The sequence below is a fragment of the Billgrantia sp. C5P2 genome (genome assembly GCF_051062895.2).
The window spans coordinates 398,151-453,371 of the sequence record NZ_CM128542.1; the positions used below are offsets into that span (position 1 = coordinate 398,151).

Annotated in this window: 57 protein-coding genes and 1 riboswitch (2 of these 58 running past the window's edge); of the genes, 32 read left to right on the top strand and 25 right to left on the bottom strand. The window is 65.2% G+C overall.

Annotated elements, in window-relative coordinates:
* The 18 genes from ACRWQA_RS01800 to ACRWQA_RS01885 form a co-directional block, all read left to right on the top strand.
* On the top strand, positions 1-206 hold the 3' portion of the coding sequence (locus tag ACRWQA_RS01800; RefSeq protein WP_263582213.1) for a tripartite tricarboxylate transporter permease. Its footprint begins 1,288 nt before the window's first position; only the last 206 of its 1,494 coding nucleotides appear in the window; its start codon lies beyond the left edge, outside the window; its stop codon occupies positions 204-206.
* Between the two features lie 199 nt (positions 207-405).
* Positions 406-1,809 (top strand): copper-containing nitrite reductase, encoded by a 1,404-nt coding sequence (gene nirK, locus ACRWQA_RS01805; RefSeq protein ID WP_434230840.1) that lies wholly within the window; start codon positions 406-408, stop codon positions 1,807-1,809.
* A 245-nt stretch (positions 1,810-2,054) separates the two neighbouring features.
* Positions 2,055-2,882 carry a phosphonate ABC transporter ATP-binding protein gene (phnC, locus tag ACRWQA_RS01810; RefSeq protein WP_434230838.1) on the top strand — a complete coding sequence of 276 codons (828 nt, stop codon included), beginning with the start codon at positions 2,055-2,057 and terminating at the stop codon, positions 2,880-2,882.
* 33 nt (positions 2,883-2,915) lie between these two features.
* Positions 2,916-3,953 carry a phosphonate ABC transporter substrate-binding protein gene (phnD, locus tag ACRWQA_RS01815; protein WP_434230835.1) on the top strand — a complete coding sequence of 346 codons (1,038 nt, stop codon included), beginning with the start codon at positions 2,916-2,918 and terminating at the stop codon, positions 3,951-3,953.
* A gap of 66 nt (positions 3,954-4,019) precedes the next feature.
* Positions 4,020-4,811: a phosphonate ABC transporter, permease protein PhnE gene (phnE, locus tag ACRWQA_RS01820; protein ID WP_434230833.1), complete on the top strand. Its 792-nt coding sequence runs from the start codon at positions 4,020-4,022 to the stop codon at positions 4,809-4,811.
* 64 nt (positions 4,812-4,875) lie between these two features.
* Entirely contained in the window at positions 4,876-5,625 is a 750-nt protein-coding gene (phnF, locus tag ACRWQA_RS01825; RefSeq protein ID WP_434230831.1) for a phosphonate metabolism transcriptional regulator PhnF, read from the top strand.
* Positions 5,622-6,092: a phosphonate C-P lyase system protein PhnG gene (gene phnG, locus ACRWQA_RS01830; RefSeq protein WP_434230828.1), complete on the top strand. Its 471-nt coding sequence runs from the start codon at positions 5,622-5,624 to the stop codon at positions 6,090-6,092. The genes phnF and phnG overlap by 4 nt, the downstream gene beginning before the upstream one ends.
* 2 nt (positions 6,093-6,094) lie before the next feature.
* The gene (phnH, locus tag ACRWQA_RS01835) at positions 6,095-6,679 is read left to right on the top strand and encodes a phosphonate C-P lyase system protein PhnH (RefSeq protein WP_434230826.1); all 585 of its coding nucleotides are present in this window, start codon (positions 6,095-6,097) and stop codon (positions 6,677-6,679) included.
* Entirely contained in the window at positions 6,679-7,821 is a 1,143-nt protein-coding gene (locus tag ACRWQA_RS01840; protein ID WP_434230824.1) for a carbon-phosphorus lyase complex subunit, read from the top strand. Before phnH ends, ACRWQA_RS01840 begins: the two co-directional genes overlap by 1 nt.
* The gene (locus ACRWQA_RS01845; RefSeq protein ID WP_434230821.1) at positions 7,818-8,651 is read left to right on the top strand and encodes an alpha-D-ribose 1-methylphosphonate 5-phosphate C-P-lyase PhnJ; all 834 of its coding nucleotides are present in this window, start codon (positions 7,818-7,820) and stop codon (positions 8,649-8,651) included. Before ACRWQA_RS01840 ends, ACRWQA_RS01845 begins: the two co-directional genes overlap by 4 nt.
* Positions 8,648-9,472 carry a phosphonate C-P lyase system protein PhnK gene (phnK, locus tag ACRWQA_RS01850; RefSeq protein WP_434230818.1) on the top strand — a complete coding sequence of 275 codons (825 nt, stop codon included), beginning with the start codon at positions 8,648-8,650 and terminating at the stop codon, positions 9,470-9,472. Before ACRWQA_RS01845 ends, phnK begins: the two co-directional genes overlap by 4 nt.
* A 14-nt stretch (positions 9,473-9,486) precedes the next feature.
* On the top strand, positions 9,487-10,230 hold the full coding sequence (gene phnL, locus ACRWQA_RS01855; RefSeq protein ID WP_434230816.1) for a phosphonate C-P lyase system protein PhnL: 744 nt from the start codon (positions 9,487-9,489) through the stop codon (positions 10,228-10,230).
* Entirely contained in the window at positions 10,223-11,365 is a 1,143-nt protein-coding gene (locus tag ACRWQA_RS01860) for an alpha-D-ribose 1-methylphosphonate 5-triphosphate diphosphatase (RefSeq protein ID WP_434230814.1), read from the top strand. Before phnL ends, ACRWQA_RS01860 begins: the two co-directional genes overlap by 8 nt.
* Positions 11,365-11,931: a phosphonate metabolism protein/1,5-bisphosphokinase (PRPP-forming) PhnN gene (phnN, locus tag ACRWQA_RS01865; RefSeq protein ID WP_434230813.1), complete on the top strand. Its 567-nt coding sequence runs from the start codon at positions 11,365-11,367 to the stop codon at positions 11,929-11,931. Before ACRWQA_RS01860 ends, phnN begins: the two co-directional genes overlap by 1 nt.
* Positions 11,928-12,755, top strand: coding sequence for a phosphonate metabolism protein PhnP (phnP, locus tag ACRWQA_RS01870; protein WP_434230810.1), 828 nt, complete (start codon positions 11,928-11,930; stop codon positions 12,753-12,755). The genes phnN and phnP overlap by 4 nt, the downstream gene beginning before the upstream one ends.
* A 98-nt stretch (positions 12,756-12,853) precedes the next feature.
* A complete protein-coding gene (locus tag ACRWQA_RS01875) occupies positions 12,854-14,023 on the top strand; it encodes a zinc-dependent alcohol dehydrogenase (RefSeq protein ID WP_434230808.1) in 1,170 nt (389 codons plus the stop codon).
* Positions 14,024-14,065: 42 nt separating this feature from the next.
* Positions 14,066-14,659: a hypothetical protein gene (locus ACRWQA_RS01880; RefSeq protein ID WP_434230807.1), complete on the top strand. Its 594-nt coding sequence runs from the start codon at positions 14,066-14,068 to the stop codon at positions 14,657-14,659.
* 122 nt (positions 14,660-14,781) lie between these two features.
* Positions 14,782-16,119, top strand: a complete 1,338-nt coding sequence (locus ACRWQA_RS01885; RefSeq protein WP_434230804.1) for a deoxyguanosinetriphosphate triphosphohydrolase — start codon at positions 14,782-14,784, stop codon at positions 16,117-16,119.
* 71 nt (positions 16,120-16,190) lie between these two features.
* On the opposite strand, the gene ACRWQA_RS01890 is transcribed toward ACRWQA_RS01885, so the two are convergent.
* The gene (locus ACRWQA_RS01890) at positions 16,191-17,105 is read right to left on the bottom strand and encodes a nuclease-related domain-containing protein (RefSeq protein ID WP_263582231.1); all 915 of its coding nucleotides are present in this window, start codon (positions 17,103-17,105) and stop codon (positions 16,191-16,193) included.
* Positions 17,106-17,359: 254 nt separating this feature from the next.
* Here ACRWQA_RS01890 and ACRWQA_RS01895 point away from each other — a divergent pair, with 254 nt between their 5' ends.
* Positions 17,360-18,229, top strand: a complete 870-nt coding sequence (locus ACRWQA_RS01895; RefSeq protein ID WP_434230801.1) for an NAD-dependent protein deacetylase — start codon at positions 17,360-17,362, stop codon at positions 18,227-18,229.
* Here ACRWQA_RS01895 and ACRWQA_RS01900 read toward each other — a convergent pair.
* The 3 genes from ACRWQA_RS01900 to ACRWQA_RS01910 form a co-directional block, all read right to left on the bottom strand.
* Entirely contained in the window at positions 18,201-18,605 is a 405-nt protein-coding gene (locus ACRWQA_RS01900) for a YbaY family lipoprotein (protein WP_434230799.1), read from the bottom strand. The two genes, ACRWQA_RS01895 and ACRWQA_RS01900, sit on opposite strands and share 29 nt — an antisense overlap.
* Positions 18,606-18,618: 13 nt before the next feature.
* On the bottom strand, positions 18,619-18,993 hold the full coding sequence (locus tag ACRWQA_RS01905; protein ID WP_434230796.1) for a translation initiation factor Sui1: 375 nt from the start codon (positions 18,991-18,993) through the stop codon (positions 18,619-18,621).
* A 139-nt stretch (positions 18,994-19,132) separates the two neighbouring features.
* Positions 19,133-19,831, bottom strand: a complete 699-nt coding sequence (locus tag ACRWQA_RS01910) for an HAD family hydrolase (protein ID WP_434230794.1) — start codon at positions 19,829-19,831, stop codon at positions 19,133-19,135.
* A 443-nt stretch (positions 19,832-20,274) separates the two neighbouring features.
* Between ACRWQA_RS01910 and ACRWQA_RS01915 the strand changes: the two genes are divergently transcribed.
* The gene (locus ACRWQA_RS01915) at positions 20,275-20,775 is read left to right on the top strand and encodes a hypothetical protein (RefSeq protein WP_434230792.1); all 501 of its coding nucleotides are present in this window, start codon (positions 20,275-20,277) and stop codon (positions 20,773-20,775) included.
* A gap of 375 nt (positions 20,776-21,150) precedes the next feature.
* Positions 21,151-21,474 carry a hypothetical protein gene (locus tag ACRWQA_RS01920; protein ID WP_434230789.1) on the top strand — a complete coding sequence of 108 codons (324 nt, stop codon included), beginning with the start codon at positions 21,151-21,153 and terminating at the stop codon, positions 21,472-21,474.
* A 67-nt stretch (positions 21,475-21,541) separates the two neighbouring features.
* Here ACRWQA_RS01920 and ACRWQA_RS01925 read toward each other — a convergent pair whose 3' ends face one another.
* From ACRWQA_RS01925 to ACRWQA_RS01985, 13 genes are all read right to left on the bottom strand, one after another.
* Entirely contained in the window at positions 21,542-22,117 is a 576-nt protein-coding gene (locus ACRWQA_RS01925) for a COG4315 family predicted lipoprotein (RefSeq protein ID WP_434230786.1), read from the bottom strand.
* 63 nt (positions 22,118-22,180) lie between these two features.
* Positions 22,181-22,537: a hypothetical protein gene (locus ACRWQA_RS01930; RefSeq protein ID WP_263582239.1), complete on the bottom strand. Its 357-nt coding sequence runs from the start codon at positions 22,535-22,537 to the stop codon at positions 22,181-22,183.
* A 57-nt stretch (positions 22,538-22,594) separates the two neighbouring features.
* Positions 22,595-23,293, bottom strand: coding sequence for an HAD family hydrolase (locus ACRWQA_RS01935; RefSeq protein WP_434230783.1), 699 nt, complete (start codon positions 23,291-23,293; stop codon positions 22,595-22,597).
* 50 nt (positions 23,294-23,343) lie between these two features.
* On the bottom strand, positions 23,344-24,651 hold the full coding sequence (locus ACRWQA_RS01940; protein ID WP_434230780.1) for a TRAP transporter large permease: 1,308 nt from the start codon (positions 24,649-24,651) through the stop codon (positions 23,344-23,346).
* Entirely contained in the window at positions 24,651-25,268 is a 618-nt protein-coding gene (locus ACRWQA_RS01945) for a TRAP transporter small permease (RefSeq protein ID WP_434230778.1), read from the bottom strand. Before ACRWQA_RS01945 ends, ACRWQA_RS01940 begins: the two co-directional genes overlap by 1 nt.
* Positions 25,269-25,322: 54 nt before the next feature.
* Positions 25,323-26,336, bottom strand: coding sequence for a TRAP transporter substrate-binding protein (locus ACRWQA_RS01950; RefSeq protein WP_434230775.1), 1,014 nt, complete (start codon positions 26,334-26,336; stop codon positions 25,323-25,325).
* 71 nt (positions 26,337-26,407) lie between these two features.
* A complete protein-coding gene (locus ACRWQA_RS01955; protein ID WP_434230772.1) occupies positions 26,408-27,484 on the bottom strand; it encodes a LacI family DNA-binding transcriptional regulator in 1,077 nt (358 codons plus the stop codon).
* 102 nt (positions 27,485-27,586) lie between these two features.
* Positions 27,587-28,570, bottom strand: coding sequence for a 2-hydroxyacid dehydrogenase (locus ACRWQA_RS01960; protein WP_434230770.1), 984 nt, complete (start codon positions 28,568-28,570; stop codon positions 27,587-27,589).
* Between the two features lie 27 nt (positions 28,571-28,597).
* On the bottom strand, positions 28,598-29,581 hold the full coding sequence (locus ACRWQA_RS01965) for a sugar kinase (protein WP_434230767.1): 984 nt from the start codon (positions 29,579-29,581) through the stop codon (positions 28,598-28,600).
* Positions 29,578-30,651, bottom strand: coding sequence for a LacI family DNA-binding transcriptional regulator (locus tag ACRWQA_RS01970; protein WP_263582247.1), 1,074 nt, complete (start codon positions 30,649-30,651; stop codon positions 29,578-29,580). The genes ACRWQA_RS01965 and ACRWQA_RS01970 overlap by 4 nt, the downstream gene beginning before the upstream one ends.
* A gap of 156 nt (positions 30,652-30,807) precedes the next feature.
* Positions 30,808-31,872: a class II fructose-bisphosphate aldolase gene (fba, locus tag ACRWQA_RS01975; protein ID WP_263582248.1), complete on the bottom strand. Its 1,065-nt coding sequence runs from the start codon at positions 31,870-31,872 to the stop codon at positions 30,808-30,810.
* Positions 31,873-31,948: 76 nt separating this feature from the next.
* Positions 31,949-33,115, bottom strand: coding sequence for a phosphoglycerate kinase (locus tag ACRWQA_RS01980; protein WP_434231072.1), 1,167 nt, complete (start codon positions 33,113-33,115; stop codon positions 31,949-31,951).
* A gap of 43 nt (positions 33,116-33,158) precedes the next feature.
* On the bottom strand, positions 33,159-34,199 hold the full coding sequence (locus tag ACRWQA_RS01985) for a type I glyceraldehyde-3-phosphate dehydrogenase (RefSeq protein WP_263582250.1): 1,041 nt from the start codon (positions 34,197-34,199) through the stop codon (positions 33,159-33,161).
* Between the two features lie 246 nt (positions 34,200-34,445).
* On the opposite strand from ACRWQA_RS01985, the gene ACRWQA_RS01990 reads away from it, so the two are divergent.
* From ACRWQA_RS01990 to ACRWQA_RS02000, 3 genes are all read left to right on the top strand, one after another.
* A complete protein-coding gene (locus ACRWQA_RS01990) occupies positions 34,446-34,901 on the top strand; it encodes an Hsp20/alpha crystallin family protein (protein WP_263582251.1) in 456 nt (151 codons plus the stop codon).
* A gap of 52 nt (positions 34,902-34,953) precedes the next feature.
* Positions 34,954-35,343, top strand: a complete 390-nt coding sequence (locus tag ACRWQA_RS01995; protein ID WP_434231068.1) for an Hsp20/alpha crystallin family protein — start codon at positions 34,954-34,956, stop codon at positions 35,341-35,343.
* Positions 35,344-35,485: 142 nt separating this feature from the next.
* On the top strand, positions 35,486-36,538 hold the full coding sequence (locus tag ACRWQA_RS02000) for a class I fructose-bisphosphate aldolase (RefSeq protein ID WP_263582253.1): 1,053 nt from the start codon (positions 35,486-35,488) through the stop codon (positions 36,536-36,538).
* Between the two features lie 82 nt (positions 36,539-36,620).
* Here ACRWQA_RS02000 and tkt read toward each other — a convergent pair whose 3' ends face one another.
* Entirely contained in the window at positions 36,621-38,612 is a 1,992-nt protein-coding gene (tkt, locus tag ACRWQA_RS02005) for a transketolase (protein WP_434231065.1), read from the bottom strand.
* A 304-nt stretch (positions 38,613-38,916) separates the two neighbouring features.
* Between tkt and metK the strand changes: the two genes are divergently transcribed.
* The 5 genes from metK to ACRWQA_RS02030 all read left to right on the top strand — a co-directional run bounded on the left by metK (position 38,917) and on the right by ACRWQA_RS02030 (position 45,751).
* Complete coding sequence (gene metK / locus ACRWQA_RS02010; RefSeq protein ID WP_263582255.1) at positions 38,917-40,137, top strand: methionine adenosyltransferase; 1,221 nt, start codon at positions 38,917-38,919, stop codon at positions 40,135-40,137.
* 153 nt (positions 40,138-40,290) lie between these two features.
* Complete coding sequence (locus ACRWQA_RS02015) at positions 40,291-40,683, top strand: hypothetical protein (RefSeq protein WP_434231063.1); 393 nt, start codon at positions 40,291-40,293, stop codon at positions 40,681-40,683.
* 156 nt (positions 40,684-40,839) lie between these two features.
* A riboswitch (S-adenosyl-L-homocysteine riboswitch) is annotated at positions 40,840-40,929 on the top strand.
* Positions 40,930-40,945: 16 nt separating this feature from the next.
* The gene (ahcY, locus tag ACRWQA_RS02020; RefSeq protein WP_434231060.1) at positions 40,946-42,355 is read left to right on the top strand and encodes an adenosylhomocysteinase; all 1,410 of its coding nucleotides are present in this window, start codon (positions 40,946-40,948) and stop codon (positions 42,353-42,355) included.
* Positions 42,356-42,943: 588 nt separating this feature from the next.
* Positions 42,944-45,214 carry an NADP-dependent malic enzyme gene (locus ACRWQA_RS02025; protein ID WP_434231058.1) on the top strand — a complete coding sequence of 757 codons (2,271 nt, stop codon included), beginning with the start codon at positions 42,944-42,946 and terminating at the stop codon, positions 45,212-45,214.
* 204 nt (positions 45,215-45,418) lie between these two features.
* The gene (locus ACRWQA_RS02030; protein WP_263582259.1) at positions 45,419-45,751 is read left to right on the top strand and encodes a four-helix bundle copper-binding protein; all 333 of its coding nucleotides are present in this window, start codon (positions 45,419-45,421) and stop codon (positions 45,749-45,751) included.
* A 16-nt stretch (positions 45,752-45,767) separates the two neighbouring features.
* On the opposite strand, the gene ACRWQA_RS02035 is transcribed toward ACRWQA_RS02030, so the two are convergent.
* The 3 genes from ACRWQA_RS02035 to ACRWQA_RS02045 form a co-directional block, all read right to left on the bottom strand.
* The gene (locus ACRWQA_RS02035) at positions 45,768-46,232 is read right to left on the bottom strand and encodes a hypothetical protein (RefSeq protein WP_434231056.1); all 465 of its coding nucleotides are present in this window, start codon (positions 46,230-46,232) and stop codon (positions 45,768-45,770) included.
* A 9-nt stretch (positions 46,233-46,241) separates the two neighbouring features.
* On the bottom strand, positions 46,242-46,592 hold the full coding sequence (locus ACRWQA_RS02040) for a DUF6152 family protein (protein WP_263582261.1): 351 nt from the start codon (positions 46,590-46,592) through the stop codon (positions 46,242-46,244).
* A gap of 72 nt (positions 46,593-46,664) precedes the next feature.
* Positions 46,665-47,249 carry a TetR/AcrR family transcriptional regulator gene (locus ACRWQA_RS02045; RefSeq protein ID WP_434231053.1) on the bottom strand — a complete coding sequence of 195 codons (585 nt, stop codon included), beginning with the start codon at positions 47,247-47,249 and terminating at the stop codon, positions 46,665-46,667.
* A gap of 115 nt (positions 47,250-47,364) precedes the next feature.
* Between ACRWQA_RS02045 and ACRWQA_RS02050 the strand changes: the two genes are divergently transcribed.
* The gene (locus ACRWQA_RS02050; RefSeq protein ID WP_263582263.1) at positions 47,365-48,018 is read left to right on the top strand and encodes a glutathione S-transferase family protein; all 654 of its coding nucleotides are present in this window, start codon (positions 47,365-47,367) and stop codon (positions 48,016-48,018) included.
* A gap of 12 nt (positions 48,019-48,030) precedes the next feature.
* Here the strand turns inward: ACRWQA_RS02050 and ACRWQA_RS02055 are convergent, their stop codons facing one another.
* Entirely contained in the window at positions 48,031-48,963 is a 933-nt protein-coding gene (locus tag ACRWQA_RS02055; RefSeq protein ID WP_434231050.1) for an AEC family transporter, read from the bottom strand.
* Between the two features lie 523 nt (positions 48,964-49,486).
* Here ACRWQA_RS02055 and metF point away from each other — a divergent pair.
* Both metF and sodC read left to right on the top strand, forming a co-directional pair.
* Positions 49,487-50,341 (top strand): methylenetetrahydrofolate reductase [NAD(P)H], encoded by an 855-nt coding sequence (gene metF / locus ACRWQA_RS02060; RefSeq protein WP_263582265.1) that lies wholly within the window; start codon positions 49,487-49,489, stop codon positions 50,339-50,341.
* 56 nt (positions 50,342-50,397) lie between these two features.
* Positions 50,398-50,934 carry a superoxide dismutase [Cu-Zn] SodC gene (sodC, locus tag ACRWQA_RS02065; protein ID WP_263582266.1) on the top strand — a complete coding sequence of 179 codons (537 nt, stop codon included), beginning with the start codon at positions 50,398-50,400 and terminating at the stop codon, positions 50,932-50,934.
* A gap of 87 nt (positions 50,935-51,021) precedes the next feature.
* Here the strand turns inward: sodC and ACRWQA_RS02070 are convergent, their stop codons facing one another.
* The 3 genes from ACRWQA_RS02070 to ACRWQA_RS02080 form a co-directional block, all read right to left on the bottom strand.
* The gene (locus tag ACRWQA_RS02070; protein WP_434231046.1) at positions 51,022-53,217 is read right to left on the bottom strand and encodes a TRAP transporter permease; all 2,196 of its coding nucleotides are present in this window, start codon (positions 53,215-53,217) and stop codon (positions 51,022-51,024) included.
* Positions 53,218-53,305: 88 nt separating this feature from the next.
* Positions 53,306-54,292 carry a TAXI family TRAP transporter solute-binding subunit gene (locus ACRWQA_RS02075; protein ID WP_434231045.1) on the bottom strand — a complete coding sequence of 329 codons (987 nt, stop codon included), beginning with the start codon at positions 54,290-54,292 and terminating at the stop codon, positions 53,306-53,308.
* 286 nt (positions 54,293-54,578) lie between these two features.
* Positions 54,579-55,221, bottom strand: partial view of a Na/Pi cotransporter family protein gene (locus tag ACRWQA_RS02080; RefSeq protein WP_434231042.1) — the 3' end only. The gene runs 1,079 nt beyond the window's last position; only the last 643 of its 1,722 coding nucleotides appear in the window; its start codon lies off the right edge, out of view — the gene reads right to left on this strand; the stop codon is at positions 54,579-54,581.

Consider the following 55,221-nt stretch of genomic DNA (forward strand, 5'->3'; position numbering starts at 1 on the left):
AGCTGGAGATGCCCGCCGTGCCGGTGGTGCTGGGCCTGCTGCTGGGCGGGCAGATGGAGTACAACCTGCGCCGTGCCATGTCGATCTCCGGTGGTGACTGGAGCATCCTGTGGAACAGCGGCATCACCATCGGTATCTACGCCTTCGCCATCACCCTGATCGTGGCCGGGTTGGTCTATAGCGCGATGGTTCGACAGCGGACCTAATGCATAGGTGAAAAGCGCCTGCACTCGGCGGCTTGCTTGCGCAGCCTGGCTTCGATTGTCGCAGATCAAGTTTCCGCTCATGGCTCCCTCGGAAGCCGTAGGCTGGAAGCGGTTCCTGACGTGGATCAACTTAAACAAGTATCCAGAATGCTACTTTAAAGTCGTCCCCAAAAGTAATTCCTCCGTGAGGAAAAAGACGATGAAATTCACACGTAGCGTTCTTGCCCAGGCCATCGCCATACTTGCTGTTAGTGCGGTGCTGACCAATCCCGCTTTCGCCGCGCACGGCGAAGCACTCAGCCCAGCCAGCGTCACGCCCGACGTCACCTATACACTGCGTACCGCCGTAGCCGACGGCAAGCTGGTATTCATCGGTGACAAGGGCGACATCAAGGATGTGGTCAATCCCGACCTGCACGCTCCCGTCGGGGCGGTGGTTCAGATCAACCTGATCAACGGCGACGGTGCCATGCACGATATCGCGCTACCCGAGTTCGGCGTCGATTCCGACGACATAAGCGGTCAGGGTTCGGCTACCGCCGTGGCCTTCCGGGTCGACGAGGAGGGCAACTTCGAGTACCTGTGCAGCATACCCGGCCACAAGGCGGCCGGAATGGTAGGCAATTTCATTGTCGGCGATCCGGAGCCGGCAGATGAGATCGAAGCAGCCCCCGACCTGTCGATGGACCCGCATGAAGTCGGCGAGCCGGTAGGCGACCGCGGCCCGCAGGAGGTCACCGTCGATCTCGTGACTACCGAAGTGGAAGGCTACCTGGCCGACGGTTCCAGCTACCGCTACTGGACCTTCAACGACACCGTACCCGGCCCCTTCGTACGGGTTCGCGTGGGCGACACCGTCACCGTCAACATGAGCAACGCGGAGGACAGCGCCCATATCCACTCGGTCGATTTCCACGCCGTGACCGGCCCCGGTGGCGGGGCGGCGGTGACCCAGGCGGCACCGGGCCAGACCAAGAGCTTCAGTTTCCAGGCCCTCAATCCCGGACTCTACGTCTACCACTGCGCCACGCCGATGGTCGCCCAGCACATCTCCAACGGCATGTACGGCATGATTCTGGTCGAGCCGGAAGGCGGGCTTTCGCCGGTGGATCGCGAGTTCTACATCATGCAGGGCGAGCTCTACACCGCCCAGCGCCACGGTAGCCAGGGGTTGCAGGAGTTCTCCCTCGACAAGCTGCTCGACGAGCGCCCCGAGCACTTGATGTTCAACGGCAACATGGATGCGCTGACCCAGACGCACAAGATGGAGGCCGACGTGGGCGACAACGTGCGCATCTTCTTCGGCGTCGGCGGCCCCAATGCCACCTCCAGCTTCCACGTCATCGGCGAGATCTTCGACAAGGTCTACGACCAGGCCTCGCTGACCAGCCCGCCGCTGACCGACGTGCAGACCACGCTGGTACCCCCGGGTGGCGCCACCATGGTCGAGTTCGAGGTCGACTACCCCGGCAAGTACATCCTCGTCGACCATGCGCTATCCCGCCTGGAGAAGGGGCTGGCCGGGTTCCTCCACGTCAACGGCGAGGAGAACCCCGAGGTCTTCCATACCGAAGAGGCCCACGACCCCAACTCCGGCCACTGAGCCACGTCCTTCACGCCCCGCCCAACCGGCGGGGCGCTTGCCGTTGGCGTGACGCTTCGATGGCAACGATGTGACAGTTCCGCATCGTCTTACACCAAGTCTTTGTTTCCCAATCCACTGCAAGCCGCCTGCCCATCCTGGGTCGACCTCAGTGGCTAGGAAATGTCACCGAATCGTTATTGTCTAGACAACGTGCCTTAACCTGAGCCAGCGACACTGACGCCATCCGATACAGGAGGCGTCACATGTCCAGCGTCACGATTGCCGTGCAACGGCTCAGCAAGACCTTTGGTCAGACCCGCGTCCTCGAGAACGTCGGCTTCGACATCCATGCCGGCGAGATGGTGGCCCTGATCGGGCCGTCAGGCTCGGGCAAGTCGACGCTGCTGCGTCACCTGGTGGGGCTGACCACCGCCAACCGTAAAGCCGACAGCCGCATCCGTGTGATGGGTCGCGACATTCAGCGAAGCGGCCGCCTGCTGCGCGGTTCGCGCGCCCAGCGCTGTCGCTGCGGCTACATCTTCCAGCAGTTCAATCTCGTCGGCCGCCTCAGCGTGCAGACCAACGTGCTGATCGGCCGTCTCGGCTCGATGCCGCGCTGGCGGGCCCTGCTCGGGCGCTTCACCGACGAGGAGCGCGCCCAGGCTCGCCAGGCCCTGGCCCGTGTCGGCCTTGCCGAACTCGCCGACCAACGCGCCAACACCCTCTCCGGCGGCCAGATGCAGCGCGTGGCGATCGCCCGCGTGCTGATGCAGGACGCCGACGTGATTTTCGCCGATGAGCCCATTGCTTCCCTCGACCCGCGCAGTGCGCGCGAAGTCATGGACATCCTCAAGCGCATCAACCTCGAGGATGGCCGTACCGTGCTCGTCTCGCTGCATCAGGTCGATTACGCCCGCCGCTACTGCTCGCGGGCCATCGCCCTCAAGCAGGGGCGCCTCTACTACGACGGCCAGACCGAGGGCCTCACCGAGGCACGACTCCAGTCGCTCTACGAGAACGCCGGGTTTGACGAACCACGCCACTCGCCAGTTCCCGTTGCCGCCCGCGTCGCCTTGGGCGCCGCCAGCTGATCCATCGCCAACCGCCACCAAGAGGTTTCCACCATGAGCCGTAATCTTCGCCGTCTCACCCTGCCGCTGATCGCCGGCCTCGGCCTGCTCGGCAGCCAGCTCGCTACCGCCGAGGAAGAACTCGACACCCTGCGCTTCGGCATCATCTCCACCGAGGCCAGCCAGAACCAGGAGCCGCTGTGGCGCCCGTTCCTCGACGACATGGCCGAGAGCCTCGGCGTCGAGGTCGAGCCGTTCTTCGCCAACGACTACGCCGCGGTGATCCAGGCCATGCGCTTCGACAAGATCGACCTCGCCTGGTACGGCAACAAGTCGGCCATGGAGGCGGTGGACCGCGCGGGCGGCGAGATCTTCGCCCAGACCGTGCCCGAGAACGGCGAGCCGGGCTACTGGAGCCTGCTGATCGTGCACCAGGACAGCCCCCTGGAGAGCGTCGAGGACGTGCTGGCCAACGCCTCCGAGCTGACCTTCGGCAACGGCGACCCCAACTCGACCTCGGGCTTCCTGGTGCCGAGCTACTACGTCTTTGCCCAGAACGGCGTCGAGGCCACCGACATCTTCAAGCGCACCCTCAACTCCAACCACGAGACCAATGCGCTGTCGGTGGCCAACCGCCAGGTAGACGTCGCCACCTTCAACACCGAGAGCATGGAGCGCCTGGAAATGGCGCACCCCGACAAGGCTGAGCGGCTCAAGGTGATCTGGCAGTCGCCGCTGATCCCGTCCGACCCGCTGGTCTGGCGCGAGGACCTGCCGGAATCGATGAAGACCCGGCTGCGCGACTTCGTTCTGAGCTACGGCGAGACCGAGGAGCAGCGCGAGAGGATCGCGCCGCTGCAGTGGGCGCGTTTCGACGCCTCCGACAATGACCAGCTGCTGCCGATTCGCCAGCTCGAACTGTTCAAGCAGCGCGCCCAGCTCGCCGCCGACGACTCGCTCGACGATGCCGACAAGCAGCGTCAGTTGGCCGAGCTCGACGCCCGGCTCGATGAGCTCGACGAGCGCCTCAAGGCCCGCGAGGCCGCCCAGGCCGAAGAGAGCACGGGCGTGACCACCGCCATGGCCCAGTAACCGGCCCCGTCCGCTACGGCAATCGAGTTCCGAGGGGCCGCGCTGGCCCCTCTCCGGAGAACCTTCATGACCGCAACGACTCCCGCGCTCGTCAACGCCCCGGCCAAGCGCAGCTGGCTCAATCTGCTCGGCTGGGCCGTCGCCCTGGGCGTGCTGGCCTGGGCCTGGCAGGGCACCGAGATGGATCCCGGCGCGCTGGTCGCCAACGCCGGCAACATGGCCGAACTCGCCGCCGACTTCTTCCCGCCGGCGTTCGGCAACCTGGAGCGCTACATCGACCAGATGCTGGTGACCATCCAGATCGCCATCTGGGGCACGCTGCTGGCGATCGTACTTGCCATCCCCTGCAGCCTGTTGTCGTCCGAGAACCTGGTGCCGTGGTGGATCTACCAGCCCATGCGCCGGCTGATGGACGCCTGCCGCGCCATCAACGAGCTGGTCTTCGCCATGCTGTTCGTGGTCGCCGTGGGGCTCGGCCCCTTCGCCGGCACCCTGGCGCTGTTCGTCCACACCACCGGCGTGCTCGCCAAGCTGTTCTCCGAAGCCGTCGAGGCCAGCGAGGCCGGCCCCATGGAGGGCATTCGCGTCACCGGCGCCGGGCGCATCGAGGAGATCGTCTTCGGCCTGATCCCCCAGGTGCTGCCGCTGTGGATCTCGGTGAGCCTCTACCGCTTCGAGTCGAACATCCGCTCGGCCACCGTGCTGGGCATGGTCGGCGGCGGCGGTATCGGCGTGGCGCTGTGGGAAACCATGCGCGGATTTCAGTACGCCGAGACCGCCACGATCATGCTGGTGATCATCATCGCCGTCACCGTGCTGGACATGGCCTCGCAGACCGTACGCAAGCGTTTCATCTAGGAGACAAAGGTGGCCGCGCTCGCGGCCCTTGCCTTCGAAAGCTCCATTTCTCGCTGGAGTGAACATGTCTAGACAAGTAACCGATACGCCGCCGGCCAGGGCTCCCCGCTATCGCACGCTGGCCGATACGCTGGCCCGCGAGGTGCGCAGCGATTACGCCCCCGGCGAGCTGCTGCCGGCGGAGGCGGCCCTGGCCCGGCGCTTCGAGGTCAACCGCCACACTGTGCGGCGCGCGCTGGACGAGCTGGTGGCCGCGGGTATGGTGACCCGCCATCAGGGGCGCGGCACCCAGGTCGTCGACCGTCGTCTCGATTATGCCGTCAGTGTCGCCAGCAAGGTGACCCATAACCTCGCCGCGCTGGGTATCGCCACCCAGACCGAGTGTCTCTCCCAGCGCCTGTGCGAGCCGCCCGAGGCCATCGCCCAGCGCTTCGGGCGAGGCCCCGGCGAGTGCTTGCTGTGCGTCGACACCCTGCGCCACATCGGTGGCGCGCCGCTGATGCTGCTGTGCCACTGGTTCGATCCCGCGCGGGTGCCGGGCTGGGAGCGGCGCTACCGCGGCGGCTCGACCCGGGCGCTGCTCGCTCAGCATTACGACTTGCAACTGTTTCGCCGGCGGGTGCGCATCGAAGCCGGCAGCGCCACCCGCGGCGACACCCGCCATCTGCGCTGTCCGCTCGGCGCCCCGCTGCTGCAGCTCGTAAGCGACAACGTCGATCGCGACGGCACGCTGGTCGAGATATCGGTCAGCCGCGCCCGGGCCGACCGGCTCGCCTACCACATCGATTTCGACTCCGACGAGGTGCCCTCATGACCCCCTTGCACGACCACAGCAAGCCGCAGGCGCGACGCCAGCGGGTGCTGGCGCTGACGCCCCGTGACCAGCTCGAGGCCCGCTGGGCCACGCTCGGCATTCGTGCCGCGTATCGCTGCGTGCGTGGCCCCGAGACCGGCATGGCCATGCTGCGCGGCCGCATGGGCGGTACCGGCAACGCCTTTCACCTCGGCGAGATGACCCTGACCCGGGCCAGCGTTGCCCTCGATGACAGCGCTGGGAACGACGCGTTACTGGGACATGGCTGGGTGAGAGGGCGCGACCACCGCCACGCCGAGCTGATCGCCCTGGTCGCTGCCTGCGCGCAGCGCGAGGCCTGGACCCGACGTATCGACAGCGAGCTGGTTGAGCCGCTGGAGGAGGCGCTCGAGACGCGCCGCGCCGAGGCATCGCGCCTGGCGGCCGCCACCCGCGTCGATTTCTTCACCCTGGTACGAGGGGAGTGACCATGCTCTGGCCGACACTGAACGATCCCGTGCACGACAGCCAGCGGCTGTTTCGTCAACTGCTCACGGCGATGAGCGAGCCCGGCACGCTGCATACGCTGGAGGTGCCGTCGCCGCCGGGTGACGACATCGGCCCCGCGCTGTGGGGCGTCCTGCTGACTTTGTGCGACCTCGACACCCGGGTGTGGCTTGCCCCCGCCCTGGGCGGGCCCGGCCTGCAAGAGGCGCTGGTCTTCCACACCGGCTGTCGCCTGACCGCCGATCCTGCGGAAGCCGACTTCGCCCTGGTCACGCCGGGCGTGCTGGCGAAGCCTGTCGCATTCGCCCTGGGTAGCGACGAATACCCCGATCGCAGCACCACGCTGCTGGTTGCGCTCGATACCCTCGAGCCCGCCGGCGAGTGGCACCTCATTGGGCCCGGCATCGCCGAACGGCGCCAGTTGGGCCTGGGCGCGGCGGCCGCTCCCCTGATGGCGCGGCTCGCCGCCAACCGCGGGAGTTTCCCGTGCGGGCTCGATGCCATCCTCACCTGCGGCGCGCGACTCGCTGCGCTGCCGCGCAGCACCCGAATCGAGGAGGTCGCCTGATGTACGTTGCCGTCAAAGGAGGCGAGCGCGCCATCGCCAACGCCCATCGTCTGCTGGCCGACCGACGCCGCGGCGACCGCGAGCAAGCCGAGCTCGAGGTCGACCAGATCCAGGGCCAGCTGCGCCTGGCCGTCGACCGGGTCATGAGCGAGGCGTCGCTCTACGACCCCGAACTCGCTGCGCTTGCCATCAAGCAGGCCAGCGGCGACATGATCGAGGCGGTGTTCCTGCTGCGGGCCTTCCGCACCACGCTGCCGCGCCTGACGGTGAGCGAGCCGCTGGACACCGGCACCATGCGCATCGAACGTCGCATCAGCGCCACCTACAAGGACATCCCCGGTGGCCAGGTGCTGGGGCCGACCTACGACTACACCCATCGCCTGCTCGACTTCCTGCTGCTCGCCGAGGGCGAGACGCCAGCGGCGGAGCCCGGTGAGCAACCGCTGGCGCCGTGCCCGCAGATCCTTGAGCTGCTAGACGCCGAGGGGCTGATCGAACGTGAGCGGGACGATGGCAGCGAGCCGGCCGACATCACTCGCGATCCGCCCGACTATCCCGTCGATCGCGCCGCGCGCCTGCAGATGCTGGCGCGCGGCGACGAGGGCTACCTGCTGGCGCTGGGCTACTCCACCCAGCGCGGCTACGGGCGCAATCATCCCTTTGCGGGGGAAATCCGCCTGGGCCAGGTGGAGGTGGAAATCTTCGCCGAGGAGTGGGGCGAGGTGGTGTGCGTCGGCGAGATCGCGCTGAGCGAGTGCCAGATGATCAACCAGTTCGGCGGCTCCCGTGAGGCCGCGCCGAAGTTCACCCGCGGTTACGGACTGGCCTTCGGTCATAGCGAACGCAAGACCCTGGCCATGGCGCTGGTCGACCGCGCGCTGCGCGCCGAGGAGCTCGGCGAAGAGATCCAGGGCCCCGCCCAGCAGGCCGAATTCGTGCTGGCGCATGCCGACAACGTCGAGGCCTCGGGCTTCGTCTCGCACCTCAAGCTGCCGCACTACGTCGACTTCCAGTCCGAGCTCGAACTGCTGCGCCGCCTGCGGCGAGAGCACGAGGCGCGAAGGCAGGGGGCGTGCCAGGAGGCCGGCCCGCCGACATCGACGATCGACGAGCGCGCTGCCGCGCCAGGAGACCCAGCATGAACGGCTACAACTTCGCCTACCTGGACGAGCAGACCAAGCGCATGATCCGCCGTGCGCTGCTCAAGGCGGTGGCCATCCCCGGCTACCAGGTGCCCTTCGGCGGCCGCGAAATGCCCATGCCCTACGGCTGGGGCACCGGTGGCATGCAGCTCACCGCCAGCATTCTCGGTGTCGACGACGTGCTCAAGGTGATCGACCAGGGTGCCGACGACACCACCAACGCGGTCAGCATCCGTGCCTTCTTCGAGCGCGTGGCGGGGATCGAGACCACCACCGTGACGCCGGCCGCGAGCGTCATCCAGACCCGCCATCGCATTCCCGAGACGCCGCTGGAGCCGGGCCAGATCCTGGTCTTCCAGGTGCCGATCCCCGAGCCGCTGCGCTTCATCGAACCCAGCGAGCAGGAAACCCGGCTGATGCATGCTCTGGAGGAGTACGGGGTGATGCACGTGAAGCTCTACGAGGACATCGCCCGCCACGGCCATATCGCCACCACCTACGCCTACCCGGTGAAGATCGACGGGCGCTACGTGATGGATCCCTCGCCTATCCCCAAGTTCGACAACCCCAAGCTCGACATGAGCCCGGCGCTGCTGCTGTTCGGCGCGGGGCGCGAGAAGCGGCTCTATGCCATCCCGCCGCATACCCGCGTCGAGAGCCTCGACTTCGAGGATCACCCCTTCGAGATCCAGCGCTGGGAGCAGCGCTGCGCACTGTGCGATAGCGATGCGAGCTTTCTCGACGAGGTGATCACCGACGATGCCGGCGGGCGCATGTTCGTCTGCTCGGATACCGACTACTGCCTGACACGCCGGGGAGAGCTGTCATGAAACGTCCCGACCCTTCTGCTCCTGTCCTGGCCAGGCCCGAGCTGGAACGCCCCATCCTGCTCGACGTGCAGGACGTCACGCGACTCTACGGCCCCGGCAAGGGCTGCGAAGCGATCGATTTCCGCCTGCATGCCGGCGAGGTGCTGGGGATCGTCGGCGAGTCCGGCTCCGGCAAGTCGACGCTGCTGCGCGTACTCGCCGGGCTGGAGGCGCCGGGCGCCGGCCGGGTGGTCTATCACCGGCCGGGCGATGCCAGCGAGACCGATCTCTACGCCATCGGTGAGGCGCGGCGCCGCGCGCTGTTGCGCCTGGAGTGGGGCCTGGTGCACCAGAACCCGCGCGACGGGCTGCGCATGGGCGTCTCGGCCGGAGCCAACGTCGGTGAGCGACTGATGGCGCTGGGCCAGCGGCACTACGGCCAGCTGCGTGCCGCCGGCCAGGACTGGATGGCCCAGGTGGAACTCGACCCGGCACGCATCGACGACGCGCCGCGCACATTCTCCGGCGGCATGCAGCAGCGCCTGCAGATCGCCCGTACCTTGGTCACCCGGCCGCGGCTGGTGTTCATGGACGAACCCACCGGCGGGCTAGACGTCTCGGTGCAGGCGCGACTGCTCGACATGCTGCGCACCCTGGTGCGCCAGCTCGGGCTCTCGGTGGTGCTGGTCACCCACGACCTGGCCGTGGCCCGCCTGCTCGCCCACCGCCTGCTGGTGATGCGCCGCGGCCGGGTGGTGGAAGCCGGCCTCACCGACCAGATCCTCGACGACCCGCAGCACGCCTACACGCAGCTGCTGGTGTCGTCGGTGCTGACCCCATGACCGAGGAGACGACCATGACCCCGATTCTCACCGTCGAGCGCCTCGGCAAGGGCTTCGTGCTGCACGGCCAGGGCGGGCTCGCGCTTTCGGTAATGCGCGACCTCTCGCTCGAACTCCACCCGGGCGAGTGCCTGGTGCTGGCCGGACCCAGCGGCATCGGCAAGAGCACGCTGCTCAAGATCCTCTACGGCAACTACCTGGCCGGCGAAGGGCATATCCGCCTGCACTTCAGCGACGGGCCGCTTTCCCTCACCGAGCTGCCGGCCCACGCCTGGCACGCCCTGCGCCGCGACGTGATCGGCTATGTCAGCCAGTTCCTGCGCGTGGTGCCGCGGGTCTCGGCACGCGAGGTGGTGATGGAACCGCTGCTGGCGCGCGGCGCCGATGCGGCCGAGGCCAGGGTGCGGGCCGAGACGCTGCTGGCGCGCCTCAACCTGCCCGAGCGGCTCTGGTCGCTGCCCCCCGGCACCTTCTCGGGCGGCGAGCAGCAGCGCGTCAACATCGCCCGTGGCTTCATCGGCGAGCATCCGCTGCTGCTGCTCGACGAGCCCACCGCTTCGCTGGACGCCGCCAACCGCGCGGTGGTGGTCGAACTGATCCGCGAGGCCAAGGCACGCGGTACCGCCATGCTCGGCATCTTCCACGACGAGGACGTGCGCGAGCGGGTGGCCGACCGCCTGCTGCCGCTGGAATCGTTCATGGCGCCGTCCCTCGCGCCCTCCGCTCAACCGATATCTCGAGGCCTCCCCCATGCATGAACAGATCCTCAGCAACGCCCGGTTGGTCCTCGACGATGAGGTCGTGATGGGCAGCCTGGTGATACGCGACGGCCGGATCGCCGAACTGGATACCGCCCCAAGCCGCCACCCCGCGGCGGTCGACTGCGGCGGCGACTACCTGCTGCCCGGGCTGGTCGAGCTGCACACCGACAACATGGAGAAATACTTCCAGCCGCGCCCCAAGGTGGCCTGGCCGGCGCGCCAGGCGGCGCTGGCCCACGACGCCCAGATGGCGGCGAGCGGCATCACCACGGTGTTCGACGCCGTGGCCATCGGCGACGTCAACAAGGAGAGCATGCGCCACCAGGCGCTCACCGAGATGTGCCGGGCGATCGACGACATCGTCGACGCCGGCCTGGCGCGGGTCGACCATCGCCTGCACCTGCGCTGCGAGGTCAGCCAGGCCGAGACGCTTGCGCGCTTCCGCGAGCTCGCCGACCTGCCGCGACTGGGCCTGGTGTCGCTGATGGATCATACCCCCGGGCAGCGTCAGTTCGTCTCGTTCGAGGCCTACAGCACCTACTACCAGGGCAAGTACGGCCTGAGCGACGAGGAGCTCGCGGCGTTCGTCGAGCGCCAGGTCGCCAGCAGCGCCCGCTACAGCGCCGAGCACCGGCGCGCTATCGCCGCGGAGTGTCACGCGCGCGGGCTGGCGCTGGCCAGCCACGACGACGCCACCCTCGAGCACGTCGCCGAGAGCCACGAATACGGCACGCGGGTGGCCGAGTTTCCCACCACGCGGGAGGCCGCCGAGGCTTCGCACCGGGCCGGCATGGCGGTGATGATGGGCGCCCCCAACGTAGTGCGCGGCGGCTCGCACTCCGGCAATATCGCCGCCGCCGAGCTGGTCGCACAGGGGGTGCTGGACGTGCTCTCTTCCGACTACTATCCGGCGGCGCTGCTAGACGCGGTATTTCGCATCGCGCGGATGGAGAACGGCTACGCGCTGCCGCGGGCCGTGGCCACGGCCACGCGGCTGCCCGCCGAGGCGGTGGGGCTCGCCGACCGCGGCCGACTCGCCCCCGGGCTGCGCGCCGACCTGATTCGGGTGCGGTTGTGCGACGACCATCCGCTGGTCGAGCGGGTATGGTCCGCCGGGCGGCAGGTGCACTGATGGGCGCCTTGGCCGAGGCAGCGGCTGGGCGGCTCGTCTATGTGATGGGCCCCAGTGGGGTGGGCAAGGACAGCCTGCTCGACGCCACGCGTCGACGACATCCCGAATGGCTGGTGGCGCATCGCTACATCACCCGGCCGAGCAGCGCGAGCGAGGACAGCGTGAGCCTGAGCCGCGCGGAGTTCGCCTGGCGCCGTCAGGCGGGGCTGTTCTGCCTCGACTGGCAGGCCCATGGGCTCGATTACGCGCTGGGGCTCGAGGTGTGTGCCTGGCTCGAGCGCGGCGCCACGGTGCTGGTCAACGGCAGTCGGCGCGCCCTGCCGCTGGCCGAGGCGCGCTTCCCCCGACAGCTGCGCCCGGTGATGGTAACGGCTCGGCCGGAGGTGCTGCGCGAGCGGCTCCAGCAGCGGGGGCGGGAAAGCCGCGAGCAGATCGCGGCCCGGCTCGAGCGGCATCGCCAGCTCGAGCGAGCCTGTCCCGGCGTGCACCGCCTGGACAACAGCGGAGCGCTCGAATCCACGCTGGCGGCTCTCGAGGCCTGGCTGGCCGAGGAGTGCGTCTCGTGAGGCTGCGCTTTGTGGGCACCGGCGACAGCGCCCAGGTGCCGCGCTTCGGCTGCGACTGCCCGGCCTGCCAGCGCGCCAGGGTGCTGAGCTGCCATCGGCGTGGGCCCTGCTGTGCCGAGGTGCGGGTGGACGGGCAGCGCTACCTGCTCGATGCGGGGCGCATGGACCTTGCCGAAAGCTGCGAGCGTGAGCGCCCTGCGGCGATCCTGCTGACGCACTACCACGTCGACCATGTGCAGGGCCTGTTTCACCTGCGCTGGGGTACGGGCGAGCCGATTCCCGTCTACGGCCCCAAGGATCCGCAGGGCTGTGCCGATCTCCACCAGCATGCCGGCGTGCTCGCCTTCCAGCCGGGGCTCAAGCCGTTCCGCCCGCTGCACCTCGAGGGCTTGGAGGCGATCCCGGTACCGCTCAACCACAGCAAGCCGACGCTGGGCTACTGTCTCGACGACGGCGGCTCGCGGCTGGCCTACCTTACCGATACCTGCGGGCTGCCGCCCGAGACCGAGCGCTTCCTGCGCCGCTGGCGGCCCGATGCGGTGGTGCTCGATGCCACGCATCCGGCCAGCCACACCGAGCCGCGCAATCACAACACGCTGTCGATGGCGCTGGAGATCGTCGAGCGGCTGGCACCGCAGCGGGCCTGGCTGACCCACCTGAGCCATGCCGTCGATGCCGAGGCCATGGTCGCGCCGCTGGCATTGCCGCCGCACGTGGCGCTGGCGCAGGACGGTGACGAGCACGAGCTTTGCGTGCCGTACGATGGGGCCGGTCGAGGAGCTGAACGTCACGCCGCGGGGCTAGCCCGAAGCGCCCCTGGATAAGGTCCGTTACCCAGCCACCCAACTCCCTTACCTGCTGTCTCAGGCGGCTGAACTATGGTGGTGAAAGAGCCTTCGTCCGGACAACAGGGAGAGAGTCCATGAAAGCGCTGTGTTGGCACGGAAAGAACGACATCCGCTACGAGACGGTTCCCGATCCCCACATCGAGCATCCTCGCGACGCCATCGTCAACGTGAGCAGTTGCGCCATCTGCGGTTCCGACCTGCACCTCTACCATCATTTCATTCCCGGCATGGAGTCGGGCGACGTGGTGGGCCATGAGTTCATGGGTGAAGTCATGGAAGTCGGGGGCGATACCCGCGACCTCAAGGTCGGCGACCGCGTCGTGGTGCCCTTCACCATCACTTGCGGCGAATGTGACCAGTGCCGGCGCGGCAATTTCTCGGTGTGCGAACGTTCCAACCGCAACAAGGCGCTGGCCGACAAGGTCTTCGGCCACGGCGGGGCGGGGCTGTTCGGTTACTCCCATCTCACCGGCGGCTATGCCGGCGGTCAGGCGGAGTTCGTCCGCATACCCTTCGCCGACCAGACGCACATCAAGGTGCCGGACAGCCTGACCGACGAGCAGGTGCTGTTCCTCGGCGACATCTTTCCCACCGGCTGGCAGGCCGCCGTGGCGTGCGAGATCGAACCCACCGACACCGTGGCGATCTGGGGGGCGGGGCCGGTCGGCCAGTTCTGCGTGCGCAGCGCCGTGCTGCTCGGCGCCGAGCAGGTCGTGGTGATCGACAATGTGCCCGAACGCTTGGCCATGGCCGAGGCCGGCGGGGCGATCGCCATCAACTTCGACGAAGAGAGCGTGCTCGCCCGCCTGCAGGAGCTGACCCGCGGCAAGGGCCCGGAGAAGTGCATCGATGCGGTGGGCCTGGAGTCGCACGTGCCGCGCTCGGTCGACTCCGTCTACGACCGGGTCAAGCAGGCCCTGATGCTGGAGAGCGACCGGGCTCACGTGCTGCGGGAGATGATCTACGTCTGCCGCCCGGCCGGCATCCTGTCGATCCCGGGCGTCTACGGTGGCCTGGTCGACAAGATCCCCATGGGACCGCTGATGAACAAGGGGTTGACGGTGCGTACCGGCCAGACCCACGTCAAGCGCTGGACCGACGACCTGCTGCGCATGATCGACGAGGGGCAGATCGATCCTTCCTTCGTAGTGACGCATACCGCTGGACTGGAACAGGGCCCGGACATGTACAACACCTTCCGCAACAAGCAGGACGGCTGCGTGAAGGTGGTGCTCAAGCCCTGAGGTTCGACTGCATCCGAGCCATGAATGGACAAGGAGGTGAGCATGAATCTCGATAGGAGCCGTTCCCTGCAGGGTACCGACAGGTTGGCGCGTGGAATTGGTTGGCTGGGCATCGGTATGGGTCTTTTCCAACTGCTTGCGCCCCGTAGCGTGACCCAGTCGCTGGGTGTCGAAGGATCGGAGGCGCTGGTGCGTTCCTGCGGGGTCCGAGGTGTGGTGACCGGTATCGGTGCGCTGACCGAGGATCCCAAGCCGGCACTCTGGGCGAAGGCAGCCGGGGATATCCTCGATCTGGCAGCGTTGAGCTTCCTGCTCACCGACCGAGACCATCCCAAGCAGGGCAGCGTGAAACTGGCCATGGGCATGGTCGGCGCGTCGGCCGCGACCACCCTCTACTGTGTGCAGGCGCAGGCCCAGCGGCATGTCTACCAGGGCGGTCGCACCCCCGATTACAGCGGCCGCAGCGGCTTCCCCCAAGGCGTGGCCAAGGCCCGCGGTGCGGCCGCTGGAAGCGGTAGCGCGCGCCCCGCGGCGCTGCCCTCACCGGCCCGCTCGCCCGGCCCGCGCATGCAGGACACTTCACCGCGTCACGTCGATACCAGTGGCTACAGGAAAGGCAGCGACTTCGATTATTGACAGTCGCTGCGCCGATATCCACATGCCGAGCCTCGTGAGGCTCGGCTTTTTTTGTGGTTTCATCGTAGCCGTGGTCATAGGGCCCGCGGCAGTGCCAGAATGAAGGCTTCAGGAGGAAGCCCATGACGCAGATGCACTGGCAGCAATTGCTCGACCCTTCGCGGCTGCACGGAAAGCCCACCAGCGGCCGTGACGAGATCGGCCGCAGCCCGTTCCACAAGGATCATGATCGCATCGTCTTCTCCGGCTCGTTCCGGCGACTGGGGCGCAAGACCCAGGTTCATCCGCTGACCGACAACGACCATATTCACACCCGCCTGACCCACTCCCTGGAGGTGGGTTGCGTGGGCCGTAGCCTGGGCATGATCGTCGGCGAGCTGCTGCGTGAACGGCTGCCGAGCTGGATTACCCCCGCCGACCTCGGCGTGATCGTCCAGGCCGCCTGTCTGGGCCACGACATCGGCAACCCGCCCTTTGGCCATGCCGGCGAATACGCCATCCGCGACTGGTTCAAGCGCGCCGAGCGCGATGGCAGCGGGCTACTCGAGGGATTGAGCGAACATGAACGAGCCGACCTGCTGACCTACGAGGGCAATGCCCAGGGCTTTCGCATCGTCACCCAGATCGAATACAACCAGTTTCGCGGCGGCATGCGCCTCACCGCGGCCACTCTGGGCACGCTGCTGAAGTATCCCTGGACCGTGGAGCACGGCGGCAGTGCCGGCAAGTTCGGTTGCTACCAGTCGGAGCGGTCGCTGCTCGAAGACGTGACCCGCAGCCTGGGGCTGCTGCCGCGCGGCGAGGGGCTCTGGTGCCGGCACCCGTTGGCCTGGCTGGTGGAGGCTGCCGACGACATCTGCTATGCCCTGCTGGATCTCGAGGACGGCCTGGAGATGGGTATCCTGCGTTTCGACGAGGTGGCCGAGGTATTGTTGCTGATCGCCGGCGACGCGCCGCCGGATTATCCGCATATGGTCCGCGACGGCGTCTCGCAGCGGCGGCGCATCGCTGCCCTGCGCGGCGCCGCCATGGAGCGGGCGGTCAACGACGTGGGCGCCGTGTTCGTCGAGCACGAGACGGCGCTGCTCAATGGCACACTTTCCAGCGACCTGCTCGAGCTCTGCCACCCCGATCTGGGCTGGGGCGTGGCGGCGGCCAAGCAGCTCGCCCGCGAGCGCATCTTCCAGAACGAGCGCAAGGCCAAGCTGGAGATCGGCGCCTACACCACCCTTGGCATCCTGCTCGAAGCCTTCATCGGTGCCGCCCACGAATTGCACTTCACCGGCCAATCTAGCTTCAAGCATCAGCGGGTGCTGGCGTTGATCGGTGAGAATACGCCGCGCCCCTCCTGGACGCTCTACGACAGCTATCGGCGCATGCTCGACTTCATCGGCGGCATGACCGACCACTACGCGGTGGACCTGGCCCAGGAGATGGGCGGTCGCCTCAGGGGGGACTGAGTGGATGAGGAGGTGGCAGCGAGGGCTCTGGACCACTCGCTTGCGCATTACCACCTATGATTGAGCCGGCCTCATATCGAGGGCTCTCCCAGCGCCGGGTTCCGGTCCAGCTCCGCGGCCCGCTCGATCAGAACCGCGATGACCCTGTCGTGCAGCGCCGTGTCGAGCTCGCCGAGACGGCGTTCGCTGAGCTGCTCACTAAGCGAGTCGCCGCTGACGACCATCAAGCCATCCGGCGTGCCGGCGCAGGTAATGTCCCAGCCGGGCAGGGCGAGCACGCCAAGTACCGGTACCGGTTGGCCGCAGCGTTGTTCGAGCCACTTGGCGAGCCAGCGTGAGGCGCGCAGCGTCTTGACCAGCGGACGATGCTCGCTCCAGCCGGGGAAACGCAGCCGCTTCGGTTCGACCGTGACCAGGTTGATCTCGCGCCCGTCGGCGGTGAATGGGCGAGTGCGAGCGCGTGTATCGACCGCGAAGACGCCATGGGGTGTAACGGCCACATGGTCGATGATGTCGCTGTCGGTCGGCACGTCGTGAAAGACGAAATAAGGGTGGGCCTCGGGACGCACCAGGCGCTCCAGCTCCTGCCCCACGGCCAGTTCGCAGGCCAGCCCCAGCTTGATGCGTCGGATATGCTGGAAATCGCGAATCAGCAGGAAACAATACACCAGCACCAGTACGGTGCTCAGTGCACCGTAGAGTGCCCATTCGAGCCAGTTCTGGCGGCTGGTGAATAGCATGCGACCCATGCCATACACTAGGGGTGCCAGGGTCACGATGGGGCCCAGTGCGCCGTTGAGAAACAGCGTGGCGAAAGCGCGGTCGAGCCGGTCGCGCAGGGCTTGGCCGGGCTCGCGCAACTGGCGGGCATTGAAAGGCGAGCGGACACGGGCATCATGCAGGTTGCGCAAGGCGATGACGATCATGGCCATGGCCCCGAGGGGGAACAGGAAGATGAGAGGCAACAGGTATTCCAGCCAGGCCATCGGGGTTCGTCCTTGCCGGTGAACGTCACATAAGCATTACATTCTAGACAACCTGAGGTACGCAGGGCCATGTTCAGTACTAGCATTGTCCGAAAATTGTCTGCGCTCGGTCATACGGCGTTAAAAATCAGCTCAAAGTATTCATTTACACCCGTAAACTCCATCTTTTCGCTGATTTTTGCCTTGTCTGACCTTCGCTCGCCGTCTTTTCAGACTATGCCTAGGGCAATGCGCTGCATCATGACGGATAGACGATGAACGATACACGACAGCCCGCCGTGACAGAAGCCACCGAACGCCTGCGGGAGTTCATGGCCTGCCATCCACGCCTGGCCGTGCTTACCGGTGCCGGGGTCAGCACCGATAGCGGCATTCCCGACTATCGGGATGCTTCAGGGGCCTGGAAGTGCGCCCCGCCCATGCAGCACCGGCTGTTCATGACCAGCCATGCCGCGCGGCAGCGCTACTGGGCACGAGCGTTGGTAGGGTTTCGCACGCTGCACCGGGCCCGCCCGAGTGGCGCTCACCGGGCCCTGGCCCGGCTGGAGGAGGCGGGGAGCGTTCACGGCCTCATTACCCAGAACGTCGACGGGTTGCACCAGAAGGCCGGTTCGCTGCGAGTCATCGATCTGCATGGCCGCGCCGAGCAAGTGCGCTGCATGAGCTGTGGTGCCCTGCGCATGCGCCATGACCTGCATGCGGAACTGGCCGAGCGCAATCCCCGCTGGGGGGAAATGAAGGCCGAGGTGCGGCCGGACGGAGATGCTGATATCGAAACGGACTTCTCTGCCTTTGAAGTGCCCAGCTGCCGACGCTGCCGCCAGGGGATATGGAAGCCCGACGTGGTGTTCTTTGGTGACAGCGTGCCTTCCGAGCGGGTGGCGCGGGCCCGTGCCATGGTCGACGAGGCCGCGGCCCTGCTGGTGGTGGGGTCGTCGCTGATGGTCTATTCCGGTTATCGCTTCGCACGCCAGGCCCATGCCAGCGGCAAGCCGATCGCCTGTCTCAATCTGGGACGCACCCGCGCCGATGGCCTCTACTCGCTCAAGCTCGAGGCACCGGTGGGGGCCGTTCTTTCGGGGGTGGCCGCCACCCTTATGGGCGGGGATCGAGCGGCAGGCTGACCGGCCCCCCTCCGCTACCTGATATGGCAACTGGCTCGGCGGTCACGTGGGTCAGGTTGCCCTGCTGGCGTAGCTCGGCCGATAGCTGCGGCGAGTGGGCCGCCTCCAGGGTGCGGCGGTCGAAGCGCAATGCGATCGGCCAGGGTCCGCTTCCGCTTTGAGTGGCACGGGTTTCCGCCAGGGTTCCCCCGGCATCCCGCAATTGCACCCGGAGTTCGGCATCCTCACTCACCTCCAGCCCGCCTGGGGGAGTCACCCGAACGTTGAGCTCGGCAAAATCGGGCGTGCCGGCACAGCCGGCCAGCACCACCAAGGCTAAGGCCCCGAGAAGCCACCGGCCTGGAAAGGTTTGCATTGCCGTACGTGATGAAGACATGACGTTCCCTCGTTCAGCCGCCCGCGAGCTTGACGGTATAGCCCAGGCGCTCGAGCTCTGCCTTGAGCAGTTCGCGATGGTCACCCTGGATCTCGATGACCCCGTCGTTGGTCGAGCCACCGGTACCGCAGCGCTTCTTGAGCGTCTTGGCCAGCGCCTTGAGCTCGGCCCCTGGTAGTGGCAGCCCGGTGATGGTAGTGACTCCCTTGCCCTTGCGGCCACTCGTCTCGCGTCGAATGCGTACGACGCCGTCGAGAGTGGCGATGCGCTCCTGCTCGGCCAGCTCGGCGCAACGGCAGTCGTCCCGCGGCTGTCGGCAGTTGGGGCAGATATCGCCATGTTCGGTGGAATAGACCAGGCCGCGCAGTTGGTCCTGCAGTGAGGCCATGAAAGCTCCTGACGTCAGGAAAAGCGAAGTGTGATGATAACGCCCAGTTGGGCTCGTGCCTATGTGCCTTCCCCCAAGGGGAGGCTGCATGAGTCGAAACGGAAAAACGGAGGAGAATCGAGAAAGGGTGGCACTGGGCTCAGCGAGCGTGGGCGACCTGCCGGTCATCCATGGCCCTGGCGTGCGCCAGGTTCTCGATCACCGTGGGCAGCTGGTACATGCTGCTGATCATGATCGCCCCTTCGGGAGTCTCCTCGGCATCGGGATAACGGTTGAGGTGGATCACCGTCATGCCGGCATCGAGTGCGGCCCTCACGCCCACCAAGGCGTCGTCGATGGCAATGCAATCCTCGGCATCGAAGCCCATCAGGTTGGCAGCATGCAGGTAGAGGCGCGGGTCGGGTTTCCAGCACTTGGCGGTATAGCCACTGTAGAGATGAGTGCCGAAGAAATCGGCGAAGCCGATAGCCTTCAATGAAGTGACGATCTTGTTCTCGGGGCCATTGGAAACCACGCCGCACGGATAGTTGGCCAGGGCCAGGAGGGCTTCGCGGGCTCCCGTGATCGCCGTCAGCTCGGTCTCGAGTCGCCGATTCAGGTTGCTGCGCATGGTGGTTTCGGTTTCGGCCAGGTGCAGCGGGTCGACGCTGCCGTAGCGATCCTCGAGCACCGCCACGATATTGCGAAAGCGGCTGCCGCGGAATTCACCGATGTAGTCACTGGCCTGGAAGGGTAACCCCAGCCGGGTCAGGCTGGCGGCCATTTCGGCGGCCAGCAGAGGCTCGCTGTCGACCAGCGTGCCGTCACAATCGAAAAGTAGGCATAGGGGGCGAATCATACCGATATTCCTTCGCAGTCCTGTGACTGTCGAGCACCGTTACCTCTTGTATCGGCATGCGGGCCGTGAAGTTTAGGCTGCCGCATGTTTGCGAACGCTGTTTCCTAAGTATTGCCCATCATGTCGAACTCTGCAACGAGGTCGAGAGAAAACCTCCGAGAAAGGTGGAGGGTGTCCTGCCTAGAACAGACCCATGTGCCAGAAGTCACCACCTTTCAGCCACTATCCGGCATCGACTTGGCATGCCTTGATGGTTCTCAATTTATTGTTTAGGAAGAGTTTTTTGTCATTTCTGGCTTGTTGGCCCGACTGCTGCAATCTTCAAGGCGAGTACGACGTGCCGGTCGAGGTCATAGCGCCAAGCCATATTCGCTCCTCACCGGCATGACATCGAAGCCTCGGCTTCAAGGAAACTCACGTTCAACTCCTTTGGAGGTGCGAACATGATGTCCAAGGAATTTCTCAAGAAACTCGGCATCGTCGGTATTACTTTTGGCCTGACCGCCAGTCCGCTGGTCCTTGCCGATTTCCATGACGAAGAGGACGAGCAGGGTGCCGTACCTCAGGAAACGGTTCCGGGTGAAGCCGGTGGCTCAATGGGTACCGATGATACAGGCGCAGGTGCAGGTGCAGACACCGGTATCGAAGCCGGCGCCGAAACGGGTGATAGCGGCCTGGGTACCGACGCCGACACCAGCACCGATGCCAATACGGATATGAGCACCGGAACGGGTACGGATGCCGGCGGTGCCATGGGTACCGATGATACGGGTACCAGTGCAGGTGTGGGTGCCGATACCGGTGTGGAAGCCGGTGCCGAAACGGGTGATAGCGGCCTGGGTACCGACGCAGATACCAACACCGATGTAAGCACTGACGAGTGGGAAGAAGAGAACGAAGAGGAAGAGTGGGAAGAGGATCAGGATGACGACCAGGATTGGTAAGGTCTGACACCCAAGGAGGGGTAGTCGCTATCACGGATGATGGCGACGTCACCTAAAGGTTGATGAAGATCAACCGCCTCGGAACCGCCCCCGGCCATGCCGGGGGCGGGTCTTTTTGTGTGGTCGGGTTTATGGCCTGAGGACAGAGCGAGGCGTTCATTCCATGCGCATGTGCCATTTTTCTCCAATGCAACGCGGCGCGAGTCGTGTCCAAGAGGTCGGTGTATTGTTCCATATCCACTTGTAAAAAAAGAATTTTTTGTTTCTTGTGGCAAGGGTGGTCTGCATTTCGCTTTCTCCAGGGGGCGTCGGAATCCCCTGCGGTTTCGGTCATACATTCAGGAAGCAAGTTCAAACTTCGCTGGAGGTACGAACATGATGTCCAACGAATTCCTCAAGAAGCTCGGTGTCCTCGGTATTGCCTTTGGTCTGACCGCCAGCCCGCTGGCCCTGGCAGATTTCCATGACGAGGAAGAGGATCAGGAAACCTATCCGGAAGAGACCGCTCCGGATACCAACGGCAACGCTCAGAGCGATGCTGACTTCGATTCCGTCGAGTACGAGAACGAAGAGGAAGAGTGGGAAACCGACGAATGGGAAGAGGAGAACGAAGAGGAAGAGTGGGAAACTGACGAGTGGGAAGAAGAGAATGAAGAGGAAGAGTGGGAAGAGGAAGGTGACGCCGACCAGGATTGGTAATGGCCGTGGCTCACTGACCCACCCACGATCGATCGCCCCCGGCCCCGCCGGGGGCGATCTCTTTTGTCTAGGTGTCCGTCGGTTCGGCCTGCTTCGGTGAAGCCTCTTCGATGGTCTTGCCCTCGGGTGAGAGCAGGTACCAGTGCCCGCCCATGTGTTCGAGGCCCTGGCCAAGAGCATCGCCGGGGTAGACGTCACGAGCGAAGTAGTAGAGCGGCCAGCCGTTGTAGGTGACCTGCTGTGTGCCGTCCTCTCTTTCGATCACGCCCAAGCGCTCTTCGTCGACCTGTTCGCCGCCAGCCGGCGGTTCTTCGGTGGTATAGGGCGGCCAGGCAATGGCGCAGCTTTCATCGCAGGTGCTGTAGTCGCCGCCCTGCTCATCCTGCGTAAAGATGTAGAGGCTCTTGCCATCCTGGTTGGTCAGGTAGCTGCCGAAGGCCTCCTCTTCGCGGGTCTCGACGCGGGCCTGGTCGATTGGATCGGATGTGGCCTCGAGCTGCTGTTCCGATTCCTCGGGGCTCATGCCCTCGACCTTTGCCGGGTCATCGTTCTCGCCGGTCTGTGCGTTTTCCTGTTGGGCCAATACCGGGGCGATGAGGAATATCGCCGCCAGCATGCCGCCTGCCAGCACGCTTGACTTCATGTCGACCTCTCCTTGGTAAGGCGTTGCTTTAACTGTAGGTAGCCCCAAGGCATTGGCGCAAGGTCAGCGCTGGCGGGACAGCCGCCTCGAATTGGCGCTGCTCCGGCGATGATAGGGGGTCATGGTACGCCGGCCGGTGACCCACCAGGGAGCCGTTTGGCCGAAGGCCATCTGGAGCATGGCTTTCTGTATCTCGAAGCCGGTTTCCATGCTGGCCTCGAGCTTCTCGGTCACCATACGCTGGTTTTCCTTGAGCATCCCGGGGCTGGTGGGAGACTGGGTCTGCCATAGGCCATTGCGCATGGCGATGGTACTGAACGAGGTGGACCACAGCTCGAAGGCCATGACGCTCAGTTTCCATATGTCCAGCATGGCGGCAGGCGTATAGGGCATGAGCGGAGAATGTGGGAGGGATGGCATTTATGACTCCTTGTCATTTGACGGTGGTGTTTCCTGTACCTACCCCCCCATCTTAGGCTACTTCATGCTGCGATGCAGCATGAAGTCATGCATCGCTTGCTGTGACAGGTGTTCCACCGCTGCCGGCAGGTCGCGAGCGTGATTAATGGCCGTGACACCGGCGGGTGTCGCTTCCAGCTCGGGGAACCGGTTGAGGTGGATGACCTGCATGCCGGCAGCCAGGCCGGCGGCGATCCCGACGGCGGCATCGTCGATCACCACGCAGCGCTCCGGCGGATGGCCCATGGCTTCGGCCGCCTTGAGGTAGAGAGCAGGGTCCGGTTTCCAGACGCCCAAGCTGTAAGCGCTGAACAGGTTGTCGCCGAAATGGGGCGCGAAACCGACGCACTCCATGGCGCAGCGAATCTTGCGCTCCGGGCCGTTGGACACCACCGCACGAGGGTGGTCGCGTAGTGCATCCAGTGCTTCGTCCATGCCGGGGATCGGTATGAGCTGCTCGCGCATGCGCGCTTCCATCAATTCTCGCATCGCCGCTTCCATGGCCTGCCGCTGAGCCTCGCCCAGCGCTCGATGACGACGTTCCAACTCGTGCACGATGGTCAGGAAGCGCACGCCACGGAACTCCTCCATGTATTGCGTCGCCGTAAAGGGCAAGCCGTAGCTGGGCAGGACCTCGGCCATGACCTCGGCGAGCAGGATTTCACTGTCGACCAGGGTGCCGTCGGAGTCGAAGAGCAGGCAGAGCGGAGCGGACATGCGAGACCTCTTGAGTAGAGGCGTCACGCCTGCAACGGCGTGACGCGGGGTTAGACGAAATCCGGCACCAGCAGTTCGGGAATCGCCAGGATCAGCTGCGGATAGAGAATCAGCAGCAGGATCACGGCGAGCATGATGGCCAGGTAAAGCATGGTGGTCCCCAGCGCCTTGAGCAGCGGGATGCCGCCGATCTTGGCCGAGATCATCAGGCACAGACCGTAGGGCGGCGTGATCAGGCCGAGCCCCAGGGCCATGACCCCGATCACCCCGAACTGCACCGGATGGATGCCGGCTTGCATCGCCAAGGGCTGGAAGATCGGTGCCATGATCGCCATCGCCGGCAGCGAATCCATGAAGGTGCCGATGACCAGCATCACCGCGGTCATGATCAGCAGAAGCACGACCGGGTCGGAAATATTGACCCCGGCCATCAGCTTGGGCGGGATCTGGTAGAAGCTGATCAGGTAGCCGAAGATCGCCGCCCCCACCAGGCTGAACAGCGACAGCGAGCACAGCCGCACGGTGGCGGTGGAAGCGTCGAGGACGTCGCGGAACCTGAGCTCGCGATAGACGATGAAGCTCAGCGCCAATGCATAGAGTACCGCGATCATGGCCGCTTCGGTGGGCGTGACGATGCCGAGCGTGATGCCGCCGATGATCACCACCGGGATACCTGCCGCCATCATGCCGTCCTTGCCCGAACGCAGCAGTTCTCTGAACGAAGCGCGTGGGCGCACTGGCACCTGGTAGCGGCGCACATAGCCCAGGTTCACGGCGAGCTGGGCCACGCCGATCATGATCCCCGGCAGGATGCCGCCGAGGAACAGCCCGGCGATCGAGGTATTGGTCAAGGCGCCCCAGACGATCATGTTGATCGAGGGCGGAATGATGATGCCCATCACCGACGAGGCGGCGGTGACCGCCACGGCGAAGTGTGCCGGATAGCCCTCGCGTTTCATGGCCGGTATCAGCACCGTACCCACCCCGGCGCTGTCGGCGGTGGAGGAGCCGGACACCCCGGCGAAGAGCATGCTTACCATTACATTGACATGGGCCAGCGCGCCCTTGAAATGACCAACCAGCAGCATGCACAGCGTGATCAGCCGGTCGGTGATGCGCGCCGCGTTCATCAGGTTGCCGGCCAGCAGGAACAGCGGCACCGCCAGCAACACGAACGAATCCATGCCGTTGTACATGCGCTGGAACATTACCCAGAAGGTCAGGCGGGGGTCGAGTACGATGATGCCGGAGGCGGTGAGGATCAGCGCCATGGCGATCGGCACGCCGGCCACGATGAGCACCCCCAGCAGGCCGAACAGCAGCCAGGGCAAGAAGAATATCCACTCCATGGGCAGCATCAGCGGTCGCCTCCATGCCGGTTGGGATCGAGAGAAGGGAGGCCGTGCTTGACGTTCAACGGCGTGTTGCCCGATTCGCTGACATCAATGGCGTCGAGGTCGCTCGGTGTGTTCAGGCTTCTCTCCATGGCGTCCATGCCATACAGCGCGGCATGTAGCAGCCGTTGCAGGCTGAACAGCACCATGAACACCCCGCTGACGGCGAAGACCGAATAGACGTAGACCATCGACAGCCCCGAGGCGGTGGCGTTGCGGCGCAGCCCGGACAGCCCGAAGTCCTTGCCGTAGACGACGAAGAGAATGCCGAGCAGCAGGCAGGCCAGGTCGCGAACCACGCGGGTGGCCAGGTCGGCCCGCGTGCCGCGGGGAAAGGCTTCGAGCACGAAATGGTCGGCGTGCAGGACGCCGACGGCGGCTCCCAGCATGACCATCCACTGGAAGGCGAAGCGACTGAACTCCTCGGTCCAGTAGAGACGCGGCATGAAGGGCAGGTTGCGGCTCAGCACCTGGTAGGTGATGAACAGGATGAAGCCGAATACCAGCGCCAGCAGCAACACTTGCAGCAGACGCTCGATGCCGCGATTGAGCCATGCCAGGCCTTGAAGCAAACGGGACATGACGATTTCCTGTGGGTCGGGAGAGGGGCGCCCGGCATTGCCGGGCGCGTATGCTCACTCGGCGTCGACGATCATGCGGTGCAGATCGGCAAGGCCCATTTCCTCGATCACGCTCTGCAACGGCTCCTCCACCACTGCCTGCATGCGCTCGCGATCGAGCTCGTGCAGGGTGGCGCCCTCTGCGGCCAGCAGGTCGAGCGCCTCGGCGTCCTGCTCGAGCTGAACTTCGCGGGCGTAGCTCGCCGACTCCTCGGCGGCTTCCTGGACCATCTGCTGCTGCTCCTCGGATAGGCGGTCCCAGCTCATCTGCGACATGGTCAGCAGGCGCACGGTGATGTCGTGCTCGGAGAGCCCGATGTGCGGCGCGACCTCATGGAAGCGCATGCGATGAATCCACTCGGCCTCGTTGAGCAGGCCGTCGATGGCACCTACCTGCAGGCCGGTATAGATCTCCTCCCACTCCATCACCGTGGGATCGGCGCCCAATGCCTCCCAGGCGGTGATAAGCGGCTTGGTGGGATTGGTGCGCAGCTTCAAGCCTTCGAGGTCCTCGAGGCTTTCCAGTGGCTCGGTGCTGACGATCTGACGCTTGCCGCCGCCGTAGAAGGCGAGAATGCGTACATCGGTCTCTGCGCTGATACGATCGGCGATCTCCCGGCCCACGTCGCCGTCGAGCACCTCCTGCCAGTGCTCTTCGTCGCGATAGAGAAAGGGGATCGAGAACACGTTGGCGGTGGAGGAGAAGTCGGTAATCAACCCAGGGTTGATGATCGAGAGGTCGAGCGCCCCGGCCATCTGCTGCTCGAACATCTCGGTCTCGTGTCCGAGCACGGAGTTGCCCAGGATCTCGACGCCGATCTCGCCGTCGCTCTTCTCGTCGAGCAGCTCCTTGAAGCGGGTCGCGCCCAGGTGGTAGGCGGTGTCTTCGGTGCCGCCGTGGCCGAAGCGCAGCTCCGCGGCTTGCGTCGTGCTGGCCAAGCCCAGGGTGGCGGCCAGCGTGGCGCCGGCGAGCAGTCCGGCTACGGTGGGGCGAAGAGCGGTTTTTGGATCGATCCAGCTGAGAGTCATAAAAATACCTCTTGTTATGTCGAAGCCACATGAGTGATGTGGATGGCTGGCGTTCGCGGCAGTTGCCGCTTTCAGGGAGTTGGGGCGAGTGACCGGTCGCGGGCCAGCGCGGCGCCGCAGGACTCGCGCACCCTGAGCTGGGGGGCGAGTACGACTTGCTCGCGCGCCCCGTCGGGGTTCTGGATACGCCGCAGGGCCAGGCGGGCCGCCTCCCGGCCGACGGCGTAGGGATGGGTGGCGATACTGGTCAGCGCCGGGGCGCTCAGCGCCGCCTCTTCGACGTCATCAGTGCCGATCACCGCGCAGTCCACCCCCGGGGTGAGCCCGTGGCGCTGCAGGCCGAGCATGGCGCCGAATGCGACCAGGTCGTTGTGGCACACCACGGCGGTAGGGGCGGGCGATTCCCCAAGCAGCAGTTGAATGGCCTCGAAGCCGTCGCGACGGGTCACCGTCGAGCGCAGCAGGCGCTGATAGCCGAGGCCATGGTGAGCAATGGCTTCGCGATAGCCCTGCCAGCGTTCGCGAGTCGCCGAGTGCTCGGTATGCCCGCCGATGAAGGCGATACGCTCATGGCCGTGCGCAACCAGATGGTCGATGGCCAGATTCACCCCTCGGCGGAAATCCGTGCCGGCATAATCGTAGGGCGGCGTGCCGATATGGCGCAGTACCTGCACACAGGGCAGCTTCCACGCTTCCAGCGTCGCGACCAGGGCGGGGTCGGTGCCTTCCGCCGGGCACAGCAGGATGCCGTCGACGCGATGCTCGCGCATGCGCTCCAGGAAACGCTGTTGGCGTTCGGGGGAGTCCTCGCTGTTGGCCAGGAAGGAGACATAGCCCTCGCGGTTCAGGGCGGCATCGATCCCCGCCACCATGGCGCCGAAGAAGGGGTTGGCGATGTCATAGACCACCACGCCCAGGGTCGAGGTGCGGGTGGCCCGCAGGGCGGCGGCACCTCGGTTGTAGACGTAACCGAGCGTCTTGATCGAGCGGCGGACCTGCTCGCGGGTGCGCTTGGCGACCAGTGGGCTCTCGCGCAGCACCAGCGAGACCGTCGAACGCGAGACGCCCGCGTGGGCGGCGATATCCTGCAGCGTCACGGTGCCGGAAGGCTGGCTTTTCCTGTGTGTCTTGCGAGGCTCGTCGGTCATTGCATGAACGTCTCGGTGGATTGTCTTTTGGATTGATCCAAAACTAGTGGAGCCGAGTTACATGGCCAAGGCTGCTTTAGTCGTAGGATCTTGGCCGATAGCTCAGTTGCGTTGCTGCCAGGCGGCCTCGTTGACCAGGCTGATCGGTCGCTTGCCATCGAGCGCGAGCATGATGTTGTCCACTGCGCGCTGGGCCATGGCGTCGCGGGTCTCGTGGGTGGCCGAACCGATGTGGGGCAGCGCCACCACGTTGGCCATGTGCGGCAGCGGCGACTCCGGCGAGAGCGGTTCCTGCTCGAACACGTCGAGCCCGGCGGCGTGGATTTCGCCGTTCTCCAGCGCACCGATCAGCGCCGCCTCGTCGACCACCTTGCCGCGGGCGATGTTGACGAAGATCGCCGAGCGCTTCATCAGGCCGAATTCGCGCCTGCCGATCAGGTGGGTTGTCTCGGCCGACAGCGGCACGGTTACGCAGACGAAATCGCTCTGGGTCAGCAGCTCGTCCAGCTCGCAGCGCGTGGCGCCCAGCTCCCGCTCCAGTTCGGGCTTGGGCGAGGCGTTGGAATAAAGCACCTGCATGCCGAAGCCCAGCGCGCCGCGGCGGGCTACGGCGGCGCCGATACGACCCAGGCCGATCATGCCGAGCGTCTTGCCGTGCACGTCGCTGCCGAACTGCGCCTCGCCGATACTCTCCCGCCAGTCGCCGCGCTTGACGAACTCGGCCAGCTCCACCGCGCGCCTGGCCGTTGCCATGATCAGCAGGAAGCCGGTGTCGGCGGTGGTCTCGGTGAGCACGTCGGGGGTGTTGCATAGCAGGATGCCGCGCCGGGTCAGCGCCTCGACAGGGTAGTTGTCGTAGCCCACCGAGATGCTGGCGATGGCCTCGAGGTGCGGGGCCTGGTCGAGCAGCTCGGGCGTGATGAGAAGGCTCGAGCCGACGATGCCGTGGGCCTGGCCTAATGCTTGGCGAAAAGCGGGGTCGTCGGTGTCCTTCAAGGCTTCGAAATAATCGACGTGGAAGCGCTGCCTGAGCTGGTCGAGGTGCGTCGGCTTGAGGCGGCTATAGGCGACGATGCGTTTTGTCATTGTCTCGCTCCGGTGATGGCGGGTCGGTTACGGCAAGTCTGGCAGGTGGCGCTCGAGCTCGGCCAGGCGCGAGCGGTGCGGCAGGCCTTCCATATCGCCCTGTACCTGGACGGCCTCGGCGCCGATCAGGTTGCCGCGGCGCGCGGCGGCCTGGGGTGAGCGGCCGTCGAGCAGGGCACTGACCACACCCACAGCGAAACCGTCGCCGGCGCCCACGGTATCCACCACGTGCGCGACCGGGAAGCCCGGCAGGGTGGCTTCCGCCTCGCGGCCGTCCAGCACGCCGCGGTAGTAGGCGCCCTCCGGTCCGAGCTTGAGGAATACGGCCTGGGCGCCGCGCTCGAGATAGAAATCGGCGATGTCGCGAGGCGTTTCGCGCCCGGTCAGCAGGCGGCCCTCGGCCAGGCCCGGCAGTACCCAGTCGGCCTTCGCCGCCAGCGCGTTGAGCGTCTCGCGCATCTCCGCCTCGCTGGGCCACAGGCTGGGGCGCAGGTTGGGGTCGAAGGAGACGGTTGCGCCATGGGCTCGGGCCCGCTCCAGCATGTGTTCGGTAAGCTCCCGACAACTGGCCGAGAGCGCAGGAGGAATACCGGTGGCGTGGAGGTGGCGGGCAGCGGCGAAGTCCACCTGTGCGGCATCTTCAGGCGAAAGGTGGCTGGCCGCACTGCCGCGGCGAAAGTATTCCACCCTGGGGTCGGCGCCGCCTTCGGCACGTTCCTTGAACACCAGGCCGGTGGCATGGTCGGGGTCATCGTGCAGATAGCAGCAGTCCAGTCCTTCTGCTTCGAGCTTGCGACGCACGTAGGTACCGAAGCCGTCGCTGCCGACGCGACTGAGCCAGCCGACCCGAAAGCCGAGCCGGGCCAGGCCGATGGCGACGTTGGTATCCGCTCCGGCGATGCCGCGTCTGAAGCATTCCACCTCGGCCATGGGGCCGGGAGTCTCGGCCACGAACAGGGCCATGGCTTCGCCAAAGGCGAGCACTTCCGGGAGGAGAGTGTGGGTGTTCATGGAGTCTCCTTGGTGTTGTCTTTGACGTTGTCGAAGTCGGGGCCGGTGCCGGGTAGGCGGGTCGAGCCGCGTGCATTTAGCATCGGTGGAAACTGGATGCAGCATGGTGGCAGCGTAGATCCATTGTCATCGAGGCGTGCCTGCAACTGCTGCACGGCGGCGCGGCCAATGGCCTCGGTGGGCTGCGCCAGGGTGGTGATGCCGGGCGGCACGAGACTGCACCAGTCGAGTTCGTCGATACCCAGCAGGCCGACCTCGCCCAGGCGAATGCCCAGGGCCTGGAGGGCGCGGGTGGCGGCAAGGGTCACGTTGCCGTTGGCGCATAGCACGGCCGCGGGCTGCCCGGCGCGGACGAGGAACGCTTCGATGATCGCCCTCACCGCGGAGCCGTCGAGGGCCGGGTCGTGGCGTTCCCCGTGGAGTGCCGGCTCCTCGGACAGGCGCTGCTCGAAACGCTGCCATCGCTGCTGGCGCGGGCTGGTCAGGCCCACTGGTTGGCTGAGAAACAGCAGATGACGATAACCCTGCGCTCTCAGGTGATCGATGGCCATGTCGATGGCCAGGGCGTTGTCGAGCCCGACCCTGTCCGCCTCGAGTTCCTCCAGCCAGCGGTCGAGCAGGACCAGCGGCATGCCTTGCCCGGCCAGCTCCTGCAGCTCGTGAGCGGGGCTGCCGGCGGCATTGATCACCAGCCCCTCCACCCGATAGGAGGCGAGCAGGGCCAGGTGGGTTCGCTCCTGGGCGGGGTCGTTGTCGGTGTTGGCTACCAGTAGCGAAAAGCCGCGCTCGCGACAGGCCTGTTCGACTCCGTGCATCACCGCGACCGAGTAGGGATTGCGGATGTCCGCCACCAGCATGCCGAGCAGCCGCGAACGGCCGCCCTTGAGGCCTCGGGCCATCTGGTTGGGACGATAGCCGAGCTTGTTGGCGGCTTCGCCGATACGGCGCCGCAGTGCCGGCGAGAGCCGCTCGCGCTCGCCGCTGAAATAACGCGACACGCTGGTCTTGGAGGCGTCGGCTTCGCGCGCCACCTCGAGGATCGTGGCATGTCGTGAGGGTCGAGCTGGCATGGTGTCTCTCTGAATGGGAACGTTCCCATCCTAGGTTGCGCGAAGCGTCAGGGCAAGTTCGAGAGCAAGGGATGACGAGAGAAGGGGAGGAGGCAGGACGTGCTGAAAAGAGAAGGGCGGCCCGAGGCCGCCCTTGCCGACTCAGGGGTGAAGTGCCTACTTCACCTTGGGGTCGAGCTCGCCGCGGGCATAGCGCTCGAACATCGCCTCGAGGCTGATCGGCTTGATGCGGCTGGCGTTGCCGGCGGTGCCGAAGGCTTCGTAGCGGGCGATGCAGATGTCGCGCATCGCGGTCACGGTTTCCTTGAGGAACTTGCGCGGGTCGAACTCGCTTGGATTATGGGCCAGGAAGCGGCGCACCGCCCCGGTGGAGGCCAGGCGCAGGTCGGTGTCGATGTTGACCTTGCGCACGCCGTGCTTGATGCCCTCGACGATCTCCTCGACCGGCACGCCGTAGGTCTCGGGGATCTCGCCGCCGAATTCGTTGATGATGGCGAGCCACTCCTGCGGTACCGAGGAGGAGCCGTGCATCACCAGGTGGGTATCGGGGATGCGGGCGTGGATCTCCTTGATACGCTGGATCGAGAGGGTGTCGCCGGTAGGCGGCTTGGTGAACTTGTAGGCGCCGTGGCTGGTACCGATGGCGATGGCCAGGGCATCGACCTGGGTCGCCTTGACGAACTCGGCGGCCTCTTCCGGGTCGGTGAGCAGCTGGTCGTGGGAGAGCACGCCCTCGGCGCCGATGCCGTCTTCCTCGCCGGCCATGCCGGTTTCCAGGCTGCCCAGGCAGCCCAGCTCGCCCTCTACCGAGACGCCGCAGGCGTGGGCCATCTCGACGGTGCGGCGGGTGACGTCGACGTTGTAGTCGTAGTCCATCGGCGTCTTGCCGTCCTCGCCCAGGGAGCCGTCCATCATCACCGAGGAGAAGCCGAGCTGGATCGAGCGCTGGCATACCGCGGGAGAGGTGCCGTGGTCCTGGTGCATCACCACCGGGATGTGGGGGAACTCCTCCACGGCGGCCAGGATGAGGTGGCGAAGGAAGGGCGCGCCAGCGTACTTCCGCGCACCGGCTGAGGCCTGGACGATGACCGGGGAGTCGGTTGCGTCGGCCGCTTCCATGATGGCGCGCATCTGTTCGAGGTTGTTGACGTTGAAGGCTGGAATGCCATAGCCGCGCTCGGCGGCGTGGTCCAGCATCTGGCGCATGCTGATCAGTGCCATGTACTCACCTGTTCTCTTCTACGGTCTGTCTGGGTGATGGGGTGCCACCCGGCGTGCCGGGTGGCAGGGGGTTGGGTCAGCGTGCGGCGGCATCTTCCAGCGCTTTCACGGCGGGCAGGGTCTTGCCCTCGACGTACTCGAGGAAGGCGCCGCCGCCGGTGGAGATGTAGGAGACCTGCTCCTCGATCCCGTACTTGTCGATGGCGGCCAGGGTGTCGCCGCCGCCAGCGATGGAGAAGCCGTTGCTTTCGGCGATGGCCTGCGACAGTGCCTCGGTGCCCTTGCCGAACTGGTCGATCTCGAACACGCCTACCGGGCCGTTCCACAGGATGGTGCCGGCGTCCTTGAGCAGGCCGGCGAGCCGCCCGGCGGTATCGGGGCCGATGTCGAGGATCATCTCGTCGTCGCCTACCTGGTCGACCGGTTTGACCACCGCCTCGGCCGAGTCGGAGAACTCGGTAGCCACCACCACGTCGGTGGGCAGCGGGATCTCGACCTTGGCCATCAGCGCCTTGGCCTGCTCGACCAGGTCGGCTTCATACAGCGACTTGCCGACATTGTGGCCCGCCGCGGCGATGAAGGTGTTGGCGATGCCGCCGCCGACGATCAGTTGATCGCACTTCTCGGAAAGCGCATTGAGCACCTCGAGCTTGGTCGAGACCTTGGATCCACCGACGATGGCGACCATGGGTCGCCTGGGGGTGGCGAGGGCCTGCTCCAGGGCATCGAGTTCGGCGGCCAGCAGCGGGCCGGCGCAGGCTTGGGGGGCGAAACGGGCCACGCCGTGGGTCGAGGCCTGGGCGCGGTGGGCGGTGCCGAAGGCGTCCATCACGTAGATGTCGCACAGCGCGGCATACTGCTGCGAGAGAGTCTCGTCATCCTTCTTTTCACCAACGTTGAAGCGTACGTTCTCGAGCAGTACCACCTCGCCGTCGGCCAGGTCCTGGGCGGTATCGAGGTAATCCTCGACCAGGCGCACCGGTCGGCCGAGCAGCTCGCCGAGGCGTTCGGCCACCGGCGCCAGCGAGAACTCCTCGGCCGGCTCGCCTTCGGTGGGGCGTCCCAGGTGGCTCATCAGCATCACCTTGGCGCCGGCTTCCGTGGCGGCCTTGATGGTCGGCAGGCTGGCACGCAGGCGGGCGTCGCTGGTCACCTTGCCGTGCTTGACGGGTACATTCAGGTCCTCGCGGATCAGCACACGCTTACCGTGCAGGTCGAGGTCGGTCATCTTGAGCACGTTCATCGGGCGTCTTCCTTCCTTGTGTGAGGGAAACCGAAGCCGGGGATCATCGGGGCACCGCGGGAAGCGCCGCCATGCGCTGGGCGACGTCGAGCATGCGGTTGGCGAAGCCCCACTCGTTGTCGAACCAGCACAGCAGCTTGATCAGGCGCTTGCCTGCCACCCGGGTCTGAGTGGCGTCAACGATACCCGAGCGGGGGTCGTGGTTGAAGTCGACCGAGGCCATGGGTTCTTCGGTGTAGCCGAGCAGCCCGGCCAGGCGGCCGGCGCTGGCGTCGCGCAGCAGGGCGTTGACCTCGGTGGCCGTAGTGTCGCGGCGCACGCAGATCGACAGGTCCATGGCCGAGACATTGATCGTCGGTACGCGCATGTGCAGGCATTCGAAGCGCCCGGCCAGGTGGGGCATCAGGCGGTTGATACCACGTGCCAGGCTGGTGTCGACGGGCACGATGGAGTGCATCGCCGAACGCGTCAGGCGCAGGTCGGTCTGGTGGTAGGCGTCGATCACTGGTTGGTCGTTCATCGCCGAATGCACCGTGGTGGTCACGCCGTGCTCGATGCCGAGCGCCTCGTCGAGCACGGTGAGTACCGGTACCAGGCAGTTGGTGGTGCACGACGCCGCCGAGACGATGCGATGCCCGGCGGAAAGCTCGCCGTCGTTGATGCCGCAGACAATGGTGGCGTCGACGTCGCTTTCGGCGGGCTGGGAGAACAGCAGGCGGCCGGCGCCGGCTTCGAGATGACGCTCGGCGGTGGCACGATCCTTGAAACTGCCCGAGCACTCCAGCACCAGGTCGATGCCGAGTTCGCCCCAAGGCAGTTGCTTGGGCTCCGGCTCGGTCAGGATCGCGATGGGCGTGCCGTCGACGATCATCCGGCCCTCGGCCGTCTCCACCTGCCCCGGAAAACGGCCATGGGTGGTGTCGTAGCGGGTCAGGTAGGCGATGGTGGCCAGGTCGGAGAGCTCATTGATCGCCACCACCTCGAGCGTCGGCTCGCCGGGTCGGTTCGACTGGCGCTCCAGCAGCGCGCGCAGCACGCACTGGCCGATACGACCGTAACCGTTGATGGCGATGCGCTGGGCCATGAAGCGGGCTCTCTTACCGGCGGAAAGCGGCGATTCTAGCGCATTTTCGCTGCAGTTGCCCACGTGAGCCTGAGGGCGAGCTTGTGTCGGGCAGAGTGCAAAAGCCTACTCCCAGCGAGTCTTGAAAAAAATCGCGGCGACCCTATAAGAAGCAATACGGCACCGGTGTGTCTCTGTTCCTTCGGTGCCGGGGTTCGGGTTGACCCGCAATATCCAAAAGCCTGAATAACGTAGGAGGTGTTCGATATGTTCGGAGATCTCAGGCGTTTCGATACCGGCGTTACACCGGGGGCGGACTGGTTTCGCCAGTGGCTCGACGAGGTCTTTTCCGAGGAGGGTGCGGCGGACATCCGCTCGGTACCGCGCGGCAGCTTCCCGATGATCAACGTCGGGCGCACCGATGACGCCGTCCGTGTCTACGTCCTCGCAGCCGGCCTTTCCCACGAGGACCTGGACATCAGCGTGCAGGACAACGTGTTGACCCTGCGGGGGCGGCGTGACGCCCTGCCACGCGACGACGACAGCGAGCGACCCAGCTTCCGTCGCGAGCGCTTCGATGGCGAGTTCGTGCGCTCCATCGGTCTGCCGGAGGGCATCGACGTCGAGCGTGCCGAGGCACGTTGCCACGACGGCGTGTTCGAGATCCACCTGCCCAAGCGTGAAGAACTCAAGCCGCGTCGCATCGAGGTGCAGACGGGCTGAGTCGAATGGTGGGAAACAGGAGAGCCAATCAGCACGTCAGGAGGTGATGGAGATGAACGAAGTTGCACGTCATGAACCGCAGGCCGGCACACCCGCACGTGAAAGGCTCAGCTCGGCGATGCGGCCTCCTGTGGACATCTACGAGGAGGACAATGCCCTGGTCGTGGTCGCCGACATGCCCGGCGTCGCGCGGGATGGCTTGAGCGTCGAAGTCGATGGCAACCTGCTGAGCATCGAGGGTGAGATTCGTATCGACATGCCCGAGGGCATCACTGCGACCTATGCGGAAGCCCAGGCTCAGCGATACGCACGGCGCTTTACGCTCAGCCACGAGATCGATACCGCCGCCATCGAGGCGCGACTGGAGAAGGGAGTTCTTCGGCTGCGGCTGCCCAAGAAGGAGCGGCATAGGAGCCGGCGGATCGAAATCCAGGCCGCTTAACACGATGCCGATTCGTGGAGAGTATTCTCCTTGAAGCGCCCTTTCCCTGTGAAGGGCGCTTCCATTTGCATGCAGGGCAAACGCTCGGTACGGTTTTCACTACGCTGGGAATAGCGATTCACGACACCATGGAGAGGAAGACATGACCGACATACCCCAACTACTGGGTGACGATGCCGAGTATCTGCTCGATCACCGTTGCCGTGGCTTTCCCCGCGAACAGTTGCATTTGCCGGGGCCGGACTTCGTCAGCCGGGTGGTGGCCGACAGCGACCGCAGCCCGGCGGTGATGCGCAGCCTGCAGGCGATGTTCAACCACGGTCGCCTGGCCGGTACCGGCTACCTGAGCCTGCTACCGGTGGACCAGGGCATCGAGCACTCCGCCGGCGCCTCCTTTGCACCCAACCCGCGCTATTTCGACCCGGCCAACATCGTCGAGCTGGCCCTCGAGGGCGGCTGCAACGGCGTGGCCTCCACCCTGGGCGTGCTGGCGTCGGTGGCGCGGCGCTATGCCCACCGCATTCCGATGATGCTCAAGCTCAATCACAACGAGACGCTGAGCTACCCGGCGATGTACGACCAGACCCTGTTCGCCGAAGTGGAGCAGGCCCACGATATGGGCTGCGTGGCGGTCGGCGCGACCATCTACTTCGGTTCCCCCGAGAGCCGCCGCCAGATCATGGAGATCAGCGAGGCCTTCGAGCGCGCCCACCAGCTCGGCATGGCCACGGTGCTGTGGGCCTACCTGCGCAACCCCGCCTTCAAGCACGAGGGCAAGGACTACCACGTGGCGGCCGACCTCACCGGCCAGGCCAACCACCTGGCTTCGACGCTCAAGGCCGACATCGTCAAGCAGAAGCTGCCCGAGACCAACGGTGGCTATCAGGACATCGGCTTCGGCCACACCCATGCCAAGGTCTACAGCGAGCTGACCTCCGATCACCCCATTGACCTGGCCCGCTACCAGGTGGCCTGCTGTTACATGGGCCGTGCCGGACTGATCAATTCCGGCGGCGGCTCCAAGGGCCACTCGGACATGGGCGAGGCGGTGCGTACCGCGGTGATCAACAAGCGCGCCGGCGGCATGGGCCTGATCTCAGGACGCAAGGCGTTCCAGAAGCCCATGAGCGAAGGTGTCGAGCTGCTTCACGCCATCCAGGACGTGTATCTGGACAAGAGCGTGACGGTGGCCTGATACCGCCTCGGCGGCGTAGAAAGCAGAAGGGCACGACCGCAAGGTCGTGCCCTTTCATGTTGCGGCAAACCGCACCCGACTATCAGCCGAGCAGCTCCTGGGCCTGGGCGACCACGTTCTCGACGGTGAAGCCGAAGTGCTTGAACAGATCGCCCGCCGGCGCGGACTCACCGAAGGTGGTCATGCCGATTACGCGGCCGTCGAGGCCGACGTACTTGTACCAGTAGTCGGCGTGGCCGGCCTCGACGGCGAGGCGCTTGGTCACCGCTCTTGGCAGCACGCTCTCGCGGTACTCGGCGTCCTGGCCGTCGAAGCGGTAGGCCGAAGGCATCGAGACCACGCGTACCGCGCGGCCCTGGCCCTCCAGCTCGGCGGCGGCGTCCATCGCCAGCGCGACTTCGGAGCCGGTGGCGATCAGGATCAGCTCGGGCGTGCCTTCGCACTCCTTGAGTACGTAAGCGCCACGCTGGATTTCGGCCAGCTGCTGCTTGTTGCGCTCCTGATGCGGCAGATTCTGGCGCGACAGCACCAGCGCCGTGGGGCCGGAGTTGCGCTTGATCGCGGCGTCCCAGGCAGCGGCGGTCTCGACCGCGTCGCAGGGGCGCCAGGTGCACAGGTTGGGCGTGCTGCGCAGGTTGGTCAGCTGTTCGATCGGCTGGTGGGTGGGGCCGTCCTCGCCCAGGCCGATGGAGTCGTGGGTGAAAACGTAGATGGCGCGCTTGCCCATCAGCGCCGCCATGCGCACCGAGTTGCGCATGTACTCCATGAAGATCAGGAAGGTGGCACCATAGGGAATGAAGCCCCCATGCAGCACGATGCCGTTCATGATCGCGCCCATGCCGAACTCGCGCACGCCGTAGTGCAGGTAGTTGCCGCCCGGGTTCTCCCGCGAGATCGGCTTGGCGCCGCTCCAGAATGTCAGGTTGGAGGGGGCCAGGTCGGCGCTGCCGCCGAGCAGCTCGGGCAACTGCGGGCCGAGCTCGTTGAGACACTGCAGCGACGCCTTGCGCGTGGCGATGGTCTCGCCCTTCTGCTGGCTCTTCTCGATGAAGGCCTCGCTGGTGATCTCCGCCGGCAGTTGGCACTGCACCCGGCGGTTGAACTCGCGGGCGAGTTCCGGATGCTCGTCACGGTAGCGGGCGAAGCGCGTCTGCCAGTCATCCTGTTGCGACTTGCCGCGCTGGCGTGCATCCCAGCCCTGATAGACAGGCTCGGGCACGTGGAAAGGCGCGTGCGGCCAGTCGAGCTGCTTGCGCGCGGCGGCCACCTCTTCCTCGCCCAGCGGGGCGCCGTGGCACTCCTCTTTGCCCTGCTTGTTGGGGGCGCCGAAGCCGATCACGGTCTTGCAGATGATCAGGCTCGGCTTCTCCTCGTGACTGCGTGCCAGTTCGATGGCAGCCTTGATCTGCTCGGGGTCGTGGCCGTCGACGTTGGGCACCACATGCCAGCCGTAGGCCTCGAAGCGCTTGGCGGTGTCGTCGGTGAACCAGCCCTCGACCTCGCCGTCGATGGAGATGCCGTTGTCGTCGTAGAACACCGTGAGCTTGCCGAGCCCCAGGGTGCCGGCCAGCGAAGACACTTCGTGTGAGATACCCTCCATCATGCAGCCGTCACCGACGAAGCAGTAGGTGTGGTGGTCGACGATGGTGTGGCCGGGGCGGTTGAACTGCGCCGCCAGGGTCTTCTCGGCGATGGCCATGCCCACGGCGTTGGCCAGGCCCTGGCCCAGCGGGCCGGTGGTGGTTTCCACGCCCGGGGCGTAGCCGAACTCGGGATGACCGGCGGTCTTGGAGTGCAGCTGTCGGAAGTTGCGCAGCTGCTCGAGTTCGAGTTCGTAGCCGGTCAGGTGCAGCAGGGAGTAGAGCAGCATCGAGCCGTGGCCGTTGGACAGCACGAAGCGGTCGCGGTCGGGCCATTTCGGGTCGTTGGGGTTGTGCTTGAGGTAGTCGTTCCACAGCACTTCGGCGATGTCGGCCATGCCCATCGGAGCGCCGGGGTGGCCGGACTTGGCCTTCTGTACGGCATCCATGGACAGGGCGCGAATGGCATTGGCCAGTTCGAAACGGGACGGCATTTGGGTAAGCTCCTCGCCTGCGGCAGAATGGGGCAAGTCAACGGCGGCCTGCCGGGCCTGCCGGTAGCGTTCTGGCTGGGCGCCGCAGGAAGGTACGGCGCGGTCGAATTCGGCCGCCTATTGTCGCCGACTTGCCGCCGGGCATCAAATGACGGGTGTCACCATGAGTGGCACCATGTAAACTTGGGCTCCATGCTGCTGCGTGCCCGTCGGGCAGGAAGCTGGGCGCCACGCAGGCTCGAGAGCCGTCATTCCGATTCGACGGTGCCGCTGCGCTTTGCCGATACACAGAAGGGTCGACCGCATGAGCGAATACTCCCTGTTCACCTCCGAATCCGTGTCCGAGGGGCATCCGGACAAGATTGCCGACCAGATCTCCGACGCGGTGCTGGACGCCATCATCGCCCGTGACAAGCACGCCCGGGTGGCCTGCGAGACGCTGGTCAAGACCGGCGTGGCCATCGTCGCCGGCGAGATCACCACCTCTGCCTGGGTCGACCTGGAGGAGCTGGTGCGCCAGGTGATCATCGACATCGGCTACACCTCCTCCGAGGTGGGGTTCGACGGCGAAACCTGCGGCGTGCTCAACCTGATCGGCAAGCAGAGCGTGGACATCGCCCAGGGCGTCGACCGCAGCAAGCCGGAAGATCAGGGCGCGGGCGACCAGGGCCTGATGTTTGGTTATGCCACGAACGAGACGGAGTCGTTCATGCCGGCGCCGATCCACTATGCCCACCGCCTGGTCGAGCGCCAGGCCGAGCTGCGCAAGCATGGCCTGCTGCCGTGGCTGCGCCCGGATGCCAAGAGCCAGATTACCTTCCGCTACGATGCGGCGGGCATGCCCTGCGGCGTCGAGGCGGTGGTGCTGTCGACCCAGCACGCCCCGGAGATCGACCAGGAAGAGCTGAGGCGCATGGTCAGGCGCGAGATCATCGAGGAGGTGATTCCCGCCGAGTGGCTCTCGGAGTCGACCAAGTTTCACATCAACCCCACCGGAAAATTCGTCATCGGCGGACCAGTGGGCGACTGCGGCCTCACCGGGCGCAAGATCATCGTCGACACCTACGGCGGCATGGCGCGCCACGGCGGCGGCGCTTTCTCCGGCAAGGATCCCTCCAAGGTCGACCGCAGCGCCGCCTACGCCGGGCGCTATGTGGCCAAGAACGTGGTTGCCGCGGGGCTCGCCGACAAGTGCGAGATCCAGGTGTCGTATGCCATCGGCGTGGCCGAGCCCACCTCGGTGGCGATCAATACCTTCGGTACCGGCAAGGTGGACGAGTCGCGCATCATCGAACTGGTGCGCGAACACTTCGACCTGCGGCCTTTCGCCATTACCCGCATGCTCGACCTGCTCCATCCGATGTATCGGCTCACCGCGGCTTACGGCCACTTCGGCCGTGATCCCTTCGAGGCCAGCTACCGCTGGACCGATACCAGCGGCCAGGAGCATACCGAGACCTTCACCGCCTTCCCCTGGGAGCGCACTGACCGCGCCGCGGCGCTGCGCCAGGGCGCCGGCCTGTAAGCCACGCCCCACGCTCCCACATGGCGCCGTCTCGTCACCGCATTGGCGAGTCGGTGCAGTGAGATCGATAGAGACTATTGTTGCGTCAGTCACAATCCAGCTACTCTGGAAAGGCACAGTGGCTGCCAATCGCACGAAACAGGAGAAAACAGCATGGAACAGCGAAAGATTGCCTTGATCGCTTCACTCATCCTTTCTGGCGCTCTGCTGGCTGGCTGTGGAGATGATGACGAGCCCGCCGATGTGGGCACGACCAACGAGCCGGTCACCGAACAGGAAGCCTCGGGCGAGGTGAGCGAAGAACTCGATGAGGCCGGAGACGACCTGGAGCAGGCCGGCGATGCTGCATCCGCCGAAGCCGAACAGGCCGGCGACGAAGTTGTCCAGGAGACCGAAGAAGCCAGGGCAGAGCTCGAGGAGGCCGGGGACGCCATGGCCGATGAAGCCGAGGAAGCCGGGGACGCGACCGCCGAGGAGGTCGAGGAAGCGACCGACGAACTCGAGGAGGCCGGCGACGAGATGGCCGACGAGAACCGTGATTCATAATCTCTAGTGTTTTCGAGCAGTGCGGGGAGACGGCCAAGGCCGCCTCCCCTTTTTGTTGGCACTCACATGCTTCCGATCCACCAGGCGATTGAAAAAACGCGCCTGCTGTAGTGAACTCTCAGTGGTCGACTCCGAGCGAGTCGCTTCCTGTTGCTGCTGTCCGAGGGGCGCTGCAGTGCAAGAGTCCATGACTCGTTGCGCGAGGCTCGGACAGGGACATCGCAGATGCAACGGCGCCCATTCCCCGGAATGGAGTATGACGATGACAGCCATGGCAAGTGCCAATGCCGCCACACAGGACTACAAGGTCGCCGATATATCCCTGGCCGACTGGGGACGGCGCGAGATCCGCATCGCCGAGACCGAAATGCCGGCGCTGATGAAAATTCGCGCCAAGTACCGCGACGAACAGCCCCTCGCGGGCGCGCGCATCGCCGGCTGCATTCACATGACCATCCAGACGGCGGTGCTGATCGAGACCCTGATCGATCTTGGCGCCTCGGTGCGCTGGTCGTCGTGCAACATTTTCTCGACCCAGGATCACGCCGCCGCTGCCATCGCCGCCGCCGGTATACCCGTTTTCGCCTGGAAGGGCGAGACGGAAGAAGAGTTCTGGTGGTGCATCGAGCAGACCGTTGAGGGCCCCGACGGCTGGACGCCCAACATGGTACTCGACGACGGCGGTGACCTCACCGCACTGCTCCACGACAAGCGCCCGGAGCTGCTCGACGCCGTCCATGGCATCTCCGAGGAGACCACCACCGGCGTGCATCGCCTGCAGGAGATGCTGCGCGACAGGACGCTCAAGGTGCCGGCGATCAACGTCAACGACGCCGTGACCAAGTCGAAGAACGACAACAAGTACGGCTGTCGCCACTCGCTCAACGACGCCATCAAGCGCGGCCTCGACCACTTGCTGGCAGGCAAGCAGGCGCTGGTGGTGGGCTACGGCGACGTGGGCAAGGGGTCGGCGGCTTCGCTGCGCCAGGAGGGCATGATCGTCAAGGTCGCCGAGATCGACCCGATCTGCGCCATGCAGGCCTGCATGGACGGCTACGAGGTAGTATCGCCCTACCTCGATGGCCTCAACCGCGGCAAGGAAAGCGTCGACCGGGCGCTGCTCGCGCGCATCGACCTGGTGGTGACCTGTACCGGCAACATCGAGGCCTGCGATGCCGCCATGCTCGAGGCGCTCAAGCCCGGCTCGGTGGTGTGCAATATCGGTCACTTCGACAACGAGATCGACACCGCCTACATGCGCCGCCACTGGCACTGGGAGGAGGTCAAGCCACAGGTGCACAAGGTCTATCGCGACAGCACACCGGGCAACTTCGATCCTGCCAGCAGCGACTACCTGCTGCTGCTTTCCGAGGGTCGCCTGGTCAACCTGGGCAATGCCACCGGCCACCCGTCGCGGGTCATGGACGGCTCCTTCGCCAACCAGGTGCTGGCGCAGATTCACCTCTATCAGCAGCGCTTCGCCGACCTGCCGCCGGCCGAGAGGCAGGGTGGCCTGGCGGTCACGGTCTTGCCGCGGCACCTCGACGAGGAGGTGGCCCGCTACATGGTCGAAGGCTTCGGTGGTGTGCTCACGCGCATGACCGAGCAACAGGCGAAGTACACCGGCGTGCCCGTCGAGGGGCCCTACAAGCCGGATGCCTACCGTTACTGAGCGAGGGCCAGCGCCGCGGCGCTGCGTCAGGCCGCCGGTTTGTAAGCACTCGCCAGGCACGCAATGACAGGCCCCGCCGGCATCGCCGTGCGGGGCCTGTTGCTATGGTGGGGAACACAAGGGCCGAGGGCACAAGGGGCACGCAAGCTGCCTGTGCGGGAATGCGCACGACGCATGGGGGCGCGTGCTACCGCTGCCGGTCCCTTCCGCGAGGTTAATTCGTAGACAAGGCAGTCGCTTCCGTTGCTGTGCGGAAATTCGTACGCCGAATTCGCCGATTGTGCACACTTCCAGTCAAATCCGGGCTGCTGTCGCTGCGACCAAAGTCGTATGTCGATTTGCTAAGCGCTTGAAAGCCATTTCATTCATTCATTTAGGCGCATTGGTTGCTGAACGCTGACTGCGCCCCATAAGACGCGTGGCTCCTAGAATGACAATGGTCACAGCATGACGAGCCGAGTGTGGCGTAGAGGAAATTGTGGTGTGGCCAGCGGAACCGGCCTGGCAACAGTTCGGGAAGGCGATCGGCAACGCGGTCATCGACACCTCTATCGCCGCGATGAGTGAAAGCGAGAAGAGGCGAAGCACATGGCAGACGATTTGCGCGACAGCGCCTTGCAGTATCACCGATTTCCCCGCCCCGGCAAGCTGGCGATCCAGGCGACCAAGCCCATGGCCAGCCAGCGGGACCTGTCGCTGGCCTATTCGCCCGGCGTGGCTGCGGCCTGCGAGGAGATCGAACGTGACCCCCTGATGGCGGCCGAGTACACCGCCCGCGGCAATCTGGTTGCGGTGGTCAGCAACGGCACGGCGGTGCTGGGGCTGGGTGCCATCGGTGCCCTGGCCTCCAAGCCGGTGATGGAAGGCAAGGCCGTGCTGTTCAAGAAGTTCGCCGACGTGGATGTGTTCGACATCGAGATCGAGGAGCGCGACCCGGACAAGCTGATCGAGATCATCGCCGGCCTGGAGGCCACCTTCGGCGGCATCAACCTGGAAGACATCAAGGCACCGGAGTGCTTCGAGATCGAGCGGCGCCTGCGCGAGCGGATGAAGATCCCGGTCTTCCACGATGACCAGCATGGTACCGCCATCGTCTCGGGGGCAGCCCTGCTCAACGGTCTGCGGGTGGTGGGCAAGGAGCTCGGCGACATCCGCCTGGTCTGCAACGGCGCGGGCGCGGCGGCCCTGGCCTGCCTGGACCTGGCGGTCTCCCTGGGGGTGCGTAAGGAGAACATCCTGGTCTGCGACCGCACAGGCGTAGTCCACACCGAACGCACCGAGGACATGGATCCCTACAAGGCGCGCTACGCGGCCTGGACCGAGGCCCGCACCCTGGCCGATGCCGTCAACGGAGCCGATGTCTTCTTGGGTCTCTCGGCTGGGGGCGCTCTCAAGCCGGAAATGGTGGCGACCATGGCCGATCGCCCGTTGATCCTGGCCATGGCCAACCCCACGCCGGAAATCATGCCGGAGGAGGCCAAGGCGGTACGCCCGGATGCGGTGATCGCCACCGGACGCTCGGACTACCCCAACCAGGTCAACAACGTCCTGTGCTTTCCGTTCATCTTCCGGGGCGCCCTGGATTGCGGCGCCACCACCATCAATGAGGAGATGAAACTGGCCACCGTCAAGGCCATCGCCGACATGGCGACCACCACGGTGCCGGAGACGGTGGCGGTGGCCTATGGCGGGCAGGCGCTGACCTTCGGCCCGGAATACATCCTGCCCAAACCCTTCGACCCGCGCCTGATCGATACCATCCCGCCGGCGGTGGCCAAGGCCGCCATGGAGAGTGGCGTGGCCACTCGGCCCATCGCGGACCTGGAGGCCTATGCCCGCTCGTTGTCACGCCTGGTCTACCGCTCGGGCAACGTGATGGAGCCGGTGTTCGAGCGGGCTCGACAGAACCCGCTGCGCCTGCTGTATGCCGAAGGTGAAGACGAGCGCGTCCTGCGTGCCATGGAGGTCTGTGTCAGTCAGCGCTATGCCAAGCCCGTACTCATCGGTCGCCGTGCGGTCATCGAGGCCCGCATTGAGGAATTGGGCCTGCCGGTGAAGCCCGACGTCGATTTTGAGCTGATCGACGCGCAGGACTATCCCGACTGCACTGAGCTGGCCAGCGAGTACCACCAGCTGATGGGGCGGCGTGGCGTCCATCCCGAAGCCGCCGAGAAACGCGTCCGCAGCCGGTCTACCATCCTGGCCTCGCTGCTGCTGCGCCGGGGCGAAGTGGATGCCATGATCGCCGGTCCGGTAGGCACCTACCATGAGCACCTGGACCTGGTGCTGGACGTCATCGGCCTGCGCGAAGGCGTCAGTACGCCTGCCGCCCTGCAGCTGCTGATCCTCGAGCGGACCACGCTGTTCATTGCCGACCCCTTTGTCAACTACGACCCCGATGCCAGCCAGATCGCCGAGATCACACTGCTGGCCGCGGAGCAGGTCCGCCGTTTCGGCATCACCCCCCGGGCCGCCCTGGTCTCCCATTCCAACTTCGGCAGCTCCGACTTCGCCAGCGCCGTGAAGATGCGAGAGGCGCTTGCGCTGATCCGGGAGCGCGCCCCGGATCTGGTGGTGGATGGCGAGATGCAGGCCGACTCGGCGCTCTCCATGGGCGTACGCGGTCGCATCCTGCCCGGCTCGCTGCTCGAAGGCGAGGCCAACCTGTTGATCATGCCCAACCTGGACTCGGCGAACATCGCCTTTACCGCCCTGAAGGTGCTGGGCAACGGCGTGTCCGTGGGGCCCATCCTGCTGGGGGCCGCCAAGCCGGTGCATGTGCTCAACCGCACGGTCACCGCGCGGGGTATCGCCAACATGAGCGCCTTCGCCGTGGTCGAGGCACAGACCTATCGCTGACAGCGATTGTAAACAACAAGTCCGAGCCCATGATCAAGGGAGACGCAGCAGACGCCGTCTACAGGCGGCGTCTTGCGTATGCCCGACGGGGCCCTTCATCGGTTCGCTTGTGGGCCAATCTGACGTCGACTAGCCTTCATCTACTCGAAGGAATTGCAAGCGATTCCCTCGAGTTCCAACCGACCGACAAAAGGAGTGAGCGAGATGGATTTTGGTCACTACAAGTCGTGTATCGAAGCCTGCCATGTCTGTGCTGCCTACTGCGACCGCTGCGCCACTTCCTGCCTGCAGGAAGCCGACGTCAAGATGATGGCAGAATGCATCCGCCTGGATATGCAGTGCGCGCAGATCTGCCGTTTGGCGGCCTCGTTCATGGCCCAGGACAGTGAGTACGCCAACCAGCTCTGCCGCCTGTGTGCCGATGTCTGCAAGGCGTGTGGCGACGAGTGCGCCAAGCACGATGCCGACCACTGCCAGCAGTGCGCCGAGGCGTGCCACCGCTGCGCCGAGGCATGTATCGCCATGGCGTCGCACTGAGCAGGGTGAGAAACCGTCAGGCGTCGACGAAGGCGAGAAAGCGCCCGGCCAACAGCACCGCCGGCCATAGCAGCAGCGACACAATGCCGGCCACGAGCAACCGCCGGGGCGTGGCGCTTGCCAGCCCCGGCCCCAGGTTGAGCAGCAGGGCGTTGGCGATAGCCAGTGCGATCAGCGCCAGCTTGAGGCGAAACAGCGACATGTCGGCATAGCCGCCCGGATCGGCGAGAAATAGCAGCGCCCCCGCCATGATGGCCAGCCCCAGCCCCACGGCCGCCACCGGCTGCAGCAGTCGTCCCAGTTCCTGTAGTGGCACCTGCCGCCGCCAGCCCAGCAAGCGCAGGTCGAGCGCCACGCTGGCGCCGATCAGCAGGGCGATACCCAGCACGTGCAGGGCATTGACCGAGGCGTAACCCCAGCGCGACAGGCGCATCCATTCCGCCAGGGCGGTCTCGCCGAGCCAGGCCAGCAGAGCGTCCACGATGCTTGGTCAGATCCTTCCGGGATAGAGCACGAAGTGCTCGTCATCGATCCACAGTTGCTCGGCCTTCAGCAATCGCTCGCCGGCATGTTCGCCGGAGACGCGCAACTCGACGCCTTCGGCGAGGTCACCCTCGGCCAGCCCGGCGCGTTCGTTGCGCCAGGGTTGGCCGACCTCCACCGTCCAGGTCTCGCCTTCCACGTCCAGCTGAACTTCGCCATGGGGGTTGCCCAGGCGGACTTGGGTGATGGTGCCCTCGATCTCGATGGTCTCGCCGCCGGTCCAGCCATGGTGGGCCTGGGCGGGGGTGAGGAACAGCAGTATGACGATGGCCAGCAGCCATTTTGCCTGACGAAGCATGATAGCCTCCTTCAGAGTTGCCTCACTTCAGGCTAGCCCCGCCGGTATCGGCTGCAAGGATAATTGTCCGAGTCAGGTTTCAGGAGCGGCGGGCTGCGATTCTTGGTCGGCCATCAGCGAGGTAGCCAGCTCCCGGGATGCCTCTAGCAGTTCGTTGGCAAGGGCCGGGTCGGTGAGGGTGCGGGCGATGGCCATGCCACCGATCATCGTCACCGCTTGCTGCAGCGCCTGGCGCCGTGCCGGGCTGTCCGGCTCCGACTGACCCGCATAGAAAGCAATGAAACCTTCCAGCAAGCGAGTGTAAGTTTCACGCACCTGCTCTTCCTGCTGCGCAACGTCGCTGACCAGGCAGGCTAGGGGACAAAGCAGGTCCTCGCTGTGGAGGTGGGTTTCGCTGAGGTACAGCGCCATGCGGGCACACGGGTCGGACTTCAGCTCGATCCTGGCGACCCCTTCCCGGGCGGCGTAGCGTAGCGCCATGGCATAGAGTTCGCTCTTCGAGTCGAAATGCGCATAGAAGGCGCCGCGGGTCAGCCCCGCCTGCTGCATGATGGTGTCGATGCTGGTGCCGTCGAAGCCGTGCCGGGTAAAGAGTCGCGCGGCGGCTTGCAGGATGCGCTCTCGAGTCTGTGGCTTGCGATCCTCGCTCCAGGGCATGGGGTCTCCTAGTTTCTGCGCGGGTCGGTCGATGAAACTATATGTTCTTGAACATATGGTGGCGAGCGCTAGGGTACGGTGAGCGTAACGTTTACCCATCCGAGCGGAGAGCGACATGAGCGCAAGCGTGCATATCCTGGGGCCCCAATTCAGTAACTTCGTGCGCAGCGTACAGCTGTGCTGCGAGGAGAAGGGCATCCCCTACACCCTGGGCTTCGAACTCGAGGGCGAGCCGATTGACTTTGGCGGCGAGAAGCATCTCGCCCTGCATCCTTTCGCCAAGGTGCCGGTACTGTTGCACGGCGAGCGCCGCCTGTTCGAGACGGCACCCATCTGTCGCTATCTCGATGCGAACTTCGACGGGCGTGACCTGCAGCCGCACGACCCCTGGCAGCGGGCCGAGGTCGACCAGTGGTGCCAGGTGCTGTCGACCTATGTCGACCAGGCCGTGGTGCGCCGCTTCCTGCTGGAGTTTGTGTTTCCCAAGGGAGACGGAGGCAGCATACGCAAGGAGCGGGTCGAGCAGGCCAAACCCGAGGTGGTACGCATGCTGCGCCTGCTCGAACACCAGCTGGCGGGGCATGAGTATCTGGTTGGCGAGTCATTCAGCATGGCCGATGCGATCCTGGCTCCCATGCTCGATTACCTCGAGGGAACGCCGGCGGGCAAGCCGCTGCTGGCCGAATTTCCGGCACTGACTCGCTACCTGCAGCGGCTGCGTCAGCGCGAGTCGAGCCGGCGGGTGCTGGTTGCGCCCAGGATCGGCTGACGCGATGAGCGGTTACAGCCCGGCCAGCGGCATGAGCAACTGCAGGTAGAGCGGAATCAGCAGCGGGGCGGCCAAGGTGGTGACCAGCACTGCCAGGGCGCCCTTTTCCGGCTTGATGCCGAGCTCCATGGCAACCACAACCACGTTGGCTGCCATCGGCACCACGCCGAGCAGCAGCAGCGCCAGGGCCAGTTCGTCGGGAAGGGGCAGCAGCACCCGAAGCATCAGCACGACGCCAAGCATCAGCCAGGGCCACAGCAGGTAGCGTATTGCCACGCAGCCGGCCATGAAGCGCAGGTCGATCTCGCGAATCGCGACGCGGCCCAGGGTCATGCCGATGATCATCATGCCGAGCAGCGTGTAGGTGGCCGGGAATACCGCCAGGCTCTCCATCAGCGTGGCAGGCAGCGTGATGCCGATTCTGCTCACTAGCAGCGCCGCGAGAAAGGCATAGATCAACGGCAGCCTGGCGATCTTGGCCAGGCTCTCTCGCACCGAGAAGCGGCCGCGTGCGCTGAGATAGAAGCCCACCGTGAACTCGTAAAGCGTCACGCCGAGTATGCAGAAGAGGTACAGTGTCACCCCTTCGGGTGGTAGCAGGATCATGGCGATCGGCAGGCCGAAGTAGCCTGTGTTGCCGGTGCCGGATGAGAACGCCAGTACAGCGCTCTCCTGGGGCGAAAGGAAGCGCTGCGCCAAGGGATTGATGATGGCAGCCACCAGACTGGCCAGCAGGAAGAGGGCCAGGGTCAGCAGCAGGTAATGGGGTGTGGGTCCGCCCAACAGTAGGCCGCGGAAGAAGGTCAGAGGCGCAATGAGGTAGATCAGCAGCGTTGCAATAGGGCGCGGATCGATCGCCAGCCGCCGCGCGGCGAGCCAGCCCAGGCCGACGAAGGCCAGCAGTGTCCAGAGAGGGCCCAACAGTGCGCCTGGGTCGATCATCACTCGCCATTCCATTGCCGAAAGCCGATATGATGCCTGTCGGCAGGGCGGCTGTCAGCCTTGCACGATCGACCTAGGCCTCGTGGAGATCAACCGTCACAGCGGCTCGACCTGGCCCGTTCGGCCTGGTCGTCGAAGTTCTTCTAGTGCGCGGCCTTGTCCCGGGCCACTTATACATCGCGTACCGGTGTCGTCTCTCGCCCGATGTGCTCCTCTCCGGGCCCGTCATGGTTCCATTTCAGCGTCGTCGCCACCCGAGTGCGGGCAATGGGACGGCTGCGAATTTTTGTTAACGAAGTTGGATGTCTTCCCGGACCCGGACCATCCGTGATGGCTCGTTTAGGCCTGTTAGTTCTAAGTGACAGGGAAGTATATGACCGAGACTCATGCAGTACTGTGAATCTTTTCATTGGTCAGAGGCCCAGACGAGCGGCAGAATGCACCTATTCATCATGTTCGGGCTTTTGACAGGCTGCCGCTGGTGGCAGCGCGATGTCGTTGGCGCTTTGCAACAGAGAGGTTCTCCATGAGCACGTCGTATCCGCTGGGCATCAGTTTCGAGTTCTTTCCTCCCAACACCGATGCGGGGCGCGAGAAACTCGTGGGGGTACGTGATGCCCTGGCGGAATACAAGCCGCGCTTCTTCTCGGTGACCTACGGTGCCGGTGGATCGACCCAGGGCCGGACGCTGAATACGGTGAGGACCATTCGTGAATCGGGCATCACTACGGCGCCGCACCTCTCCTGCATTGGCAGCGAGAAGGCGCAATTGCGCGACTTGCTGAACCAGTATCGCGAGGAGGGCATCGACAGTATCGTGGCCCTGCGTGGCGACCTGCCCTCCGGCATGGGCGGTATCGGCGAGCTGCGCTATGCCAACGAGCTGGTGGAATTCATCCGTGAGGAAACCGGCGACCATTTCGAGATCGCCGTGGCGGCCTATCCGGAATCCCACCCTCAGGCGCCGAACTTCGAGCGCGACCTGGAGAATTTCGCGCGCAAGGTAAAAGCGGGCGCCGACCTGGCCATCACACAATATTTCTTCAGCGCCGATGCCTACTTCCACTTCGTCGAGCGTGCCCGTGCCCTGGGCGTCGAGGCGCCCATCGTGCCCGGTATCATGCCGATCACCAACTACACCAAGCTGGCGCGTTTCTCCGACGCTTGCGGTGCCGAGATCCCGCGCTGGATACGCAAGCAGCTCGAGGCCTACGGCGACGACAGCGAGGCGATTGCCGACTTCGGTGCCGAGGTGGTGTCGCGCCTGTGCCAGCGGCTGCTCGAGGGGGGTGCCCCCGGCCTGCATTTCTATACCCTCAACCAGTCTGACCCCTGTCTGAGGATCCTCGACAATCTGGACGGCTCTCTGGCAGCACGCTGAATCTGGGTCTAGCCTGTTCCTGCATGTCCATGGATTCAGGAACAGGAGGACGCTAGATGCGCCATGCCAACCTTTCGGGAGTTGCTTTTGCCTCCCTGCTGCTAGCTGTCGGTGCCGCCCAGGCTCAGGAGAGTCAGGAAGTGGAGATGAATTTGGTGAGTACCGATGGCGTCGAGGACTCCATCGGTACCATCACTTTCGAAGATACCGACCACGGCTTGCTTCTCACCCCCAAGCTGAGCGAGATACCGCCCGGTGTCTACGGTTTCCATGTCCACGAGAACGCCAGCTGCGAGCCGGGCGAGGATGACTCGGGTGAAATGCAGGCCGCCGGTGAGGCAGGCGGTCATTACGACCCCGAAGACGCTGGTAGCCACGAAGGTCCCTACGGCGAAGGCCACCTCGGCGACCTGCCGGTGTTGATCGTCAATGAGGACGGGGAAGCGACCCTGTCGGTGCTTGCCCCGAGGCTCAGCGTCGAAGACCTGCAGGGCCGCAGCCTGATGATCCACGAAGGGGGCGATACTTACTCTGACGAGCCGGAACTCGGCGGCGGAGGCAGTCGCATGGCCTGCGGTGTGGTTGAGTCCTGATTCGTCGCGATTCGAGTACGCCATGACGAGAAGGGCCCCGCCATGTTGGCGGGGCCCTTTCCTTTATGCAGTGCTACATGGATGGCGTCAGCTCGAAGGGACGGGTTTGGCGCCGCCTCCATGAATGCTGCGCTGGAACAGGAACAGCGCCCCGCCGATGGCCAGGCCAACGATATCGGTATAGATGCCGCCGTAGATCAGGAACAGAGCACCTACGAGCATCACCAGTCGCATCCAGGCCTTGACCGGGCCGAAGAACCACGCTTGAACCGTCGCCGAGAGCAGTACGATGCCGAGCGTTGCGGTAACCCCGACGCGAAGAATCTGCATCCAGGACCCCTCCATCAGCATGGCCGGACTGTAGAAGAACATGAACGGCACGATGAAGGCGGCGAGGCCGATCTTGAAGGAGGCCACGGAGGTCGACATGGCGTTGTCGCCGGAGATGCCCGCCGCCGCGTACGACGCCAGTGCGACCGGCGGCGTGATCGCCGAAACCACCGCAAAGTAGAACACGAAGAAGTGTGCTACCAGCGGCTGGATGCCGATATTGATCAGGCCGGGTGCCACCACCGATGCGGCTACGGCATAGGCCGCCGTGGTGGGCATGCCCATCCCCAGCAGGATGCTGATGCACATGGCGAAGAACAGCGCCAGCAACTGGCTGACTCCGGCCAGGCCCAGCAACAGCGAGGAGAAGCGTGCGCCGACGCCGGTCAGCGAGATTACACCCACGATGAGGCCGGCACAGGCACACACGGCAATGATCTGGATCGCCATCACGCCAGCCAGCTGCAGCGCCCTGAGAATCGCCGCCGGGCCCATCTTGTTGGGCGAGATCCAGCTCACCACGGCGGCCGAGGCGGTGGCCAGGGTGCCGGCGCGGATCACCGAATAGCCCATGAAAAGTGCAGCGATCAGGATGATGATCGGGGCGAACAGATAGACCTGCTTGACCAGGCGACGGAACTGCGGAATCTCATCCTTGCGCATGCCGCGCATGCCCTTGCGGGCCGCCTCGAAATCCACCATGAAGTAGATCGAAGCGAAGTAGAGGATCGCAGGAATCAGTGCTGCCACGGCGATCTCGGTATAGGGAATACCGGTCACCTCGGCCATGATGAAAGCGCCGGCACCCATGATCGGCGGCATGATTTGACCGCCGGTGGAGGCGGCTGCCTCGATTGCGCCGGCGCTGCGGCCGGGGTAGCCGACCTTCTTCATCAGGGGGATGGTCAGCGAGCCGGTGGAGACGACGTTGCCGGCGCTGGTACCGTTGATCATGCCCATCAGGCCGGAAGCGAAGATCGCCACCTTGGCGGGGCCGCCGCGGGCGCGTCCGGCAACGGCGAAGGCGAAGTTGACGAAGTAGTCGCCGACCTTCGAGGCTTGCAGGAAGGCAGCGAAGATGATGAACAGGATGATATAGGTCGATGAAACCGCCGTGGTCGGCCCGAGGATGCCGGTATCGGTGTAGACCTGGCTGAAAAACCGGTTCATCGACAGGCCCGGGTAGCCGAGAAAGCCCGGCAGGTAGGGACCGGCGAAGACGTAGAGCAGGAAAATGGCGGAAATGGTCACCAATGCCAGGCCGGCGACGCGGCGGGTCAGCTCGAGAATCAACAGCGAGCCGGAGATAGCCGCCCAGGTGATGCCGACGGGGGCGAAGGAGGTACCGGTGGAGGCACGCAGCGGGGTATTGAAGATCACCAGCAGGTAGCCGGCGCTCGCTACGGCGCAGGCCATCAGCACCAGGTCGGCGGGCGACAGTTTTTCGCGCACCTGGCGATAGCTCCAGGCAAGCAGGATGCCGCCGACGGTGGCAAGTAGCAGCGGATAGCCGAAGTGCCAGGTTTCGACCTGCGGATCGATGCGCATGGCACCGCCGCTGATCGTCTGGTACATCAAGAAGACCTGGATCAGGGCGTAAATGGCAGGGATCAACAGTGCATAGCTCACCCAGGCCAACCAGGCGGGCGAACGGTCGGTGCCTTCTGCATTGGCGAAACGGCTCCCGGCATAAAGGGCGTAACCGAGCACGAGCGCGCCCGCGATATGCACAATACGGAACGACCAGGTTTCCATCGGGTAGACGTTCAGCGAGAACAGATGAAAGCCGGAATAAAAAATGGCCAGAGCGGCGACTGCCAGCCAGTGCCAGCCGACGTAAAGCCTGCGGTTGGATTCGACGATATCCTCGTCGACCCCTTCGGCGATGGAGTCGGGGGTCTTTTCGACCGCCTCCTCGGATGCCCCGGGACGGGGATCGGACGTGTTGCTCATGGGGATGTCACCCTCGGGTGTAATGCAGCAGCTGTGTCATGACATGCCCCGCACCGGGCGGTGCGGGGCATTGGCCGAACGACGGCGCTTACTTTTTCAGTGAATCGTCGATCTCGTAGCCGTTCTCCTCGTACCAGCGCACGGCACCCGGGTGGAACGGCAGCACCTTGTTGTGCTCCAGGTTCTCGGGAATGCTGTGCTCGGCGCTGCGATGCACGTTACGCATCTTGTCGTTGTTCTCCATGGTCACTCGGGTGACTTCGTAGACGAAGTCTTCCGGCAGGTCGCAGCCGGCGATGGCGAAGTTCCACATGGAGACGGCACGCGCATCCTCTTCCAGCGTCTCGTAGGTGCTGGCGGGAATGGAGAATTCCGACACCGGGAAGGCGTCGATGATCTGCTGCTGCTCTTCCTCGGTGAACTGGATGATATTCACGTCGGTCTGCACTTCCAGCTGGCTGACCGCCGGAATCGGGATGCCGGCGGCGAAGGCGATCACGTCCAACAGGCCGTCCTGCAACTGGCCGCCCAGGTCGCCCCAGGCACCGTTGCGGCGTTCGAAGTTGACTCCCAACTCCTCGAGCATGGCCGGGAAGTAGGTGTCCGACGTGGAAGCCGCCGGGCCGAAGCCGATCTTGGCGCCGTCGGGAATATCGGAGATCGATTCGATGCCGGAGCTGGAAAGGGCGGTAATGGAGAAGGGCGTCTCGTACATCGGGAAGAGCGCACAGACGTTATCCATCGCCACGCCCGGTGCCAGCGGGCTTTCGCCCTTCACTGCATCCGAAGCCGGGCCCATGGTGGTCAGGCCGAAGGCCACGTCGCCGCCATGCACCAGCGCCAGGTTCTGGGTCGGGCCACCGGTAACTTCCCCGCCGCCGGAGACGTCGAGCTCGTCGGCGATCAGGTTGGCCCAGCCGGAGCCATAGACGAAATAGGTGCCGCCCTGGCTGGCAGTGCCCACGGTGAAATTGCTCGGCCAGTCGGAGCGGTCCTGGGCCGAGGCCGAAGCGGCGGCGAGCACAAGGGCGCTGGCCAGGGTTCCGGTGAGCACTTTGGGAGTGACGTTGCGCATGGCTATCTCCGTTACATTTGTGGTTATACGTCAGCGGTCTTACGACGCGCTGGTCATTCAGTATGGTGCAGAATGTGTCCTGGCGCGGTGAACGCCGGACCAACGTTTGGCATAGGGGACATAGCAGGCACTGTGCCACTGCTGTACTTACTTAATAACAACAATGTGTTGCCGTCTTTGGATTCGACTAAGGTCGTGGCACTTTATATGCGCTGGGGCTGGAGTCCCGCACATATGGCTGGGCGCTGTATGTGGAAATCCGCACACTCTCGAGTGGCTGGGTAGCTCACGGCGATGAGGGGTCCGCCAAAGCGGAGATCAGACGGCTTGCCTGATGCAGGTCGTTCATCAAGCTGGAGGCAAGCGAGGGATCCAGGTGACGTGAACGAAGCCGCCTGGCCATCTCGTCCTGCCAATGACGGCGAACTTCATCGATGGGTGCTGCAATCGTCTGGCCTTCCTGCGCCTCGGCGAGCCGGTTGAGCCCCGTTGCCACGGCCAGCCGCAGGTCATCGTGCGCCTCGCGCAAGGGGCTCATGCGTGCAGAATGGCGTAGCAGGCTTCGTTGCAGTACCTCGCCGAAACGCAGAGCTTCCACCATGCGCAAGGTGCGGGCTTGAAGCTTCGCCAGTCGCTCCTGCTGGGTCTCGGTAAGCGGCACGTCGATACGGGCCTGGAAGGCAAGTATCTCGGCCAAGAGGGGCTTGATGCGCTCGTGATAGCGAGCATTCACCAGTGGCCAGGTGTCGGGGTCGATGGGAGTCTCTACGCTGCGGCGTTCGGGAGGATGGCCGATCACTTCTGCACTGGGCATGAGAATGGCGCTGCACAGTAGATGGTAGGCACGCCGGTCGAGGCGTCGGCACTCCTGCTCCATGGCGCTGACGGCGGTATCGGCGTGGTTCAGGGCGGCACTGTCGAGATAGCGC

Coding starts and splice junctions, on each gene's coding strand:
- nirK (WP_434230840.1), top strand. CDS start 406: ATGAAATTCACACGTAGCGTTCTTGCCCAGGCCATCGCCATACTTGCT.
- phnC (WP_434230838.1), top strand. CDS start 2,055: ATGTCCAGCGTCACGATTGCCGTGCAACGGCTCAGCAAGACCTTTGGT.
- phnD (WP_434230835.1), top strand. CDS start 2,916: ATGAGCCGTAATCTTCGCCGTCTCACCCTGCCGCTGATCGCCGGCCTC.
- phnE (WP_434230833.1), top strand. CDS start 4,020: ATGACCGCAACGACTCCCGCGCTCGTCAACGCCCCGGCCAAGCGCAGC.
- phnF (WP_434230831.1), top strand. CDS start 4,876: ATGTCTAGACAAGTAACCGATACGCCGCCGGCCAGGGCTCCCCGCTAT.
- phnG (WP_434230828.1), top strand. CDS start 5,622: ATGACCCCCTTGCACGACCACAGCAAGCCGCAGGCGCGACGCCAGCGG.
- phnH (WP_434230826.1), top strand. CDS start 6,095: ATGCTCTGGCCGACACTGAACGATCCCGTGCACGACAGCCAGCGGCTG.
- ACRWQA_RS01840 (WP_434230824.1), top strand. CDS start 6,679: ATGTACGTTGCCGTCAAAGGAGGCGAGCGCGCCATCGCCAACGCCCAT.
- ACRWQA_RS01845 (WP_434230821.1), top strand. CDS start 7,818: ATGAACGGCTACAACTTCGCCTACCTGGACGAGCAGACCAAGCGCATG.
- phnK (WP_434230818.1), top strand. CDS start 8,648: ATGAAACGTCCCGACCCTTCTGCTCCTGTCCTGGCCAGGCCCGAGCTG.
- phnL (WP_434230816.1), top strand. CDS start 9,487: ATGACCCCGATTCTCACCGTCGAGCGCCTCGGCAAGGGCTTCGTGCTG.
- ACRWQA_RS01860 (WP_434230814.1), top strand. CDS start 10,223: ATGCATGAACAGATCCTCAGCAACGCCCGGTTGGTCCTCGACGATGAG.
- phnN (WP_434230813.1), top strand. CDS start 11,365: ATGGGCGCCTTGGCCGAGGCAGCGGCTGGGCGGCTCGTCTATGTGATG.
- ACRWQA_RS01875 (WP_434230808.1), top strand. CDS start 12,854: ATGAAAGCGCTGTGTTGGCACGGAAAGAACGACATCCGCTACGAGACG.
- ACRWQA_RS01880 (WP_434230807.1), top strand. CDS start 14,066: ATGAATCTCGATAGGAGCCGTTCCCTGCAGGGTACCGACAGGTTGGCG.
- ACRWQA_RS01885 (WP_434230804.1), top strand. CDS start 14,782: ATGACGCAGATGCACTGGCAGCAATTGCTCGACCCTTCGCGGCTGCAC.
- ACRWQA_RS01890 (WP_263582231.1), bottom strand. CDS start 17,105: ATGGCCTGGCTGGAATACCTGTTGCCTCTCATCTTCCTGTTCCCCCTC.
- ACRWQA_RS01895 (WP_434230801.1), top strand. CDS start 17,360: ATGAACGATACACGACAGCCCGCCGTGACAGAAGCCACCGAACGCCTG.
- ACRWQA_RS01900 (WP_434230799.1), bottom strand. CDS start 18,605: ATGTCTTCATCACGTACGGCAATGCAAACCTTTCCAGGCCGGTGGCTT.
- ACRWQA_RS01905 (WP_434230796.1), bottom strand. CDS start 18,993: ATGGCCTCACTGCAGGACCAACTGCGCGGCCTGGTCTATTCCACCGAA.
- ACRWQA_RS01910 (WP_434230794.1), bottom strand. CDS start 19,831: ATGATTCGCCCCCTATGCCTACTTTTCGATTGTGACGGCACGCTGGTC.
- ACRWQA_RS01915 (WP_434230792.1), top strand. CDS start 20,275: ATGATGTCCAAGGAATTTCTCAAGAAACTCGGCATCGTCGGTATTACT.
- ACRWQA_RS01920 (WP_434230789.1), top strand. CDS start 21,151: ATGATGTCCAACGAATTCCTCAAGAAGCTCGGTGTCCTCGGTATTGCC.
- ACRWQA_RS01925 (WP_434230786.1), bottom strand. CDS start 22,117: ATGAAGTCAAGCGTGCTGGCAGGCGGCATGCTGGCGGCGATATTCCTC.
- ACRWQA_RS01930 (WP_263582239.1), bottom strand. CDS start 22,537: ATGCCATCCCTCCCACATTCTCCGCTCATGCCCTATACGCCTGCCGCC.
- ACRWQA_RS01935 (WP_434230783.1), bottom strand. CDS start 23,293: ATGTCCGCTCCGCTCTGCCTGCTCTTCGACTCCGACGGCACCCTGGTC.
- ACRWQA_RS01940 (WP_434230780.1), bottom strand. CDS start 24,651: ATGCTGCCCATGGAGTGGATATTCTTCTTGCCCTGGCTGCTGTTCGGC.
- ACRWQA_RS01945 (WP_434230778.1), bottom strand. CDS start 25,268: ATGTCCCGTTTGCTTCAAGGCCTGGCATGGCTCAATCGCGGCATCGAG.
- ACRWQA_RS01950 (WP_434230775.1), bottom strand. CDS start 26,336: ATGACTCTCAGCTGGATCGATCCAAAAACCGCTCTTCGCCCCACCGTA.
- ACRWQA_RS01955 (WP_434230772.1), bottom strand. CDS start 27,484: ATGACCGACGAGCCTCGCAAGACACACAGGAAAAGCCAGCCTTCCGGC.
- ACRWQA_RS01960 (WP_434230770.1), bottom strand. CDS start 28,570: ATGACAAAACGCATCGTCGCCTATAGCCGCCTCAAGCCGACGCACCTC.
- ACRWQA_RS01965 (WP_434230767.1), bottom strand. CDS start 29,581: ATGAACACCCACACTCTCCTCCCGGAAGTGCTCGCCTTTGGCGAAGCC.
- ACRWQA_RS01970 (WP_263582247.1), bottom strand. CDS start 30,651: ATGCCAGCTCGACCCTCACGACATGCCACGATCCTCGAGGTGGCGCGC.
- fba (WP_263582248.1), bottom strand. CDS start 31,872: ATGGCACTGATCAGCATGCGCCAGATGCTGGACCACGCCGCCGAGCGC.
- ACRWQA_RS01980 (WP_434231072.1), bottom strand. CDS start 33,115: ATGAACGTGCTCAAGATGACCGACCTCGACCTGCACGGTAAGCGTGTG.
- ACRWQA_RS01985 (WP_263582250.1), bottom strand. CDS start 34,199: ATGGCCCAGCGCATCGCCATCAACGGTTACGGTCGTATCGGCCAGTGC.
- ACRWQA_RS01990 (WP_263582251.1), top strand. CDS start 34,446: ATGTTCGGAGATCTCAGGCGTTTCGATACCGGCGTTACACCGGGGGCG.
- ACRWQA_RS01995 (WP_434231068.1), top strand. CDS start 34,954: ATGAACGAAGTTGCACGTCATGAACCGCAGGCCGGCACACCCGCACGT.
- ACRWQA_RS02000 (WP_263582253.1), top strand. CDS start 35,486: ATGACCGACATACCCCAACTACTGGGTGACGATGCCGAGTATCTGCTC.
- tkt (WP_434231065.1), bottom strand. CDS start 38,612: ATGCCGTCCCGTTTCGAACTGGCCAATGCCATTCGCGCCCTGTCCATG.
- metK (WP_263582255.1), top strand. CDS start 38,917: ATGAGCGAATACTCCCTGTTCACCTCCGAATCCGTGTCCGAGGGGCAT.
- ACRWQA_RS02015 (WP_434231063.1), top strand. CDS start 40,291: ATGGAACAGCGAAAGATTGCCTTGATCGCTTCACTCATCCTTTCTGGC.
- ahcY (WP_434231060.1), top strand. CDS start 40,946: ATGACAGCCATGGCAAGTGCCAATGCCGCCACACAGGACTACAAGGTC.
- ACRWQA_RS02025 (WP_434231058.1), top strand. CDS start 42,944: ATGGCAGACGATTTGCGCGACAGCGCCTTGCAGTATCACCGATTTCCC.
- ACRWQA_RS02030 (WP_263582259.1), top strand. CDS start 45,419: ATGGATTTTGGTCACTACAAGTCGTGTATCGAAGCCTGCCATGTCTGT.
- ACRWQA_RS02040 (WP_263582261.1), bottom strand. CDS start 46,592: ATGCTTCGTCAGGCAAAATGGCTGCTGGCCATCGTCATACTGCTGTTC.
- ACRWQA_RS02045 (WP_434231053.1), bottom strand. CDS start 47,249: ATGCCCTGGAGCGAGGATCGCAAGCCACAGACTCGAGAGCGCATCCTG.
- ACRWQA_RS02050 (WP_263582263.1), top strand. CDS start 47,365: ATGAGCGCAAGCGTGCATATCCTGGGGCCCCAATTCAGTAACTTCGTG.
- metF (WP_263582265.1), top strand. CDS start 49,487: ATGAGCACGTCGTATCCGCTGGGCATCAGTTTCGAGTTCTTTCCTCCC.
- sodC (WP_263582266.1), top strand. CDS start 50,398: ATGCGCCATGCCAACCTTTCGGGAGTTGCTTTTGCCTCCCTGCTGCTA.
- ACRWQA_RS02070 (WP_434231046.1), bottom strand. CDS start 53,217: ATGAGCAACACGTCCGATCCCCGTCCCGGGGCATCCGAGGAGGCGGTC.
- ACRWQA_RS02075 (WP_434231045.1), bottom strand. CDS start 54,292: ATGCGCAACGTCACTCCCAAAGTGCTCACCGGAACCCTGGCCAGCGCC.